The sequence below is a fragment of the Halovenus marina genome (genome assembly GCF_051414115.1).
GTDB lineage: Archaea > Halobacteriota > Halobacteria > Halobacteriales > Haloarculaceae > Halovenus > Halovenus marina.
The window spans coordinates 53,319-109,222 of sequence record NZ_JBLKNZ010000001.1 but is presented as its reverse complement, the minus strand read 5'-3'; the positions used below and the strand labels follow the sequence as shown (position 1 = coordinate 109,222).

Sequence of the window (55,904 nt, the reverse complement as noted above, 5' to 3'; positions counted from 1 at the left end):
TAGGCTGTATCGCCTGCGTCGCTCTTTGCGCTGAGATAGGCGTGTTCGAGTTCCCGGCGGTGGACGTAGACCGGAACCTCGGTCCCCGCAAAGTGGTAGAGTCCACCGGCGTGGTCGAGATGGAGATGTGACTGCACGACGATGTCGATATCCGAGACATCGTAGCCGACATCTGCGAGTGCCGTCTCAAGGTCGCGTTCGTCTGCGTCGACGTGAGCGAACGCCTCGAACAGCGAGTCGGGCCAGTGGCCGTCGGCCGCGTCGGGATGCGATCCAGTATCCCAGAGCACCGTCGCCTCGGGATGGTCGACGAGGAGGTTCCAGACGGCATACTCTCCGTATTCGAGATCCGGCGACCGGTCGCTGTAGGTGGCGGTGACGGCACCGTCAAGCGCGAAGTTCAGGTCCGACCGGATGGTTCCCCTGTCGAGTAGCTGGAGTTCCATACCCGTCATTACGGTTCTGTCACCCTGAATCCACCGCCGAGAACAGCGGTGTTCAGAGGTCCCGCCGCTGGAAGGCGAGGAGACTCGCGCCGACCAGCACGGCGGCGACAGCTAGCAAGAGCGCTGCGCCAGCCACGTCGTAACTCCCATCGACGAGGACCGCCGACGGCTCGAAGTATCGCATCGGAGCGAGACCCCCGAGCCACTCGTAGTCGGTTTCGACGACGACGGATTCGATCAGCCACGTCCCAAGGACAACGGCAATAACGACACGGCCCGCGAGTCGTCCACCACGAACGACGACGCCGACGAACAGGCCGACTGCGCCCCAGCAAAGCAGGTAAGGAATCGCCAGCACGTGGAGGGCGGCCAGGTCCGCAAGCGATATCGGATCGTCGACCAGCACCGATCCAACGTACAGCACCAGCGGCACGACGGCGTTCAGGACGAGGATGGGGACGAGCAACGACAGATACGTGCCGAGCAAGACGCTCGTCCGCGAAACCGGTGCGGCGAGAACGGTGTCCATCCGTTCGGATTCGAGGTCACCGGCGACGCTACCGGCCGCACTGTAGGCGAGATACCCACCCAGTCCGACGACGACGACCAGCGTGTAGTACTCGCCAGCGACGAATCCCTCCAGCGAACCGAGGCTCTCGAACCCGAACAGCGCGGTGAGTGCTGGCGGCATCGAGTCGAACAGATCCTCGTAGACGCCCGCAGCGACGATGTCGGGTGCGACCCAGAGAAACAGCGCCGCAAACAGCGAGAACACGACGGCGAGGATGCCTGTGATCCGGATCCGTTGCTCACCCTCGAACTGGGCGACGGTGAGAAGCGCCCGAGTGCGGTCGACCATCTCGGGGTCGGTCGAGGGGTTCATCAGATGTCCCTCCGCACGAACTGGACGCTCGCTGTCAGGACAAACACCGCGGCGGCGACGAGGAGGACAGCCCCGCCAGCGTAATCGTACTCGCTCGCGGTGAGGATCGTAACTGGGTCGTAATAGCGCGTCGGCGAGACTGCGCCGATCCAGTCAAGATCGGCTCCGTCTGCGACTGTCTCGGCGAGAAAGGTGGCCACGACCGTTCCGGCGGCGACCCCTTCGGCGACGACGCGACGGGATGCAAACACCGACACCAGCGTTCCGAACGCCGCCCACAGCAACAGGTAGGGGATCGAGAATGCGTGAACGGCGACGAGGTCCGCGGCCGCTATCGGTTCGTCGACGAGTCGTGTCCCGGCGTACACGACGACGAGGAGGGCGACGTTGACGACGACGATGGGCACGAGCACGGCGAGAAACTTCTCGCCGAGAACCCGCCGCCGCGAGACGGGAGCGGCGAGGAGTGTGTCCATCGTCCCGTCCTCGATGTCCCCGGCGATGGTACCGGCCGCGCTGTAGGCGACGTAGATGCCGAGGACGATCAGCAGGCCGAACCAGTACAGTTCGAGCGCCACGAACCCCTCGATGGTCGCGATGACGTCGAGTTGCATCGCCTCGACCAGCGCGGGCGGGTACGCCTCGAGGAGTGCGTCGATATCGATGTCCTCCAGCACCCCCGGTGCGATGAGGATGATCATCGCGGCGAACGCGGACAGGCCGATTGCGACGACGACCGACCCGATGAGGCGACGCTCCGCCTCGAAGCGGGCCGTCTCAAACATCGGTGGTCTCCTCTGATTCGGTCTCCCCCGAGTCGTTCCGGTGTTCGACCTGCTCCACGACGGCCCGGGCATCCTGCTCGCCGTAGAAGCGCATGAACACGTCCTCAAGTGGCGCTTCCTCGATAGAAAGGTCGAGGACGTCGTACTGGAGCAGGTGACGAAGCAGTGGCTCGTACGCCCCGGTGTAGGTGAACGACACCGACGTCGTACTGTCGCGGCCGTCCGGTTGCGCGCTGCCGTCGCTCGATTCTTTGCCACCGCCGACGGTCACGTCGTGCGCACCGTCGATATCGAAGTCACTCTCGGTGACCGACCCGCCGAGGTTCACCCGGACTGTCTTGCCACTCCGGTCGAGCAGGGAGTCGATGTCCTCCAGCTCGACGAGTTTCCCGTCGCGAACGATTCCGACGCGGTCACACACCTTTCGGACCTCGCTGAGGATGTGCGAGGAGAAAAAGAAGGTCTTGCCCCGGTCCTGTTCGGCGCGGATGAACTCGAGCAGTCGCTCCTGTTTCAGCGGGTCCAGCCCGGCGGTCGGTTCGTCCATGATCACCAGGTCGGGGTCGTGCATGAACGCGAGGATGATGGCGAGCATCTGCTTGTTGCCGGTGGAGTACTCCCTGACCTTGCGGTCGAGCGGCGGGTCGAACAACTCCAGCAACTCCTCGCTTCGCACGTCGCCCCGGAGCGACCCGTGATACTCCAGCAGTCGTCGCCCGGTGACAGTTTCCCTGAACCCCAGTTCGTCGGGCAGGTATCCGACATCTGCACGCGCTTCTCTGAGCGCCGACGCGTCTCTGATATCTGCACCGAGCACAGTCGCCGTGCCCTCCGTCGGGGACTGAAATCCCATGAGAGTCCGGATGGTCGTCGACTTTCCGGCCCCGTTCGGCCCGAGGAAGCCGAACACCTCGCCGGTCTCGACGGTAAACGAGAGGTCCTCGACACCTCGCACGTCGCCGTAGTATTTTGTCAACTCCCTGGTTTCGATGGCTGGCATGAACGCTCGTTCACGTGTTCAATTAGTGACGGTAAGAAGGTATCGTCCGTTGAGAGTCAGCGATGGTATCGCTCGCAGAAAGCGCCACCGCCAGGACTCGAACCTGGGACAACCACGTTAACAGCGTGGTGCTCTACCAACTGAGCTACGGCGGCACGCATACTCCAGTAGCAGGATCTATTTCAAAGGCGTTTCGTTTTCCGTCCCGCACCGACACGCTTTCACGTACCTGCTGGCAATCGAGCCTATGAGCGATTCGCTCGAATCCGTCCTCGACCGGGTGCGCGAGCGGGTTCGGCCCGACGACGACGAGCGCGAGCGGCTCCAGGGGGCCGTCGAGGACCTGCGCACCCGAACCGAGGCGGCAATCGAGGCGGAGTTACCGGTCGACGCGAGCGTGATCCAGGTCGGTTCGACCGCTCGGGACACGTGGCTGTCCGGCGACCGCGACATCGACCTGTTCGTGGCCTTCGACCCCGATCTCGACCGAAATCAACTGGAAGAGTTCGGCCTCGCCGTCGGCCATGCCGTCCTCCCCGACGGCCGCGAGGAGTTCGCGGAACATCCCTACGTCGTTGGCGAGTACGACGGCTTCGAGGTGGATCTGGTCCCCTGTTACGACCTGGAGACGGCCACGGACATCCGCTCTGCCGTCGACCGAACGCCCTTCCACAGCCAGTACATCGACGCGCGACTCGACGCCGACCTCGCCGGGGACGTCCGGGTCTGCAAGCAGTTTTTCACCGCCATCGGCGTCTACGGGAGCGACCTGCGGACGAAAGGCTTTTCGGGATTTCTGACCGAACTGCTCGTGCTCGAACACGGGGGGTTCCGGCCGCTCGTCGAGGCCGCCGCGGACTGGCACCCTCGGGTTCGGTTCGACCCCGAAGACCACGGTACCGCCACCTTCGACGACCCGCTCGTCGTTATCGATCCGACCGACCCAGCCCGAAACGTCGCGGCGGTGCTCTCGGCGACGAATCTGGCGCGCCTCCAGCACTTCGCGCGCGAACTGCTTGCCGATCCCCGGGATTCGCTGTTCGAGCGCCCCGAGCCGGACCCACTCTCTGAAGCGGCGGTTCGCGAGCGATTCAACGAGCGGGCCACCACGCCGGTCGCCCTGCAGTTCGAGACGCCCGACATCGTCGACGACCAGCTGTGGCCCCAACTCGAACGCTCCCAGTCGGGGGTCGCGGGCGAACTCGACCGGCGCGGGTTCGACGTGTTCCGGTCGGCCGCCGTCGCCACCGACGAGCGGTCCGCCCTCCTGTTCGAGCTATCGGTGGCCGAGCGCCCCCGCGTCGAACGCCACGAGGGGCCGCCGGTACACGTCCGCGAACACGCCGAGGCCTTTCTCGACGCCTACCGGGACGGCGACGCCGACGGCCCCTTCATCGACGGCGACCGGTACGTCGTCGAACGCGAACGCGAGTTCCGAACTGCTCAGTCACTGCTCGAAAGCGACGAACTCTTCCGGGTCTCGCTGGGCGTCGAAATCGAGGCAGCGCTCGCGGACGAATACCAGGTGCTCGTCGGTGACGAGGTGGCCGCGCTCGCAGACGACTTCGCTGTCGAACTGACGCGGTATCTCGACCCCTCGCCGCGTGGGCCGTAGCCCCGTGGTCAGCGACGTTCCCCGATCAGCGACGCGTTGTCACAGGCCATCGAACGGTTGCGCGCAAACGTCGTCGAGAACGTTCTGGGCGGACTCGGCGATATCGGCCTCGCCGCCCGAGGGCTGATAGCCGTCGAACACCTCGTGGATCGTTCGGACGCTCTCCGAGAGCGTATCGAGACCGTATCCACCTTCGAGGACGAACCCGAGCGCGGCGTCGGCGTCGTCTGCTATCGACCGCATTCGGTCGGCCATGTGGCCGTAGCCCTCCGTCGAGACGCGCATCCGCGAGATGGGGTCGTGCTCGTGCGCGTCGAAGCCAGCGCTGATGAGCACCAGGTCGGGGTCGAAGGCCTGGAGCGCTGGCCCGATGACGGTATCGAGTGCCGCGAGATAGCCCCCCGTATCGGTGCCGGGCGGGAACGGGATGTTCAGCGTCGTCCCTTCGCCGTCGCCGGTTCCGATCTCCTCGATTTTCCCCGTGCCGGGGTACAGCCCCTGCTCGTGGATCGAGACGTAGAACACGTCACCCCGGTCGTAGAAGATGTCCTGCGTGCCGTTGCCGTGGTGGACGTCCCAGTCGAAGATGGCGACCCGCTCTGCCAGTTCGTCGTCGAGGACTGCCTGAGCGGCCACCGCGGCGTTGTTGAAAAAGCAAAACCCCATCGCGTCGTCCGCAACCGCGTGATGTCCCGGCGGTCGTCCGAGCGAGAACGGGGTGTCCCGTCCCGACGAGCCATCGAGGGCTTCGTGTGCGGCCCACTCGGCGAGTCCGGCGCTCGACAGCGCCGCGTCCCACGTCCCCTCGCCAGCTACGGTGTCGGCATCCCAGTTACCGCCGCCCGACTCACAAAACGCCTCCAGTTCGTCGACGTAGGCCTCGGTGTGGACGGCGAGAATCCGCGCTCGTTCGGCCGGGTCTGCCTCGACGTACCGGACGCCGTAGCGGTCTTTTAACTTCCGTCGGATGGCCCGAAGGCGGTCGGGGCTCTCCGGATGCCGCGGGCCAGTCTCGTGGTCGAGGCAGGTGTCGCGGTAGCCAAAGTTCATTCGAAAAGCGGTTGCAACTCGAAGTATGCGTCGATGTCTTCCCCCTTGATCGTGCGTCGCTCGGCGTGACGGGCCAGGATGGCCGCTGCGCTCGCGACGTCGTGGGCGAACGATTCGAGGACGGTCGCAAGCGCCAGTCGCGCGTCCATCGAGACGCGGTATCGGTCGTCGATGTCGAGTCGAGCGATCCGGTCGACCGGCGCGATCGGAAGCGTCACTGCCTCCTTCTCGGGAACTGGCTCGTCAGTGAAGTCCTCGGCCATCAGCGTCTTGCGCCCCTCGCTGTCGGCGCGCTGAGCGGCCTCGGCTGCCAACGCCGCGCCGGTCTCCTGTATCCGACGGGCGAGTGCCTCCGCCGCTTCGGCACTGACCCGCAACCCGTCCGCGTTCTCCCGGATCAGGTCGTCGACCGGGGCGTACGGTAACTCGACGCTCATACGCCAATTCCGGAGTGTGTCAGTCTTAAGCGTTCCGAACGGTCTACCGGGCAGTGTTTAGTGAAGCGACTGTCGAATCGGAGAACCAGAAAGCCCCACCCGTTTCGGCTGATTGGCCTGTCTACGGGGTGGGACTGAAAGGGGCCGTTCGACTCCGGGAACCCCGGCGAAGCAAGCACCGGCCGGAGCGCAGCGAGCCGCGGGACCGGAGCCAAACGGGGGCTTTCTGGTTGTTTGAGATAGTCCTACCGTCCATCTCTTATCTGAACGCTACCGGCCTACCGTGAGCGGAGCTACAGCAGATCCAGCGATTCGAGCGTGGATTCGAGCGCGTCGCGTTGTTCCGGGTTCATCGTCCGGAGCGGCGAGCGCAGGTCACCGACGTCGAAATCGACGTCTCGGAGTGAGAGCGCCGTCTTGACGCCAGCCATGTAGGGACCCTCCTTCAGCGCCGAGCGAACCTCGTAGATGGTCGACTGAACCTCGCGCGCTCGGTCGATGTCGCCGGACTCGTAGGCGTCGTAGAAGTCGACGACCAGTTCCGGAAAGGCGTTCGAGACGGCACTGACCGCGCCGGAACAGCCGATCTGGAGTCCGGCGAACAGAAGCGAGTCAGACCCCGCGAGGAACGTCAACTCGGGGTTACGGTCGATGGCCTGTGCCAGCCACGGCACGTCCTTCGAGGAGTCCTTGATGCCCGCGAGGCCGTCGATGGTGGCGAGTCTGTCGACCGTCGACGGCGAGAGCGTGTTGCCGGTCCGGCCAGGGATGTGATAGACGTACACCGGCACGTCGACCGCCTGTGCGACCGCGCGGTAGTGGTCGACGGCTGCCTGTTCGTCGAGCGGGTAGTAGTACGGCGTCACGGCGACGACGCCGTCGGCGCCGACCGATTCGGCGTGTTCGGCGTGCTCGACAGTCTGGCGCGTGCTCTCCGCGCCGACGCCAGCGATCACGGGCACGTCGACTGCGTCCGTGACAGCCTCGACGACGCGCTTGCGTTCCGGGCCCGACAGCAGGGCGAACTCGCCGTTGGTGCCGAGCGGAAACACGCCGTTTGCGCCCCCATCGACGACGAACTCCGCGTGTGCCGCCGTCGCCGTCTCGTCTACCGCACCGTCGCTATCGAAGGCAGTCACCGTCGGCGGGATGATTCCGGTCAGTCCGAGCGGATCCGCCTCCCCAGGCGTTACCTGTGTCATATCCGCCTTTCCCCAGCGAACGCAAAAAGCGTGCCGTTCTTTCGGGTAGCGTAGACTGGACAGCGGGGGTTCGTCTGTGGACGCTCGACGGTTCGCCGGTCCGAAGGGGATAGAACAAAAACGCGGTCGATGCAGCAAACGTTCTTTAGCCGCGCGGGTAGAATCCGGGGTATGAGCAAGGACTATCGCACCCTCCACGACCCGAACGCGGAGTACACGATGCGGAAACTCTCCGCGGAGACGATGGGGCTGACCGCGCGGGAGGGGCCACGCGACGTGGAGATCACCGACGTACAGACGACGATGGTCGACGGCAACTTCCCGTGGACGCTGGTGCGGGTGTACACCGACGCGGGCGTCGTCGGCACGGGCGAGGCTTACTGGGGCGCGGGCGTGCCAGAACTTATCGAGCGGATGACCCCCTTTCTGGTCGGCGAGACGCCTCTCGACATCGACCGCCTCTACGAGCACCTGATCCAGAAGATGTCCGGCGAGGGATCCGTCGAGGGCGTGACCGTCACTGCCATCTCGGGGATCGAACTCGCCTTGCACGATTTGGCGGGCAAACTGCTCGGCGTCCCGGCCTACCAGCTGCTCGGCGGGAAGTACAGAGACGAGGCGCGCGTCTACTGTGACTGTCACACCGAAAGCGAAGCCGACCCCGAGGCGTGTGCCGAGGAGGCCGAACGCGTCGTCGAACAACTCGGCTACGATGCGCTGAAGTTCGATCTGGACGTCCCCTCGGGACACGAACTCGACCGGGCGAACCGACACCTCAGACCCGGTGAGATCCGCCACAAGGTCGATATCGTCGAGGCGGTGACCGAGCGGGTCCGTGACCGCGCCGACGTGGCCTTCGACTGTCACTGGACGTTCTCGGGCGATTCGGCGCGACGGCTGGCCGAGGCCGTCGAGGACTACGACGTCTGGTGGCTCGAAGACCCCGTTCCACCGGAAAATCTGGCGGTACAGCGGGAGGTCACAGACGCGACGAGCACCCCGATTGCGGCCGGTGAGAACCGCTATCGCGTGACCGAACACCGACGGCTGGTCGAGGACCAGGCGGTCGACATCGTCACGCCGGACCTTCCGAAGGTCGGCGGGATGCGCGAGACACGCAAGATTGCGGACGTGGCGAATCAGTACTACATCCCCGTCGCCTTGCACAACGTCGCCTCCCCCGTCGGAACGATGGCGAGCGCCCACGTCGCGGCGGCCATCCCGAACGCGCTCGCAGTGGAGTACCACAGCTACGAACTCGACTGGTGGGAGGACCTGGTCGAGGAAACGGTCATCGAGGACGGCGCTGTCGCCGTTCCGGACGAGCCAGGATTGGGCGTCACGCTCGATATGGACGCCGTCGAACAGCACATGGTCGACGGTGAGACGCTCTTTGACTGACCGGTCGGCGCGTGACCGATCCTTTTAGGGTCTACTGAACGTACAGTCGGCCGATGACCGACCCGGACGTCGACCCGGAGGACCGGGACACCGAGGAGTTGATCATGCAGGCCACCTACCGTGCGCTCTGTACCCACGGCTACGCGGAGACGAGCATCTCACGGATCGCGAGCGAGTTCGAGAAGAGCAAGGCGCTTCTGTATCACCACTACGACGACAAGGAAGACCTGTTCAATAGCTTTCTGGAGTGGCTGCTTTCGCATCTGGAGACCGAACTGGAAACGAACCTGCCCGAGGACCCACGGGAACGACTCGAGGCGATCATCGACCGGATGCTCCCGGAAGCGGACAACGGCGATGCGATCCGATTTCGCCGCGCGATTCTGGAGATGCGCGCGCAGGCACCCTACTACGAGGCGTATCACGACCAGTTCCGTCGCTCCGACGAGTTGATTCTCGGGGAATTGAGAGAGACGATCGAAGCGGGAGTCGAGGCAGGCAAGTTCCGCGAGCGAGACCCCGACGGGACCGCAGAGTTGCTGTACTCGCTCGTCTACGGGACGCTCGAACGCGCGGTGTCACTCGAAGACGAGGCGATGCTGGCTGACTCACGCCGCCAGATCGAACGCTATCTCGAAACGAACGTGTACGAATCGATGTCCACCAGCGGGAGCGCTTGTGGATAGTCGAGACTCAAGAGTGGAAAACCAGCAAAAGCTATAATCAGGTCTACGTCGTAGAGCGGATATCGATGGGAGCGACGACAGCAGGCAGGTGCGCTACTGATGACACAGACAGCAGTCCTGCGTTCGCTCGCACCACCACAGCGATGCAACTGGCTTCACAACGGACATTCGACTGCAGGGGCGGGCGATGAGCGCGGAGACGAATCTGCAGACTGTTCTCTACGTCGACGACGACCGGGAACGCTGTGACTCCGTTCAGAGTCATCTCAACCGGGAGTTCCACGAGACGCGTGTGACCACGAGCGGCAGTGACGCCGCCGTCGACGCCTGCGAGCGGGCAGCCCCAGACTGCGTCGTGAGTCGGTACGAACTCGCGGGGACAGATGGGGTCGAACTGCTGGAGCGGATGCGCGCCCGGTGGCCAGACCTGCCCGTCGTGTTGTTCACGGCAGCGGGGTCGGAAGCAGTCGCTGAACAGGCAGTCTCGGCCGGTGTGACGGCGTACGTCCGTGCGAGTGGCTCCGAGAGCGTTGATCGGCTCGTCGAGCGGATCGATGCGGCCCTCGAATCGAGTCGGGAATCGACTGACAGTGCGCTGCTCCGCGAGGCGCTCGAAGAGACGGTGCTCGTCTACGACCCGGCACGCGACGACCCCGACCGGATCCGTGAGGCGGTCTGTGATCACTGGGGCCATTCCCCCGAGGAGTGTGATTCGCGTCAGGGGAGCCCACAGGCGCAGATCCAGCCCGAGCCGTCGCGGTCGGTCGCAGAGTGGGTCGACCGCGCACGGACGGAGGGAACGCAGCGGTTCGAGTGGCCGTGTACGACCCTGGACGGACGGGAGTTCTGGGCCGAAGTCACACTGAATCCGATATCACAGGAGGGCGATGACCAGCTGGTCGTGGTCGTCCGTGACATCACGGCACAGCGGCGGAAAGCACAGCGTCTCCAGGCATTTCAGGAGGCGGTCGAGCACGCCGGACACTCGATATACATCACGGACGTCGACGGGGAAATCGAGTACGTGAACGACGCCTTCGAGACGGCAACGGGGTACAGCGAGCGCGAGGCGGTCGGGCAGACGCCATCACTGCTCAAATCGGGGAAACACGACGAGGAGTACTACGAACAGCTCTGGGAGACGATCCTCACTGGCGAGACCTGGGAGGACGAACTCGTCAACGAGCACAAGGATGGGAGTCGCTACATCGCAAACCAGACCATCGCCCCGATCACCGACGAGACGGGCGAAGTCGTTCGCTTCGTCGCGGTCAACGCCGACATCACCGAGCAAAAGCGCCGGGAACAACAGCTGCAGACGCTGTATGAGGCCACCGCGGAGTGGCTCGACGCCGACTCCAAGACGGAGGTCTGTGCGATGGCGAGCGACCAACTCGCCGCGTTGCTCGAATTCGACGAGCACGGGTTTCACCTCTACGACGAGGCGACAGGGTGTCTGGAGCCTATCGCCGTCTCCGCAGGTGAGGCTATCCCGACCGACGACGTTCCCGCCTTCGCGGAGGGCGAAGGGATCGCCTGGCGCGTCTACGAGACGGGCGAGGCCCGTCGGTACGACGACGTGCGAACTGACCCGGACGCGTACAACCCCGACACGGACGCGCGAAGCGAACTGATCGTGCCGCTCGGTGACCACGGCGTCTTGCTCGTTAGCTCCGCAGCGCCGGAGGCGTTTACCGAGACGGACGAGACCATCGTCAAGGTGCTCGCGTCGATGCTGGCGGAAGTGCTCACCCGGATCGACCGGGAGAGCGAACTCGAACAGCAGAACAGCCGACTGCAGGAGTTCGCCAACCTCGTCTCGCACGACCTGCGGAACCCGCTGTCGGTCGCGAGGGCCCATCTCGACCTCGCGAAGGAATCCGGCGACCTCGACCATCTCGCGGACATCGAGACGGCGCACGACCGGATGGAGCGAATCATCGAGGACCTGCTCTGGCTGGCCCGTGAGGGACGGGCGATCGGACAGACCGAGACGGTCGATCTCCCAAATCTCGTCGAGCAGGCGTGGAGTCACGTCGATACGCCGGAGGCGACGCTCTTGGTGGCGTGCGAGGGAGAGATAACAGCCGACGAGGACAGACTCCAGCAACTGTTCGAGAACCTCTTCCGAAACAGCATCGAGCACGGGGGATCGGACGTTGCGCTTCGTATTGGGTCGCTCGACGACGGCTTTTTCGTCGAAGACGACGGCCCGGGGATTCCGGTCGACGAACGCGAGCAGGTGCTCGATCCGGGCTACTCGACAGCCGAGGAGAGTACGGGCTACGGTCTCGCTGTCGTCGACCGCATCGTCGACGCACACGGCTGGTCGCTGACGATCACTGACGCAGACGATGGGGGAGCGCGCTTCGAGGTCCGGAATGTGGGACAGAGCGACCCCGAAACGCAGTCGTGGTGTTCGTAGAGCAGGAGCGAGGTGAGTATTCCCTGAGCCAGCGAGTCACTCGATCCGGAGTGGCTCGTCATCCCAGGTTATCTCGAGTCGCTTGCGCGAGAGGTACGGAGCGAGCGTGTCCCGGGTGACCAGTCCCTGATAGCCGTCGTCTGCATCGACCACCGGGAGCGTCGCGACGCCCGCATCGCGCATCCGGTCCGCAGCCAGTCCGACCGACGTCGTCGGCGCTACCGTCACTACGGGGGTCGACATGCATCGCTCGACGGGGTTTGTCACGCCGTCCTCTGCAACGGCAGCGACGATATCAGACTCGGTGAGGACGCCAGCCACCTCGCCCATCGCGTCGACGACGACCAGCGCGGGCACGTCCGGGCGACGCAACTGTGTCGCCGCTGCGACTATCGAACAGTCAGACTGTATCACCGGCGCGCAGTCAGTCAGCGCAGCCGTTACCGGAACATCGATCATGGTCTGTATCAGACCGGTGCTACTACTTAATTTTGGTGTACGTACACCTATTAACTCCTAGAATGAATAGATATTCGTCCACAATACTGGCACTATCAAGTAGGATTGTCCAAAATAGCCGCGATCAGTGAGGTGCCGGTGACTGATCTATCGCGGCAAGTGGGGCACAGCCGACAGTGTCAGGCGTTTGTCTGATACAGCGACCCGTCCTCGTCGTAGCGCGCGTCCATGATGCGGTCGAGCTGGTCGTCCGACAGCGCGATGTCGAGCGCGCCGAGGTTCTCGTCGAGTTGGTCGACGGTTCGCGCGCCGATGATCGGCACGCAGGTGAAATCCGGCTGGTCGATGAGCCAGCGGATCGCCACCTGCGCGGGCGTGGCGTCGAGTTCCTGCGCGACCCGCCGCACCGCATCGAGGACGTGCCAGCCACGCTCAGAGACGTAGAAATCGAGAAAGAGGTCGTCGAACTCGCCACGGGAGTCCTCCGGAGCGTCGAGGTCGTAGGTGCCGTCGCCGATGCGTTCGTACTTGCCTGTCAGGAAGCCACCGGCGAGCGGCGAGTACGGACAGACCGCAAGATCCTGGTCGGCACACACGGCGAGATACTCCGCGACGTCCTCGTAGTAGGCGGCGTGAAAGAGCGGTTGGGTCACGGTGAAGGCCTCGTAGTTGTTGATGTCGGCCTTCCAGAGACCCTTCGTGAGTTTCCACGCGTCAGCAGTCGAGAGACCGACGTAGTTGACTTTCCCTTCGCTGACCAGATCATCGACCGTCCGGAGCGTGCGCTCGATGGGCGTGTCGTCGTCGAATCGGTGGAGATAGAGAATATCGAGGTAGTCGGTGCCGAGGCGGTCGAGCGACCCCTCGACCTCCGCCCGAACGTTCTTCCGCGAGAGATTCTCCTGAAAGCGCGAGACCTGCGACCAGTAGCACTTCGAGGCGATGACGAAGTCCTCACGGTCACGGTCTGCGAGCCATTCGCCGATCCAGCGCTCCGAATCCCCGTCGCCATAGCCGTTTGCCGTGTCGATGAAGTTGCCGCCCCGGTCAGCGAAGGCATCCAGCAGTTCGTGGGCGTCCTGCCGGTCCGTTTCGACGAGGCCCTCGTGTTCCTTGCCGAATCGCCACGTTCCGAGACAGATCGGTGACACCTGCAGTCCGGTCGTCCCCAGCGTTCTGTAGTTCATACACCCACAGATCGGGGTCGATATCGTATAGTTCTCCCGACATCGTGCATGCGTCTCAGACGAGAGACGCGTCGCTCGCAGGCATAGTATTTTGCTGTTCGTCGGCAATTTCCCCGATATGGACAGTCGAACGTTCAACGAGTCGGGGAGTCCGACGCTGTTGTTCGTGCTGGGGTTCGGAAACCGACTGGACGGCGCATCGGTGGGCTGGTGCACCGACCGACTGACCGACGCTGGCTATCGGGTCCACGCCATCCAGTTGCCCACAGATATCACCGATTTTGAGCGGGAGTACCGCCGCCCAGTCCAGGTGATACACGACGAACAGGACCCGGCGGGCGTGGTGGGTCACAGCCTCGGGGGACTCGTCACGGCGTTTCTGGAGTCGACTGCCAAGCGCGTGTATCTCTCCCCCTGGTGGGGGATCCACGAGTCGAAAGTCTCCGGCTGGGAACGGTGGATTATCCCACGACTCCCGGTCAGAGCACAGATTCTCCCGATCAAGATACGCCGCGACGAAATCGGAACGTACCTCTCTGACGCGGAGTGGGAGCAGCTCCCGAAACGGCTCTCGCCAGCCTATATCACGGAGATCTATCGCGCGCAACAGACTCGGCCCGCGATCAGCACCGATGCGGTGGTGTTCGTATCGCTACGGGAGACAATCGTGAGTCTCACTGCGGTCGGGTCGGCGGTCGACACCGACCAGATCCGACTGTACGACGGCGGCCATCAACTGTTCGCAGCGGAGGGTCGTGACAAGGCGATAGACGAAGTGGTCGTAGAGTTGCCGGATTGAGAGGAACACTCAGATCAGCAGTCAGTTCAGTACTTCTGACCCGCCGACGCCATTATGCCCGAGCCGAGAGTACATCGAGCATGGAGTACACGACGCTCGGTTCGACCGGAGTGAGCGTGAGTCAACTCTGTCTCGGGACGATGAACCTCGGCTGGGAGGCCGAGGGCTGGCGAGCGGGCGAGGATACGAGCAAGGAAATTCTCGAACGGGCCATCGATCTGGGGATCACCTTCATCGACACGGCAAACGTCTATCGCGATGGCGACAGCGAAGAGGTGATCGGCGAGGTCATCTCCGAGTACGACCGCGACGAACTCGTCCTCGCGAGCAAAGTCTACGGGTCGATGGACGACGACAACCCAAACGCACAGGGACTCTCACGGAAGGCCATCGAGCAGGAACTGTCGAACTCGCTGGACCGCCTCGGCGTGGACACGCTCGATCTCTACCAGATCCATCGCTGGGACTACGACACCCCGATCGAGGAGACCCTTCGGACGCTCGACGATGCCGTCCGGCGAGAGCAGGTCAGATATATCGGTGCATCCTCGATGTACGCCTACCAGTTCAGCGATGCGCTTCACGAAAGCGGCCGACACAATCTGGAGCGGTTCGCCACGATGCAGAACCACTACAACCCCGTGTACCGGGAGGAAGAACGCGAGATGCTACCGCTCTGTGACCGCGAAGGGATCGGCGTCATCCCGTGGAGTCCGCTCGCACGGGGGTACCTGACCCGGCCCCACGAGGAGTTCGGCGCGACGACGCGGGGCAAAGAAGAGTCGGAGACACGCGACGAGCGACACGGGCACTACCGCGACGGCGGCGGGAGAGAGATAAACCGGCGGATCGAGGAACTCGCCGACGAGTACGACGTGACGATGGCCCAACTCACTATCGCGTGGCACCTCAACAACGACTCCGTGACAGCACCGATCATCGGCGCGTCGAGTATTGACCACCTCGAAGCGGCCGTCGAGGCAGTGGACATCTCACTGTCGGAGTCGGACATGAACTACATCGAGGAGCCATACGAGCCAGTTCCGATCGTCGGGCACGAGTGAATCTGCACCCCAGAACGAGGGGACACACGTTGTCGGTCAGGGCGCTGGCACCGGCGAGTCCTGGTCGCTTGCCTGCTCACGGAGTCGTTCTCGCTCGTCCGCACTCAGTGGCTCGTACTCCTGTGCGGCCGCGAGTATCTTCGGGACGAGTTGCGGGTCCCCAGCGTTGGGGATCGATGTCATCCCATGAGAGAGTGCAAAGCGCAGCGAGTCGACAATCTCCGACTTCGTGTCGTACGGTTCGTACCAGGTGTCGTAGGGCCGCTCGTCTTCCGGGATATCCTCGTCCCAGGGACCTTTCGCAAAGCCCTTGATGCACAGCGTACCCAGCCCTTTCTCGTGAGCCAGATCCAGCACAGAGCCGTAGTCGTACTCCGGCCCTTCCTTCCCGGCAAGCACCCGGTTGAACGGGAACATCACCGTCTCGAGTTCGTCGATCCGACGGATCGCCTCCCGGATCAGACTCGGGTCGCCGTGACTGGTCAGACCGATGTGGTCGATCAGCCCTGCCGCCTTCGCGTCGAGCAGCGCCTGCAAGGCACCGGGATCTTCCGCCTGTGCCATCTCGGGGGTGTACTCGCCGGTGATCGCGTCGAGTTCGTCGTAGCGCGTGACAGCGTGAAACTGATAGAGGTCGATCGTGTCGACGCCCAGCCGTTCCAGCGAGCGGTGGAGTTCTCCCCAGGCGCCGTAGTAGGTTCGCTCCTGGGTTTTACAGCCCAGAAACACCTCCTCGCGGTGGTCGTCGAGCGCGGGTGCGAGTTTCAGTTCCGCGTCGCCGTAGGTGGGTGCCACGTCGAAGTGGTTGACGCCAGCGTCCAGTACGTCCTCGACCATCCGCGTCGCATCGTCCTGTTCGAGGAAGTTCAAGGCGATTGCGCCGAACGTCAGAACGCTCGATTCGTGACCAGTCTCGCCGAGCGGACGTGTTTCCATAGCTCACGCTTGGAGCGACGGAGTCATAAACGCCAGCCACACCTATCGGTCAGCGAAAACTGAGAGACATCGGACGTGAACCGAAAACTGCCCGTGTCGCTTACGCGACCGGGATGTCCTGCTCGGCTTCGAGCAGTTCGTGATAGCGGTTTCGGATGGTGACTTCGGAGATGTCGGCGACTTCGCTGACCGCCGCCTGCGTGGTCTTTTCGTTCGTCAGAAGCGCCGCAGCGTAGACAGCCGCAGCGGCGAGTCCGACGGGGGACTTCCCGGAGTGGACGCCCTGTTCCTTGGCGTTCTGGAGCAGTTGTCGCGCCCGGCGTTCGGCTTCCTCGGAGAGGCCGAGCGAGGAGGCAAACCGCGGGACGTAGCTCTCGGGGTCGGCGGGCTTGACTTCGAGGCCGAGTTCGCGGACGACGTAGCGGTACGTGCGAGCGATTTCGCTTTTCTCGACGCGGGAAACCTCGGTAATCTCGTCAAGCGAGCGGGGAACGCCCGCCTGTCGAGCGGCCGCGTAGACGGAGGCCGTCGAGACGCCCTCGATGGAGCGGCCGGGCAGGAGATTCTCGTCGAGTGCGCGCCGGTAGATGACACTGGCAGTCTCGCGGACGTTCTCGGGCAGGCCGAGCGCGGAGGCCATCCGGTCGATTTCGCCGAGTGCCTGCTTGAGGTTGCGCTCCTTGGAGTCACGCGTGCGGAACCGCTCGTTCCACTTTCGCAGGCGCTGCATCTTCTTGCGCTGTTTGGCACCCAGCGCGTTGCCGTAGGCGTCCTTGTCCCGCCAGTCGATGTTGGTCGACAGGCCCTTGTCGTGCATCATGTTGGTGGTCGGTGCACCGACGCGGGACTTCTCGTCTTTCTCCTTGGAGTCGAAGGCACGCCACTCCGGGCCGCGGTCGACGGAATCCTCCTCGACGACCAGCCCGCAGTCCTGACAGATCGTCTCGCCGTGTTCGTCGTCGACGACGAGCGAGCCGGAACACTCCGGGCAGACGAGACTCTCTGACTCCTCTTCGGTCTGTTCTGTTTCCTGTTGTCGTGTGCGGGTGTGTGAATCAGTCATTGTAGGGAAGCGACACACTCCGGGCAGGCTGACCCTGTAAAAACCCCGGCGATTAGTGGTAACAATAGATCGGTTCGAAACTCACTTAAAGATTGTGTAATCCCTCGCACGACACCCGTCATACGCCGCGAAATCCGCATCTTCAACCATGTAGATTATCCACTTAAATAGGGTACTGAGCGCGAGACGCGCCAAAATCGGGGTCTCCAGCCCCCTACCACGAGGGAACGAGCGCTTCGGAGGGGCGACGTGGCCGCGAAAGATCGACTGGATGGCCTCAGCGCTCATCAGTCCTGTGGGTGGGCCTCCTCCGTCGGGTTCTCCTCGACGGCAGAGGTGAGCGAGACGTTGAGTAGGGCCATCGAGACGCCGCCGCCGACGAGCGTGACGACGTTTTTGATGGCATGATCGACGATAGCGATAGACAGCGCGAGTACGGTTCCAATCGGGGTGAGCGCGACCATCAACAGGGTGAACGCGCCCTCGTAGAGACCGATACCGCCGGGCGACAGCGGGAGTACCTTCGCGAGGTTGCCGACGCTGACGGCGAAAAAGGAGGCACCGACTAACAGTGCAAGGCCGATGTCGACGCCGAAGGCCAGCGCGACGATGACGGCGACGAGCACGTCGATGCTCCAGATGACGAGGCTGGTCGCGCCGATCACGACGAATGCCCGGCGGTTCACTGCGACCGTCTGGATATCGCCGGCGAACTGCTCGACGACGGTGGCGACGGTGTCGGCGTACCGGTCCGAACTCAGGCGGTCGACGAGCCATCGAACGTAGTTTCGTTCCGACCGGGCCGTCCAGACGATGAGCGCTACTGCGAACAACACCGCCAGTCCGACCGCGCCAGCGACCAAAAGCGCCGTCTGTCCGCTCGCCGACTGGTCGCCGTCGACCGGTTCGCCAAGTACGGCGGCCTGCAGGTCACCAGCGGACCCGGTCGCTGCGAGTGCGACGAGTACCGTTCCGGCGAGGACGGTGATCGTCAGCAGGTCGTACACCCGCTCGACGGCGAGCGAGGCAAAGCCCGAGGGGTAGGGGATCGACCGCCGGGCCTTGATGATGTACGCCCGGACGGCATCGCCAGCGCGTGCCGGAAAGACGAGATTGCCAGTCTGACTGATGAAGACCGCGCCGGTCAGAAACGTCCAGCGCTCGCGATACCCGATCGTCGCGAGGATATCACGGTATCGCGTCCCCCGGAGCGGCCACGAACAGAGATACACCGCGCCAGCGACCACGAGCAACGCCGGGTCCGCGTCGCCAATCCGCGAGAACACCTCCGAAGGATCGAGATACAGCGTCATCAAAAGCAGCGCGAGCAACACGAGCGCAGTTCCCGCGCCGAGCGCGACCGGCCGCGTGATCCGGGGGCTGACAGAGAGTTGCCACCACGTCCGAACGATCTGACTGCCCATCCCGAACACGTCCCTGACGAGGTCGACCTTCGAGTCCTCCTGTGGCGTCCACTCGACGGGAAACTCCCGGACGCGGTAGCCGGACCGCTGTGCGCGAACGAGCAGTTCCGTGTCCCAGAACCAGTGGTCGTCCTCGACGGAATCGAGCAGGTCAAAGAGTACCGCCCGGTCGAAGGCCTTGAACCCGCACTGGTGGTCCCGAACGGTCGACCGCAAGAGCAGGCGGACCAGACCGTTGTATCCCCGACTCGGAACCCCGCGCTTTGCGGGGCGGTCGGCGTCGCTTTCTTCGAGTCGTCGGGACCCGGTCGCGACGTCGTACCCCTCCGAGCGGACGCTCTCGATGAGCGTCTCCAGATGGCGCATGTCGGTCGCCAGGTCGGTGTCGAGATACGCGAGTGTCTCCCCCTCGGCCTGCCTGAACGCGTATTCGAGCGCGCCGCCCCGGCCGCGCCGCTCACTGGAATGAACGTGCCTGACTGCGTCGTACTCCGCAACGAGTTCGTCGGCAATCTCCGGGGTCCGGTCCGTGCAGCCGTCCTCAGCGATGAGCACCTCGAAGGTTCCAGCAGGGAGAAACGCCCCGAGGTGATCGAGGGTTATCTCGACCGTCTCTCGGAGTTGGGCCTCCTCGTTGTACGCAGGGAGGACGACGCTCACCTCGACGGCCGTCATTTGTTGTGTGTGGGCTACCGCGGTGTATGAACCTTCTGGAGACCGACGAACCGGACACACGGTGGACAAGCCCCAGAGACCCACAGAGCAGGAGATCGCCCCGGGTTTGAAACGCAGGCGCACCGTAGCACCGGCATGGGCAGTACATCCGAGGATGGTGTCGAGGTCTGGCTGGTCGAGCGAACCTACTCGGACGACGAACAGAACCTGATCATTCTCACCTATGCCACCCCTGACGGGAAACGGTATTTCCGGAAAGAGCGAGCGCTCACCTCGTTTACCGACACCCGTGACACGACTGCGGCACTCATGGCCGACCCGGACAATCTCGGGACGGTCGAAGACTCGGACAGGATCACGCAGTACGCTACCGAAGCGAAGCGGATGCAGAATCAGCACGACCCCGACGACGTTATCTGAGACCAAGTGCGCTGAGGCGAGAAGCGACTAGTCGTCCTCACGTTCGATCAGCCCCGTGTAGGTATCGAAGAATGCGGCCGATACACGCGAAAAAAGCGAACCGTCTCAGGCGTAGTTAGTTAGCGAGCGACCAGTAGGCGCTGTTCTCGGACGGCTCGGCGTTGAGCGATGCGATGTCTGCGACATAGACCTCACCGTTGTACGAGACCTTGTCGCCAACCTCGTACAAGGTCGACGCTTCCCATTCGGGCGCGTCACTGTCTCCACCGTCGTCTCCACCATCGTCACCGCCGTCATTTCCACCGTCGTCTCCACCGTCTCCACCCTCAGCTGCCTCCCAGTAGGCTGAGCTACTGGACGGTTCGGCGTTGAGTGACGGGAGCGTCGCTTTCCACGCGCTGCCGTTGTACATGACCATGTCGCCTTTCTCGTAGAACGTGGCCTGGTCCCACGTGGGCAGGTCCCCGTCTCCGCCATCGTCGCCGCCGTCATCGCCGCCATCGTCGCCACCGTCATCTTCTTCCGAGACCATGGCACTGGCTGAATCGAGCGCGTCACCGGCGACCGGTGTCGCGTCGTCACCGATTGCGACGCCCTCGACCGCGCTGTCGGCGAACACCCATGCGGTGTGCTGGCCGGGGAAGCCGCCGGTGTCCTGAATCATCACGGAGACATCTGTGCCATCGGCGTTGTCGGCCGATGCGACACCTGCGACGGGGTTCATGTCGCCGTCGGCGTAGGTCACGACGACCGTCGCGTCGCCGTCAGTGGTCACGTCGGACACGGTGACTGCGCCATCCTCACCAAGCTCCTGGTCGCTGAACATCAGCGACCCGGATGTTGCGTCCTCGTCACCGCCGTCGCCACCGCTACCGATAGTGAGTTCGATCGACGCGGTGTCCATGTTCCCGTCGTCGTCGGTAACGGTCACGCTCGGGTTGTACGTTCCCGGGCCGCCACCTTGTTCCCATACTGGCTCATTCTTCTCCACGGTCCGACCGTTGAACGAGAATTCGTATGTGACGATTTCGCCGTCAGGGTCACTGGAGCCGCTTGCGTCCAACGTGAATGGCTGTCCCGGGTTCGGATTCATCGGATCCGCCATTAGGCTCGCTTCCGGTGGCATCGGATCCGGTTCGGGGTCGTCGTTATCGCTGTTATCGTCCAACCGGCTGGCCACGTCGGTAACAGGATAATCATATTTATCGTCAAGTCCGAGTTGCCAGGGCGCAAGGCCGTAGAGTCCCTTCTCCTCGACTAGCTCGGTCACGCCCTCTGGACCCGTATAAAGGAGTTCCTGTGCGTTATCGGGGTTTTCAGAAGGCCGCTCGATGCGTGGCGTCAAGCCGATCATGCCATAGATCTCCTCCATGGACTTGTCGGGATAGTACTGGGTGAGATCAGATGCGGTCCCTTCGACTGCAGATTTGGCGTTTTGCTTATTCGGCGGGCCGCTCATATACATAATCATCAGCTGAACGTAATCGACCTCCAGCCCGGCTTCTGCTGCCTCTCGCACCCACCGTTTTCCGTGGCTGTGTCCAGACTCCACCCATCCGCTAGTCAACGATGAAACAGTGTATCCGACAGTCAGATCAGAGCGCTCCTCTTTGAGCATCTTGAGCGCTTCGACCCGGTCCTGATTGATTCCATCGGGGCGAGGTCCGTGGTTTGCCACCTCGTCGTCGACATCAATAAGCGAGACACCGAGGGTATCGAGAACCTTCTCGTATCCAGCCTTGATCTCCTCGGGTCCATCGGCATCGTATTCGAGAAGCCGTCCGTTCGCTCCACCCATCATGATGCCGACTTCGACGCCGCTGTCCTGCAACTCCTGAACTGTGTCGGTGTATTCCTCGAGTGGTTTCTGATCGCAATACTCCGGTTTACCTGCCCCCTTATCTGAATCCCAGCAACCCACAAGCATTCCTGGATTCACTTCATCGTCATCCGTGGCGTCCCCAACAGGACCGAAATAGATTCGGTCGCGCTCTTTTGCGACATCGAGTGCTTCAGTCTCATATTCAGGGAAGTACGGCGCATATATTGCATGGGACTTGGCGACACCCGTACCACTGAAACCAGCAATACCGGTGGCCGCGGCCGCGGCTGCCGCAGATGATTTCAGAACTGTTCTTCTCGTCGGTGTGATGTTGTCTTCGTCCATAGATCAACCCCCACTGTCGAATTTCGCGACACTCAGTTTATCGAACCCTCGTGATAAATATATTCTCCACGGCGAGATTATTGAAAATAATAACGTTACGGGGACGGTGCCGAGACCGACGGACCCGGTCAGCGCTCGGCCAGCTTGTCGCGGTGTTTCTGTTCGAGTTTCTCCAGTTTCGGCGGGATCTGCATCTGACAGTACGGCTGGTTCGGATTCTTCTCGAAGTAATCTTGATGTTTCTCCTCGGCCCGGTAGAACTGTTCGAGTGGTGCGATTTCAGTGACGATGCCCGCGTACGCGCCGGTCGATTCGAGGTGGTCGATGTAGGACTCGACAGCCTCGCGCTGGCGCTCGTCGTGATAGAAGACGGCGGAGCGATACTGTGACCCTACGTCCGGCCCCTGACGGTCTTCGGTCGTCGGGTCGTGGATCTCGAAGAAGACTTCGAGCAGGTCCTCGTAGCTCACTTCGTCCGGGTCGTAGGTGATCTGGACAGCCTCGGCGTGGCCCGTGGTTCCGTTGCAAACTTCCCGATAACTTGGATCCTCGGTGTTGCCGCCGCAGTAGCCGGAGACGACGCTCTCGACGCCGCGGACGCGCTCGAAGGCCGCCTCGACACACCAGAAACACCCGCCCGCGACTGTCGCTGTTTCGAGTTCGCGCATAGGACACTGTAGGGTCTCGCGGCGGATAACGCTCCCGCTTGTTGCCTTCGCGAACCCGTCGGCTAACCGATTCCCCTTTAATCCCGGCGGCGGATCGATCCTGTATGAGCGATGACGCCGAGGGTCGTGACCGGTTCGCCGAGGTGAGCGACCAGTACGACCCACAGGAGGTCGAGAGCCGCGTGTTCGAGTACTGGGACGCGGTCGACGCCTACGATCAGACCAAAGCACACCGTGCCGACGGTGAACCATACTACTTCCTCGACGGGCCGCCGTACACCTCCGGGTCGGCCCACATGGGACACGCCCTGAACAAGAGCCTCAAGGACTGTTACATCCGCTACAAGCGAATGCAGGGCTACGACGTGACCGACCGGCCGGGCTACGACATGCACGGCCTGCCCATCGAGACGAAAGTCGAGGAAGAACTCGGCTTCGAGAACAAGAAAGACATCGAGGAGTACGGCGTCGACGCCTTCGTTGAGGAGTGCCGGGACTTCGCACAGAACAGCCTCGAACAACTCACCGAGGACTTCAAGTCCTTCGGCGTCTGGATGGACTGGGACGTCCCCTACCGGACGATCGACCCCGAGTACATGGAGGCCGCGTGGTGGGGCTTCGAGCAGGCCCACGAGCGCGGCCTCGTCGAGCAGGGCAAGCGCTCGATCACCCAGTGTCCCCGGTGTGAGACGGCCATCGCGAAAAACGAAGTCGAGTACGAGGACGTCCACGACCCCTCCATTTACGTAAAATTCGATCTTGCAGATCGCGAGGGCGCGCTGGTCATCTGGACGACGACGCCGTGGACGATTCCCGCGAACACCTTCGTCGCCGTCGATGGCGACGCAACCTATCAGGCCGTTCGAGTCGAGCGCGACGGGGAGACGGAACTGCTCTGGCTTGCGGCCGAGTGTGTCGAGGACGTCGTCGAGACGGCAGGCTACGACGACTACGAGGTCGTCGAGGAACGATCCGGCAAGGAACTCGTCGGCTGGGCGTACGACCATCCGCTGGCCGACCACGTGCCCGACCATCCCGACTTCGAGGGCGCAGGGCAGGTCTACACCGCGGAGTACGTCGAACTCGACCGCACGGGACTGGTTCACTCCGCGCCGGGCCACGGTGAGGAGGACTTCGAGCGCGGCCGCGAACTCGGGCTGGACATCTTCTGCCCGGTCGGAGGCGACGGCGTGTTCACCGAGCAGGCGGGCGACTACGCAGGGCAGTTCGTCAAGGACGCGGACGAGCAACTCATCGCTGACCTCGAACGAGCGGGGCAGATGCTCCACGCCGACGAGACCCAGCACAGCTACGGCCACTGCTGGCGGTGTGACACTGGAATCATCCAGATCGTCACCGACCAGTGGTTCATCAACGTCACGGAGGTGAAAGACGACCTGCTCGCGAACATCGAGGACAGCGAGTGGCATCCCGAATGGGCGCGGGACAACCGCTTCCGGGAGTTCGTCTCCGAGGCCCCCGACTGGAACGTCTCCCGGCAGCGCTACTGGGGGACGCCGATCCCGATCTGGCTGCCGAGCGAGGCGACCGATGATGAGAGCGAGGCGCAAAGCGCCTCGGACGGCGCGAGCGGGCAGAGCCCGCAAGAACCAGTCGAGTGGAGCGGCGACATGGACGAGGCGATCGTCATCGGTGACCGCGAGGAACTGGCCGAGCGAGTCGACCAGAACATCGATCCCGACGAGATCGACCTCCACAAGGGGACCGTCGACGAGTTGACGATCACCGAAGACGGCCGCGTCTACGAGCGCGTCCCGGACGTGTTCGACGTGTGGCTCGACTCCTCCGTTGCCTCCTGGGGGTCGCTGAACTTCCCCGAACAGACAGCGGCTCACGACGAACTCTGGCCCGCTGATCTGGTCATCGAAGCCCACGACCAGACGCGGGGCTGGTTCTGGTCACAGCTCGGGATGGGTACGGTGACGGTCAACCAGATTCCCTATCGGGAACTGCTGATGCACGGGCACGCGCTGATGCCCGACGGGCGCGCGATGAGCAAATCCAAGGACATCCGCATCGACCCACACGAGGTCACCGACGAATACGGCGCCGACCCGATGCGCCTATTCTTGCTCTCGGTCAACCCCCGCGGTGAGGACATGCAGTTCTCGTGGGAGACCACCGAGAAGATGCAGCGCCGACTCAACATCCTCTGGAACGTCGTCCGCTTCCCGCTGCCGTACATGGACACCGACGACTTCGACCCCGACGAGGTGACCCTCGCCGACGTCGAGGCGGATCTGGAACTGGCCGACGAGTGGGTGCTCTCCCGGCTCGCGACGACCGTCGCAACGGTGACAGAGCACATGGACGACTTCGAGAACGACAAGGCCGTCGACGCCCTGCTCGACTTTGTCGTCGAGGACGTCTCGCGCTTTTACGTGCAGGTCGTCCGCGAGCGCATGTGGGAGGAATCTGATTCTGCCTCGAAGCAGGCCGCCTACGCCACGGTGTACCGCGTCATCGAGGACGTGCTCGCCATGGTCGCACCCTTCGCGCCCTTCACCGCCGAGGAACTCTACGGCGCCTTGACCGGCGAAACTGGTCACGACACCGTTCACATGTGTGACTGGCCCGACCTCGCCGACCAGTTCCGCGACCCCGAACTCGAAACCGACATCGAAGTCGTGCGTGCAGTCGAGGAGGCTGGCTCGAACGCCCGCCAGCAGGCAGAGCGCAAACTGCGCTGGCCAGTGAGCGAAGTCATCGTCGACGTGCCCGACGACCGCGTCGCTGCCGCCGTCGAGCGCCGCGCGAACCTGATCGCCGACCGACTCAACGCCCGGACGGTCGAAATCGTCGGCCCCGATGAGGGTGGCTGGGGCGAACTCCGCTACTCCGCACAGGCCGATATGAGCAAGCTCGGCCCCGCCTTCGGAGACGACGCCGGAGCCATCATGCAAGCACTCAACGGAGCACGCATCGAGTCGCCGGATCTGGACACACTCGAAGCCGCCGTCGAAGACGAGACTGGTCTCGACGTCGACCTCGACCCCGAGATGGTCGAGTTCGTCACCGAGACGCCAGAAAGCGTCTCCGGCACGGAGTTCGAGGCGCTCGACAGTTCCGGTGTCGTCTACGTCGACACCACGCTCACCGAGGATCTGGAAAGTGAGGGCTACGCCCGCGAAGTGATCCGCCGGATTCAGGAGATGCGCAAGGACCTCGAACTAGACCTGGAAGCCCAGATCCGCGTCGATGTGGGGCTGAACGACGAGCGTGTCTCCGCCCTCATCGAGCGCCACGAGGATCTGGTCGCCGAGGAAGTGCGCGCCGCCGAGTTCGGGGCCGTCGAGGACGGCTACCGCAAGGAATGGGATGTGGAAGGAGTCGAGATGGAGATCGCGATCGAGCGGGTTCCGGAAGCGGCTGCCTGAACTCGCTGCCGACGAGCACGAACATGCGAGTCGGCAGATGGTTTTTCCCCACGTTTTTGCGAGCGAGGGTGCCGACGCGAGCGGCGAGGTGTCCGAGCCGCGAGCGCGAGTACCCGAGTGAGTAAAAAGTGGTGTCCGGGACGTGGAAGGAGTCGAGATGGAGATCGCGATCGAAGAAGTTGTCGAGGCGACCGCGCAGTAGCACAATCACTCACGAGGAGCGGTCACCAGTTCCAGCATCGAACGCCCCAGCGAGCGTTTCCGTCATCCGCGCCTCGGTTCGCTCGCGGACGTGTGTTTCCTCGAAGATTGCACGCGTTCGCGCGAGCGAGTCGTCAGTCTCGAAGGAGACATCGGGATAGACAACGTCGGTGAGCACGAGCGGATACGCTGGAGCGGGTGCAACGCCCTCCGGCCCCGAGAGCGAATCAGCGCCGAGCACACGCTCGATTCGGGCGAGTTCGGTCTCGCCGCGCGCGACGGCCGCGACGACCGAGACCAGCCGACGAACTAGTTGGCGGGCGAATCCACCAGCGCGGAGGGAGACGATCAGAAAGTCGCCGTCTCTGCGGACGGCGGTCGAGAGCGTCCGGACAGTACCCTCCTCGTCGGGCGTCAGGTTGTGAAAGTCGTGCTCGCCCGAGAGTTCGTCGAGTGCAGTCCGGGCGCGTGAAATGCTCCCGTCGGGCGCGTAGAGATGGTAGGTGTACTCCCGTTCGGTCGCATCGTGAGTGGCATGGAAGTCCGCAGGAACGTCGGCGCTGGTCCAGACGCGCACCTCCGCAGGCAATTCCGAGGAAAACGCAGCGGGGTCGAGCCAGTCGGGTGCCGCGAACGCGACCGTCTGTGCGACCGCGGAGACGCCAGCGTCGGTTCGACCGGCGGCCGCATACCCCCGCGGCGTCCCTGACTCGACGACGCCGAGATCCGACAGGGCGTCGAGAAGCACACCCTCGACGGTTTCGACGTCTGGCTGGCGCTGGAAGCCATGGAATGGGCGGCCGTCGTATGCGATCCGGTAGGCGCGCACACTCGTCGCGCGGTCGGCGGAGTCCTCAGCCATCTTCGAGCAGCGACTCGCCGGTCATCGCCGCTGGCTTCTCGATTGCGAGTAGGTCGAGCAGCGTCGGGGCGATATCCGCGAGCGTTCCGCCCGCGCGGATCCGCTGTCCAGCGGGCGTCCCGTCCGGCGAGGTGTAGATGACCGGGACTGGATTGGTCGTGTGTGCGGTGTACGGTTCCGCCTCGGTACCCATGTCGTCGGCGTTGCCGTGGTCGGCCGTGACCAGCACGTTCGCACCGGCGGCGTGCATCGTGTCGACGAGGCGGCCGAGTTGCTCGTCGACGGCCTCGACGGCCGCGACTGCCGCGTCGAAGTCGCCCGTGTGACCCACCATGTCGGGGTTGGCGTAGTTGAGCACGACCACGTCCGGGTCGTCGGTTTCGATGATGTCGATAGCGGTGTCGGTCAACTCGCGCGCGCTCATCTCCGGCCGTTCGTCGTAGGTGGGGACGTCCGGACTGGGGACGATTTCGCGCAGTTCGCCCTCGAACTCGACTTCGCGGCCGCCGTTGAGGAAGTAGGTGACGTGGGCGTACTTCTCGGTCTCCGCGATGCGCAACTGCGTGAGGCCCGCATTCGCGAGCACCTCGCCAAGTGTCTGTTCGGGCTGGTTGGGCGGAAACGCGACCGGCAGGTCGAAGGTCTTGTCGTACTCGGTCATCGTGACCAGACAGATTGCGGGCGGGGCAGTCTCGAACGACCAGACAGGGTCGATGTCGGCGAGCATCCGCGTCAACTGCCGGGCGCGGTCTGATCGAAAGTTGACGAAGATGGCCGCGTCGCCATCGTCGAGCGCAGGCCGGTCTTCGACGAGCGTCGGTTCGACGAACTCGTCGGTCGTGTCTCGGTCGTAGGACTGCTCGGCGGCGGCCACGGCGGAGGGGGCGGTGTGCTCGGCCTGCCGATTGACGATTGCGTCGTACGCGCGGCGGGTTCGCTCCCAGTTCTGGTCCCGGTCCATGGCGTAGTATCGTCCGGAGACGGTCGCAACCTCGCCCGTTCCCTGCTCTGTGGCGTGAGCTTCCAGTTCCCGCAGGTACTCTTTCCCGCCGGTCGGTGAGGTGTCACGGCCGTCGGTGAAGGCGTGAGTCACGGCGTCGACGCCGCGGTCGGCGGCGAGTTCGACGAGCGCGTGCAGGTGATTCTGGTAGGAGTGAACACCGCCATCGCTGACCAGTCCGAGCAGGTGGACGCGGCCGTCGTGGTCGCTCGCGTACTCGAAGGCCGACGCGATGGCGTCGTTCTCGTCGAGCGGCGGGTCGTCGGAGTTTCCGACGGGTTCCTCACCGCGCCAGCGTGCGATAGCATCTGAGATTCGAGCCGATTCCTGTGTGAGTACTCGACCGGCACCGATGTTGAGGTGCCCGACTTCGCTGTTGCCCATCTGTCCGACTGGGAGGCCGACCCGGCGGCCGTGCGTTTCGAGCGTGCCGGTCGCGCCAGTCGACCAGAGCCGATCGAAGTTCGGCGTCGACGCGGCGGCGACCGCGTCCCGTGTCTCCGGGTCGCCCAATCCCCAGCCATCGAGAATGACGAGTCCAGCGTGCATACTGTGACATCACACGCGCCGCTCAGAACACTTTCGAACCGGCCCGGAGCGGCCTCACTTCGAGAGCCGGTCGTCGGCAGGCGGCGGTATTATGTGTCACCGTCACGTCGGTTCGATATGGACACGCAACTGCTCTCCGAGGAACTTGCCGAAAACATCGTCACCACTGCACGCACGGCGACGGGGGACAGCCTGCGTTCGGTGACGTACTTCACGCGCACTGACTTCGACCAGTTGTATCTCCGCGACGACCTGGAGCAGGACGCCGACCTCAACACCTTCGTCGGCCACGAGTGGCGGGCGTACCGCGAGACCGAAAACGCCTACCAGCAGTCCGAACTCGGCGAACACCAGTTCACCGTCCGCGCGTTCGACAACGGCTACCTGCTTCGGGTGGCGGCCGACCGAAACGGCGTGCTCATAACCACAGACGGTCTCTCGATGCAAAGCTACGAGGAGATCGCAACGGCGCTGTCGAAGCTACTCGAAGAGAACGCCTGACAGCCGCTCGGAACGGTTCGACGGGCTTTTGACGTGGGATCGAGTGAGTACAGGTATGGCTGAATTCACGATCGCCGTCGCGGATCCGGAAGACGGCACGACCTATCAGGTCGAGGTATCGGACCAGGACGCGAACCGGTTCATCGGCAGAGAGATCGGCGAAACCGTCGACGGCGGCGCAGTCGGCCTCTCGGGCTACACGCTCGAACTGACCGGCGGCTCCGACGATGCTGGCAGACCGATGCGCGACGACATCCGCGGCCCGAACCTCGAAGCGGTCCTGCTCGAAGGCGGGACGGGCTACAACCCGACCAAGGACGGGGAGCGAAAGCGCGTGACCGTCCGCGGCCGCGAGGTCAGCAACGCGACGCGACAGATCAACGCCCGAATCAGCGAACGCGGCGACGGCGAGGTTGCGGAACTGCTCGAATAACGTGTCCGACCGCATTCCGTCCGACCACGACGCGGTGTCGACCGAACGCGTTCACCTCTCGGCGGTGGGCCGAACGAGTCGACTGCAGGTCCCGCTTCCCGAGTCCATTTCCTGTCGCCCCGATGACCGGATCTGTCTCGCCGTCGACGGGACGAACCTGTTCGCACAGGTCGAGCGGACACTCGACGGGGAGCCCGCGGTTCGCGGGGCGTTCGAGACCCGACGGCTCGCTCGAACCAGCGACGGCACGGACCAACTGGGGGCGTGGCTCGACTCGGCGGGGTTCGGGGCCGGTGACCCGCTCTGTCTCGACGTGCTCACCGAGGGGTACGCCTACGGCCTGCGAGCGCCCGGCACTCGCGTCGTCTACTCGCCGCCGTCCGAACCAGACCAGTCACTCGATTCGATCGCACAGAACCTGACCGAGCGGGAGTAGGACCCCAAAGTGGGGGCGAGTCTCCACCACACGATCGCACGCACGTCGGCCCGGATTCGAGGAGAATGGCTGTTTTTGCTCGTGATATTCGCACGAAACGCTCAATATGGAGCCTCAGGTAGAGCTAGTCGAGCAGATGTCGGAATCCGTCATCGCGGACTTCGTCGCCAAATTCAACTCCGACAGACTCAATCGCGCCGATCCGATCAAGGGGCGGGTGCTGTTGAGTGAGAAGCGACTGGTGCTTGCGGTCAACGACAACGACAAGCTGACGATCCCGCTGTCGTCGATCGTCGACGTTGCCGTCGGGCACATTCCCGAGGAACTGAGCGGCTTTTTCGACTCGACGGTGACGGTAGGCTTCGAGCGAGGGGACCGGCAGTTCGTCGCGGTCGTCGAGGCAGACGACGACACGATCGGGAAGTTCTCGAACGTCCTCTTCAGGGCATTACTCAACGGGGTGGGGATGACGACCAAACATCCCGCGCGCGTCGGCGGGCGCGTGACGAACGAGACGTTCACCCCGGCCCGTCTCGTCTTGAAGCCACAGCGCGTGCTGTTCAATACGCCCGACCGCTCGGTCGAGATATCACTCTCGACAGTGACCGAATTCAGCCGCGCTACCCGGGAGATCCGTGGGACGAAACGGCCCGTGCTCGCGGTTCGGCACGCCCCCGCAGGAACCTCGAAGCTGACACTCGCCGCGATGGACTCCTCGCGAAAGATGTCGATTCTGGGGCGCTATCTACGCCTCGAATACTCGGACCTGATGGCCGAAATCGGGGAACTCGACCTCTCGAAGGACGAAAAGGAGATCCTCGTCGCGCTGTACTCCGGGGCCGGGAGCGAGGGCATCTCGCTTGCACAGATCGTGAACAAGGAACCCGCCAAACTGACGATGATGCTCAACGACCTGGAGGCGGACGAACTCGTCGTCGACACGCCCGACGGCACGAAACTCACCCCGAAGGGACAGGTCGTCGTGAGTACCCACCTCGACGACGTGAACACGTAATCGCCAACCGCGCGTGGACTACTCGTCGGCGGTGGCCTCACTGGCGATATGGCGGCCGCGGGCCTTCAGTTCGACCTCGCGCCGCGTTCGCTTCTTTTCGAGCACCCCGGCCTCGATGAGGTCGTCGTAGATCCGCTCGACGCGCTCGACGTCCATGCCCACGAATTTCGGGATCTGGAAGGGTGACACGCCGGAGTACAGCGCCATCAACACCTCGTTTTGCTCGTCGGTGAGATCGACATCGGCGGCGTTCTGCTGTTCGCCCTTGCGAAGTAACGAGGCGAGCACGCTCACGGTCTGTCGCGGCCCCGTGACGTGTGTCTGGACGGCAGTTCCTTCGACAGTGTGGCCGACCTCCGTAATCAACCGCATGTCACCTCTGACTTCGCCGTCTTTCTGTTCGAGCGTGCCGACGTCATCGATGTCAATCTCGACGAACTGGCCGCTCGTCAACGCCAGCGCGACTTCGTTCTCGTCGACGGTAATTCGGCCTTTCTCCCAGTCGGTTCCCTGCACGACGCCACCCTCGACGGCCGGGTGTTTGACGAGCACGACCGACTGGTCAAGCACCGCGTCGTACAGTCGCTGCTCGAAGTCATCGTGATTCTGTGGCGAGACGAGCGTCACGTCGTTGCCGACCTGTATCGAGAGGTAGCTGGAGACGTTCGGCTGGGGGGCATTCTGTCGACTCTTGATATTGCCGATCTTGCCCAGTTGGATCGTCCGCTTTCCCTCGTTACTCGCGAGAATGAGTCGCTTCGTCGACAGCAGGATGCGGCCAGCTATCCACTCGATCTCCGGGACTTTCCGGCCGCCCTTGACCACCTGCGTGAACTTCCCACGCTGGTCTGCGAGTTTGGTCTCACCCTCGCTCATCGCTGTCGGTTGTCGTAGGTTCGTGACCTATCGGTATTAACGGTTTGGCCGCAGTGCCCCGAATGTCGTGACGTTGTCACGGGCCGCGAGAGGGTCGAATGGACCCGGCGATGGCGGCGTTATATACCCAGCCACTCGTCGTCTCGGATCTGAAAGTCATTCGACCGACAGAACTTCGCTGCCCTCCGTCGAACTGCCCGAGACCCAGGGAGTGTCTCCGTGTTCTGAATCTGCTCGACGATCCAGTCAGCGACAACTGCGATCCCCTCGTCGTCGTCATCAGCGTCGATAGCCTTGAGCGCGCGGAACGTCTTCTCGTAGGCCTCACGCTGTGAGGTTCCAAACGTTGCACGCGGGAGTTGGTCGCTTGCCTCAACGACACGTTTCATCGCCGCCGCCACTGTCGGGCGCTGGATGCGCACCCGAACGGCAGCAGGCGAGTCGAACGCCTCCGAATCCGTCGCCGGGATGAGCGCCTCGACACGGTGTGTCCCGTCATCCGAATCGAGTTCGTAGTCACCGACTGCCGTTACGATCTCCTCACCCGTCGCCGGAAACGTCACTGCGTCGAGTTTCGTCTCGAAGGCATCGAGTTCCGCCACTTCGACCGGTGGCTCGGTCTCGTCGGCCCGCTCCATTTCCATCAGCAGTTCTCGCTCGCGCTGACGCCTGTCTTCGTCGTGGGCTTGCTTGTCCCTGCCGCGTTTGTCGTCTGCCATTAGTGTTACTAGATTGTCCAGAAGGATAACACTGTGGTCGAACGACGTTCGCGGCCGTACCGGCGTGGTCACTGCGTGATCGTCCAGGTGCCGTCGTCCTCCACCTCGATGACCGCGTCGAACAGGCCCTTGAGCGTCGCCAGCGTCTGCGTGTCGTGGGCCTCCGGATCGAGGTGGTAGTGGCCGATGCCGCCGACTGTCTTGACGCGACCGGTGACGACGTGTAAAAATCTGAACGCGCGCTGGAGATCGGCATACTGCAACAGCGAGGTGACGCCGTCGAAACAAAAGACGATGTGTTCGTCCTCGTCGCCCGCCTTTGCCATCCCCGAGAGCAGTTCGCTCAGTTCGATGCCGATTCCGGTTAGGTCAGAGGGGTTCTCGACAGTCTTGACAGCCCAGGACTCGCCGTCGACGGACGCATCGACCTGTCCGACTGCGACGATTCCGCCGCGAACCGGCGTGCCTGTACGGGCCGTCCAGCGATCGACCCACTCCTGTGGGGTGTCCGTAAACGTAACCGAGAGGACGTTCGTCCGCTCCGGCGGCGTCTCCGTCAGCAGATCCAGACAGACGTCAGTACCCTGCCCTCCGAGAGAGGGTGCGAGCAACAACACGTTCGAGACATCGGAACGCTCCATAAGCGCCTGCGCTGTCTCACCCTCGGCCTGCCCAGCCATTTCGTGGACATACGTGATGATCCCGTATAAGAATGCTGATTGTATCTGTCCAGATCATCGACATGAGGTCCCCCCGCGTCGAACCGTAACCCCTATCAGCGGGTGCGCGCTACGGGGAGATGAGTCCTGATAGGGTAGTGGACTATCCTCTTGGCTTGCGGAGCCAGGGACCGGAGTTCAAATCTCCGTCAGGACGCTTCTCTGCAGCACAACACCGCGAGCGGAGCGAGCGGTACGTGCTGCGTGAGCGTCCGACACGGTGATTTGAGCAGACGAGTCGCAGTGCACGCAGCGAACGAAGTGAGCGAGTACAACCGTCTCGGCCAGTTCAAATCTCCGTCAGGACGTTCATTCCTTCACTTCGTTCAGTTAGTCACGTCCTGACTTGCCCTGCGCTCGCGTCGCTCGCGCAGGACTCCGTCAGGATGATGCTTACAACAGCAAACCCGCACGTGTCACCACGCAATTCGAGAGCGACCCCGTCCACAGTATTATGGTACTTGCTACCAATAGGATCGATAATGGAGGACATCGATGAGCCTGCTGATAGTGAGGCCATCGATGAGAGCGGTGGGGACGAACTGTTCGTGGTCGATGCTGACGGGAACCGCATCGGATCACTCCGCGAAGTTACAGACAGTCATCGCCGCGAACTCGAACGGTATCGGACACTTCTCAATTCGGTCGACGACGCTGTCTACATGACCGACGAGAATCGGCAGTTCACGTGGGTCAACCAGGCCATGTCAGAGAGATACGGATACGACCGGGAGGAATTTGTCGGGAGTTCGATCATGGAGTTTCTCGACGACGAGCAGGTGAAGATCGCAAAGGAAAACCTCGCACATCTCGTCGACGAGGACAGTCCCGACGTGATCACCTTCGAGATGGAGACACAGCGCAAGGATGGGACGACGATTCCAGTGGAGACGCGGTCAACCTTACTGCCGGGGGAGACGTTTACCGGCACGGTCGGAATTATCCGAGACATCAGCGAGCGAACAAAGCGCGAGCGCAAACTCGAAGCCAAAACCGACCGCCTCCAGGAGTTCGCCGATACGGTCTCACACGACCTCCGGAACCCGCTGACGGTCGCGATCAACCGACTCGAACTGGCACAACAGGAGTGTGAGAGTCAGCATCTCTCCGCGGTCGCAGAGGCCCACGAGCGGATGAGCGACCTCATCGAGGAACTGCTCGCACTCACTCGGCAGGACGAGCAGGTGGCCTCGACCGAACCAGTCGAACTGGCAAGACTCGCACGAGCGAGTTGGGCAACCGTCTCGACGGCGGATGCAGAACTGGTCGTCGAAGACAACCCGACCGTCGAGGGAAACCCCACCCGCGTTCAGGAGGGACTGGAGAACCTGTTCAGAAACGCAGTCGAACACGGCGGGTCGGACGTGACAGTTCGCGTCGGCGCGATGGACGAACAGGCAGGGTTCTACGTCGAAGACGACGGTCCGGGGATCCCAGCGGCCGAGCGACAGAAGGTGCTCGAAGCGGGCTACACGACCGACGATGATGGAACTGGATTCGGCCTGAACATCGTCCGAAAAATCGCCGATGCACACGACTGGGGGCTGAGAATACAGGAAAGTGACGAGGGAGGTGCCCGGTTCGAGTTTGCGACGGAGGGATGAGACAGTTACTCCGCAGCCTCGACGGCCTCGGCCAGCGTCCGGAGGGTGTCGGCTTCACCGGCCAACTGCGCGGGATGAGCGCCGATTGTCACGACCAGATCCCCGTCCAGCGGAACTGCATCAGTCACGTGGACCAGCACGTCGAACGACTGACCAGCCATCTGTGCGGAGGTCTGAAACGTGTTTCGGGTCGTCGTCTCGCCAGCGATGGTGACCTGCGCGTCCGAACCGCTATCGAGGTCTCCGACGTTACTGTACCCGTCCTGAAGCGCGATGAGCTGGCGTGCCGAGAGATGTGCGATCGGATTGAACGACTGGCCGAGCACCGACACCTGCGGGGTCGTCAGAACCATGAACCGAGCAGGGTGGGCGTCCCCGAGATCCATCCCACCGACCGAGACCTGTTTGCCGTACTCGACGTGCTGGTTCGTCGCCGTCACATCGCGTGATTCACCGCCAGCCTCGAGCGTCCGTTCGATGGTCCGTGAGTCGGTCCGGACGTGTTCGTAGCCAGTCTCCGTCAGCGTGGCGTCGGGAACGCGTCCCGGACTCGCCTCGAACTCCAGGTCCTCGCCCAGGAGGACGTCCAGACAGCCAGCGAGACTTGCGACACCAATCGTCGCCGCTCCGGCGAGATACTGACGTCTGTTCATTATCGGACGGACGCGTCAGCGGGGTATATGCGTTGTGGGGTACGAGACGACAGAACCGGAAAGGGCGACCGACGGCGGGAGATCAGCAATCGGATTCGCCGGAAACCGGGGAGACGGTCCCCGTTGCCGCCGTTCGACGGGTTTAAGTGTCGCATCGGCATCCTTTCGGACGAGGCAGGCATTCGCCTGTTTCACTGACCCGTAGGAGCCCGAGGCGTACTACGGAGGTGAACAATGGCAGATCAGGAAATAGAGGAGGCAGTCTCTCGCGCACTTGATGAGTCACCACAGCGGAATTTCCGTGAGACGGTGGACATCGCAGTGAATCTGCGCGATCTTGACCTCAACGATCCATCGAACCGAGTAGATGAGAGTATCGTCCTGCCGGAAGGCACTGGACAGGAAACGAGTATTGTCGTGTTCGCGGAGGGTGAAACCGCAGTTCTCGCCGAGGAGGTCGCAGACGACGTCCTCGACGGCGACGAACTGGCCGACCTTGGCGACGACGACGACCGGGCGAAGGACCTGGCCGAGGCGACGGACTTCTTCCTCGCAGAGGAGTCCATGATGCAGGATATCGGGCGCTATCTGGGGACCGTGCTCGGACCGCGCGGGAAGATGCCCGAACCGGTCAGCCCGGACGACGACATCGTCGAGCAGGTCGAGCGGCTGAAAAACTCCGTGCAGTTGCGAAGCGGCGAACGGCGAACGTTCCACACGCGCGTCGGCGCGGAGGACATGTCCGCCGAGGAAATTGCCGACAACATCGACGTGATCATCCGTCGACTGCACGCGAACTTGGAGAAGGGGCCGCTCAACATCGACTCCGTCTACGTGAAGACGACGATGGGGCCGTCAGTGGAGGTGGCCTGAGATGAGTACACAGGAGCGCAAAACCGAGACGATTCCGGAGTGGAAGCGCGAGGAAGTCGACGAGATCACCGACTTCCTGTCCGCGTACGACAGCGTCGGCGTCGTCGACATCACGGGCATCCCGAGCCAGCAACTGCAGGACATGCGCCGTGACCTCCACGGCACCGCAGAACTGCGCGTGTCGCGGAACACGCTGCTCGTTCGGGCGCTCGAAGAAGTCGACGACGGACTAGAGGAGCTAGTCCAGTTCGTCAGCGGACAGGTCGGCCTGATCGGCACAAACGAGAACCCGTTCGGGCTGTACCAGCAACTCGAAGCCTCGAAGACCTCCGCCCCGATCAACGCGGGCGAGGTCGCCCCGAACGACATCGTGATCCCGGAGGGCGACACCGGCGTCGACCCCGGGCCCTTCGTCGGCGAACTCCAGAGCGTGGGCGCAAACGCTCGCATCGACGAGGGTTCGATCAAGGTCATGGAGGACTCGACCGTGCTGGAAGCGGGCGAGGAAGTCTCCGCAGATCTCTCGAACGTCCTCACCGAACTCGGCATCGAGCCGAAGGAGGTCGGACTCGACCTGCGTGGCGTGTACGCAGAGGGTGTGCTCTTCGAGCCCGCAGATCTGGAAATCGACATCGACCAGTACCGAGCGGACGTGTCGGCGGCCGCGGGCCGAGCGCGTAATCTCGCGCTGAACGCGGAGTTCCCGACGGCGAGTACGCTCCCGGCACTGCTGGGCAAGGCAAGCGGCGAGGCGAAGAGTCTCGCCATCCAGGCGAGCATCGAGGACCCCGACGTGATGCCGGATCTGATCAGCAAGGCAGACGGACAGGTTCGTGCGCTCGCCGCACAGATCGAGGACACCGAGGCGCTTCCCGAGGAACTGCAGGACGTGGAAGCACCTGCTGAGGAACAGACTGACGACCAAGACACCGACGAACCCGAGGCAGACGCCGACGAAGCGGAGAGCGACGAAGCCGAGGCTGACGAGGACGACGAAGACGACGACGGTGGCGACGCTGGCGACGCACTCGGGGAGATGTTCTAAGAACCATGGAATACGTATACGCAGCACTCATCCTGAACGAATCGGGCGAAGAGATCAACGAAGACAACCTGACGGACGTCCTCGAAGCGGCAGGCGTCGACGTGGAGCAGTCCCGCGTCAAGGCGCTCGTCGCCGCACTCGAAGACGTCGACATCGACGAGGCCGTCGAAGAAGCCGCAGCCGTGCCCGCCACGACCGGTGGCTCGGGTGGCGCACCTGAATCCGCCGACGAAGGCGACGAGGAAGCCGAGGAAGCCGAAGAAGAAGCCGAAGCCGAAGCGGACGACGAGGACGACGACGAGGACGAAGGCGACGCTGGCGAAGGGCTCGGCGAACTGTTCGGCTAATCCACGAACACTTCTTTCGACACAGCGGCCACAAGCGACAGCTATCGACTGGTAGGAGCGCGTGGCTGATGGGCCAGCGCTACACACAACTGCTGATTCAGCGGTACGCACGACTGGTGAGGTTTAAATCCGATCGAGGGACCATCTCGTCGGGATGGGGATTGCTGTCGCACCCGAGACGACGCTGCTGACGCTCGCGTTCGTCCTCGGCGGAGTCGTGCTCGGAACGGTGAGCGGTCTCGTCCCCGGCCTACACGCGAACAACTTCGCGCTCCTGCTCGCAGGCTTTGCGCCAGCGATTCCGGCACCGCCGCTACAAGTGGGTGCGGCGATGCTCGCCGCTGGCGTCGTCCACACCTTTCTCGATATCGTCCCGGCACTCGCGCTCGGCGTTCCCGACCCCGCGATGGCCCCGACGGCGCTTCCCGGCCACAGGCTCGTCCTGCAGGGGCGCGGTCGTGAGGCGCTTCGGCTTTCCGCGCTCGGAAGCGCACTCGCCGTCGCGTTTGCCGTACCGCTCGCGATTCCGATCACGCTCGGGATGAAGCGGCTCTATCCGACGATTGCGGCGAACCTCTCGGTCGTGCTGGGCGCTGTGGTCGTGGCGCTTGTCGTGACCGAAGGGACACATCTCGCCCGCGTCGGTGCGGCGTGTGCGGTCGGCGCGAGCGGCCTGCTCGGCGTTGTGACGCTCGATATGCCGATCGGCGGCGTCCTGCCAGCGGGGAGTATGCTCGTGCCGTTGTTTGCCGGACTCTTCGGCGCGCCGATACTGATCGAGGCGATGCGAGGAGCGGGCGTGCCGCCACAGGACGACAGCATCGTGACGGTCTCCCGTGGGTTTCTCGGGTCGGCCGCAGCGGTCGGCACACTCTCGGGTGCGGTCGTCGGCTACCTGCCGGGCATCTCCAGCGCCATCGCTGCCGCCGGGGCGCTCGTCGTGTTACCGCACCGTGGCCCGCGGGCGTTCGTGGTCGCCACCAGCGGCGTCAACACAGCGAACACCGTCTTCGCGCTCTTTGCGCTGGTCGCGCTGGGCAGCCCCCGAACCGGCGTGCTGGTCGCGCTCGATGACACCGGCGTCCCGCTCGTGCTGCCCGTGTTGCTCACGAGTGTCACGCTCGCTGCGGCCGCCGGGTTCGTTCTCGTGTTGGTTCTGGGCGACCGCTATCTCGCCATCGTCGGTCGGATCGATCCCGTCTGGCTCTCCGTGTCGGTGCTTGTGTTCCTCTGTGTGCTCGTCGTCGCATTCACGGGGCTGGTCGGACTCTGTGTGTTTTCGATTGCGACAGCCGTGGGACTGATCCCTGCGAGATTCGGGGCACGGAGAATGACCTGTATGGGGGTGTTGCTGGTTCCGCTCGCGCTCTGATCAGGGGCGTGAAAAACGAATCAGGCTGGCTCTTCCTCGACACGGTCCTGAATCAGGTCGCGCAGGTCGTCCTGGTCCTGGATCGACTCCATCTCGGCTTGCTCGATCAGGGCAGTGCCGTCGACGGCGTCCGTCGGAGCGCGGTCGACGACGTACACCGACTGGGTGCGGGTGACACGCCCGACGGAGGACATGATGCGAGCGCGCTTCTGTGCGGTCTGGGTGAACTCGGAGTGGCCAGTGAGCATCTGCTCCTGCTCGCTCTCGTCCTCGCTGATGGTCTTGAAGGGGGCGCGGTCGGTCGGATGGACCTCGTAGCCGACGCGCGTGAGCACGGTGACGACCACCTCGTCGTCCGGGTCGACCGTCGGGTCTTCGGGCGTGTCGTCGTCGTCACGCACCGGGTTCTCGTCGTCGAGGACGGACACGGGCGCGGTGAGCGGTGCGTCGAACAGGTCCTCGAGTTGTGCGGCGACTTCGACGCTCGCGTCCATACCGTCCTCGTACTTCGAGACGGTCCGGCGCGAGACGCCGAGTTCCTTCGCGAGTCGCCCCAGCGACCAGTCCCGTTCCTGCCGCTCGTCTTCGAGTACCTCGCTGTCGATATTGACGTACAGCCCGCCGGGGGCCGCGTAGATGAGCGGCGGCACCTCCTCGACGAAGAGATCCATCGCCGTATCGGGTGAGAAGACCGGAACGCCGTGGCGGAAGTAGACCACGCCGGGTTCGAGTTCCTCGTCGCGCGTCCGGAGTCCGATCACCATCGGCGTCGCGTTCAGGTACTCGCCGAGGCGTCGCATCTCAGCGCCAGTTCCGGCGTCGAAAGCGTCGATGTTACCGAGTATTTTCAGGAGTAAGACGTCCTCGCCCCGGCGTGCAGCTACGTCGAAACTCTTCGGTCGGATCGCACAGCGGTCGCTGACCAGGAAGCCAGCGTCTTCGAGCATCGCCGTGACGTTTCCGACCAGTGCAGACCGGGACATAATTGGTTTCCAGTAAAACATAAGTGACTCATCGCATATATGCGTTGTGCCGCGCGTTCGGCCCCCTTCCTGCGTTTTTCCGATATTGTCGGTCGCTCAATACAACGGGACGTTCGCTCTCGAAAGCGGTTTGTCGGTCCCGTGCCTGAGTTCGACAGTGACTGTCATCGGCATCGACGACACAGACTCCCGCACGCAGGGGCTGTGTACCACCTACGCCGCTGCCCAGATTGCGGCAGATCTCGGGGACGACCACGTGCGAACCCTGCTGGTTCGGCTCAACCCCGCCGTCGAACACAAGACGCGGGGAAACGCGGCGCTCGCCGTTCACTGTGAGACGCCGCCAGAGCAGGCGCTCGCGGTGGCCAGCGAGTGGCTCGATGCCGCCCGGACCGACGACGACCAGACGAACCCCGGCGTCGTCGTGTTCGACGGCGACCCCGATGCGGTCCCAGATCCGGTTTCGGACTTTACGGCGGCCGCCGTCCGAGAGATTCACGACATCGAGACAGCACGGCGACTCTGTGACTCGGCGAGCTTTCGAACCGCAACGCGGGGGAACGGCCGGGGGCTGATCGGCGCGCTGGCGGCCGTCGGCGCGTGGGCCGCGTTCGACGAGTGGACCTACGAGTGCATCAGCTATCGCGAGCGCGAGCGCTGGGGAACCGACCGCTCGGTCGCGTACAAGTCCATCCGCCGCGCCGCAACGGAGTGGTATCCGACGGTCTGGGACACGCTCGACCGCGAGGAGGAAACCGCCGTCTGCGTCCCGCGGACGCCCTGCCCCGTGTTGCACGGGATCCGCGGCGACGACCCCGAGGCAGTTCGTGCAGTTGCCGACGCAATCGAGAGCGAACCCGTTGCCAGCCGACATCTGTTCGTGACCAACCAGGGGACGGACGCACACCTCCGAGACGGAACAGTCGAGACCGTCAGCGACGGACGTGCCTATCGGGTGACCGGCACGGTCTGTGCGGAACCGAGCACTCGCGAGGGCGGGCACGTGTTTTTCGCGATTGCAGGTGAAGACGACGCGTCGCTCCCGTGTGTGGCCTTCGAGCCGACGAAGCGATTTCGCGACCGGGTGCGACCGCTCCGTGTCGGCGACCGCGTGACAGTCTGCGGTGAAGTTCGCGACGGGACGCTGAAACTGGAGAAGCTGACGGTCAGAGACCTCGTCCGGACGGAACTGGTCACGCCGACGTGTCCCGAGTGTGGCCGCTCGATGGAGTCTGCGGGCCGGTCGGCCGGATACCGCTGTCGAGACTGCAAGACGACTGCAGACGGGAAACAGCCCCGAGAGATCGACCGAGAGATCGAACTCGGATGGTACGAGGTGCCGCCGTGTGCCAGACGTCACGTCGCGAAACCGCTCGTCCGCGGCGGGTTCGACGGGCCGACCCATCCGGAGCGGTGAACGGAAGCGGTCGGCTCGACTCCCGCCGATAGCTGTGCGTGCGGGCGGTTGCTCCCTCTGGTGCTGGCGGTCCGTTCCCGCTGCTCGGTGTGCCCACGGGCGGTTCGAAGCCCTTTTGGCCGTTGCTCTGAAATCCGCGGGCATGGAAATCGACCGGCATCTGATTCTGCAGGTCTCCCTCTCGATCGTGGCTGTCGCGGTGTTCATCTTCGGACTCTCGGTCGTCAGTCAGGTCTACGGGGCCGAGGAGCCGGTCGAGGACAGAGTCGTGAACGGAACGATCTCCGGCGACGTCTCGGATCTCTCTGTCAGCGACGGGACGGCGACGGGAACGCTCAGCGGCACGCTCGATCTCGACTTCGAGGAGTCAGTGACCGGATCTATCGACGGAACGCTCGACGGCGGGACGTTCAGTGGAAGCTTCGACGGCACGATCGAGGGCGCTGTCGAGGGGACCGCTGCCGGTGAGATAAACGGCACACTCGATCAGGAAGACGGGACCTTCGAAGGAACCTTCGACGGGACGATCAACGGAACGACCGACACCAATCTCACCCCCGACGGCGGACTTGCGCTGATCGCGCTCATCGCTGGCTTCATCATTCTCATGCCGATCTTTGGCTATCTCATCGAGCGAGAGTCCGAGGACGAGTAATCCGACTACCGACAGGGAGACGGAAGCGGGTGATGGTTGTACCGGAGAGCATCGTGACTGGGAAGAGCTCTGGTGACCGCAGAGAGAGAGACGAGCGGAGAAGCTTCGCTGAAGTTGCGTCGGATCGTTCGACCCTATCCCCCACGATATACTTCAGTGGATGAGTCATATAGTTTGACATGAGGCGCACTGTTCGGTTCGACTCGGAAGGTGCAGAACTGAGCGGCTGGTACTACACGCCGGATTCGCCGCCTCCCTGGCCACTTGTCGTCATGGCTCACGGGTTCTCCGCGACAAAACAGATGGTTGCCGACAGATACGCTGAGGCGTTTCAGTCGGCAGGGTTCGCAGTTCTGTTGTACGATCACCGGGGGTTCGGTGCAAGCGGAGGTGAACCACGACAACAGATTAACCCGTGGATGCAAGCCCGCGGATATCTCGACGCGATTTCGTTCGCAACCACGATCGAAGACGTCGATCCGGGACGAATCGCACTATGGGGTGACAGTCTCAGCGGCGGAGTGGGACTCGTCGTAACGGCGGCTGACGACCGGGTTGCAGCGTTGGTCGTTCAGGTTCCGTCGATCGGCACAGCGTTTCCACCCGACGATCCTAACGGGGAGATCGCTGAGGGGATGGCTGAAACAATTCGGACAGGATCTATCGAACCGAGCGCAGACGAGATACGCGGGCCGATGCCCGTTGTATCGGACGACCAGCAGACCCATCCGTCGGCACTCAAACCAGTGACAGCATTTCGGTGGTTCACCGGATACGGAACTCGGAACGAGAGCGGGTGGAAGAACGAAATTACACGGGCACGACCGACGACGCCGGTCGAATGGCATCCCGGTGCCTGTACCGACAAGATCCAGTGCCCCACCCTGTTCGTCGTGTCCCCCGAAGACGAAATGCCCGGGTCGCGTCCGATCGTGCAGTACGATGCCTACACTCGACTCGACGGGCCCAGGGAGTGGGTCGAGATCCCTGGCGGGCACTTTGGCCTTGTGTATCACCCGAGTGAGATATTTGAGAGAGCGGGAACTGCCCAGTCACGGTTTCTCAGCGAAACACTTCGACCACACCGTCAGTGAGAAACTAGCTGACGCGCGGACGTCGGCAAACCGAGGACGGCAGATTCGGATGAACGGAACATTACGACTCGCTCGTGTCTGTCTCTCGCCAGTCGACGAGTTCGTCCTCGTCGGCGTCCTCCAGCGCGTCCCCGTAGTACGACAGCGGGTGCGAAATCGTCTCACAGCGGTCGTCCATGTTGACGCAGTCGCCGTAGGACTGCATCGTGGCGCAGGCAGGTGGGGTGTACTCGGTCGCACTCGTGTCCCCGCGGATGTGGTCGACCTGATAGCGCGTGGCCTCCTCGCCGAACCCGGGATTGACCTGGAACAGGTCGACGATCTCGTCGGTCGACATGCCGATGCTCGTCAAAAAAGAGGCGATCGCAAAGCGAGAGTGGTGTTCGAGGTGGGCCCCGCGCTGGACCTGGTCGAGCAACGCGGCCATACACGGCGGGAACAGATCCGGAACGACCGTGTCGATGTCGTGTGTCAGGTCAAGGTCCGCAAGTCGCTCGCGGAGTCGCTCGGCCTCCGCGGAGAGTTCCTCGGCGATGGGGTCAGGGACCGAGAGCGGGAGACCGTCGACGACGCGCTTGCGAACTGCCTCGCGGACGAGCACCAGCAGTTCGCTCTCAGAGACGGGCACCTCCCCGGACCGGAGAGAGCGGTGAACCAGTCGCCACTCGTCGTCGCGCAGTCCGGCAGCGAGATCCAGATACGTCCCCACTTCGACGGCGTACCCCTCCTGTGTCTCGCGGACGCTCGCCGACAGGTCGAACTCGGCGAGCAGGGTTCCGAGCGTGAGTGGTTCGCGTGAACTGCTCTTGAGTCCGGAGTCTGCTCGTTCGGCGCTGAATCGGTCGTGGGCGGTTCGCGCCTCGGCGCGTGCGTACTTGCGTGTCAGAACGTGCTCGTCGACCAGCGAGACGAGCACGCGCGCAACGGGATAGGAGAGCAACTCCACGCGCGTCCGGCGGTGTGGGTCGCCGACCGCCCCCCCATCGAGTGCGGCCTCGACGCGGTCGAACGCGCGGTCGACGACCGCGTCCTCGCGACGTACCACGCTGGCAAAGTCCACGTCAGCGGTCTCGACGGCCTCGCGGGCCGCCTGCAGAAATGGGTACCGCGCGTGGAGTTGCTTCATCAGCACCACGTAGCAGACGGTGGTGCAAAAAACCCGTCGGAGATCCTCTAGTCGTGTTTACTTCAGGGAAGATGGACAGCAAGATGGTTGCAAACAACCAGAAAGCCCCGTTCAGTCCCACCCGTGGCGGCTGGTTAGCCTTTCTACTGGGCGGGACTGAAAGGGGCCGTTCTGCTCCGGGAACCCCGGCGATGTAAGCACGCGACCGAAGGGGGCGCGCACAGCGAGCCGCGGGACCGGAGCCGAACGGGGGCTTTCTGGTTCTCCAATTCGACAGACGATTCACTGAACACCGTCCGCTCTCTGGGGTCGAGATACGGAGAATTCCGGCGAAGTCGTCGACTCAGTCGCTGCGTTCGATCTCGCGGATGACCGACTCCGCGTTCCCGCCGTCGGCGAGTTGGCGGTACTGCTCGCTGCTGACCTCGACGGTCTGTGTCTCGCCCTGACGGACCACTTCGAGTCGAACCGTGCCGTAGGGGTTGTTGCGTCGGCGGAACGTCGCGATGGCGGCGAAGACGAACCAGAGGGCGATCGCACACCCGACCCCGTAGATGAACAGCGTCTCGAAGGCAATTGAGTCGACGGCAGACACCCACTGGTCGGGGTAGGCACGGCTGAACAGCCAGACGCCGACCCCGGAGATAGCGGTGCCAAACAGCACGCCGACGCGGATCTCTCGGCTCGACGGCAACACGACGACGACGCCGAGCAACATCAGCGGAATCCCGACACCGGCCGCAAGCCCGGCGTAACTCCGCGCGGTGATGCTCGCACCGGCAACCGCGATGAGTCCGAGCGCCACCAGCAATCCGACGACGCCAGATCCGACGAGCACGAGTCCGGCAAGCACGCGACGCGGCTGACGAACCGTGTCGCCGCGCCGGTCGTAGGCCTCACCGAGACTTGGCATGGTTGACCCAACGGGATCCACCCACAAAATGCTACGTCAGACGGGCGCAAGACAGCGGCGTGTGGATTCATCTCGTCGCGGTCAAGGGAACAGCCCTCGGTAGGAGTGTGCCGTCGCGTTGCGCTCGATGGCGATGGTGTAGGCCGCCGTTCGCAGGTCCGGCGTCTCCTCCTCAGCGTAGACAGCGAGCATCTCGTCGAAGGCGTCGGTGATCCGACGCTCCAGGTCGGCGTTGACCTCCGCGAGCGTCCACGTGTACTCCTGCGTGTTTTGCACCCACTCCAGATAAGAGACGATGACGCCCCCAGCGTTTGCGAGTACGTCGGGCACGGCGGGGACGTCGCGCTCGACGAGTACGTCGTCGGCGGCCGGTGTCGTCGGGCCGTTCGCGGCTTCGACGACGATGTCGGCGCGGAGATCGGCCGCGACATCCGCCGTGATAGCGTGGCTGACTGCCGCCGGGACCAGTACGTCCACGTCGAGACGGAGCAGTTCGTCGTTAGAGATCTGGTCACCCTCGTCTGCGCTGGTGACGGTCTCACCGCGTTCGACGTGCTCGGCCAGACCGACGACATCCAGCCCATCCGGGTCGTAGACGCCGCCGGAGACGTCGCTGACTGCGACGACGTGTGCGCCCCGTTCAGCGAGCAACCGGGCGGTCCAGGAACCGACGTTGCCAAAGCCCTGGATGGCGACGGTGGCGTTCTCGACTGACCGGTCGAGATGCGTCAGTATCCGGTCGGTGATGATGGCGACACCCCGACCCGTCGCCTCAACGCGCCCCGGCGTACCGCCGATTTCGGTCGGCTTGCCGGTGACGACTTCGGGGACGGTGTAACCCTCGTAGACGGAGTACGTGTCCATCATCCACGCCATCTCCTGCGGCCCAGTGTTCATATCGGGCGCGGGGATGTCCATCTTCGGGCCGATCATCCGCCGGATCCCCTCGGTGTACCGGCGCGTGACGCGCTTGCGCTCGTCGCGACTCAACTCCTTCGGGTTGCACTGGACGCCACCCTTCGCGCCGCCGTACGGAAGGCCGACCAGCGCCGTCTTCGAGGCCATCAGCCCCGCCAGCGCGATGACTTCCTCCATCGACGCGGACGGATGGTAGCGAACACCACCCTTGTAGGGGCCGCGAGCGCCGCCGAACTGACAGCGATACCCCTCGAACACTTCGAGTGTGCCGTCATCGCGAAGGATCGGCAAACTGACTGTGAGCGTCCGCTCGGGGTGTTTCATCCGCGTGAAGACGTTGTCGTCGACGTCCTCGGTGTACTGTTTCGCCCGATCCATCTGCGTGCGCATGTTCGCCAGGGTGCTGTTTTCCGCTGGCATTCTCTCGACAGTGTCGCGGAATCAAGTTATAGCTATGGGCAAACGTCCGGAAAAAGCACAGAATGTCAGTCAGTTGCTCTGGATGCGCGGCGCGAGCATGTACGTGACCGACCCGTTGCCGTCAGCGATATCGAAGTGCATCTTGACCGGGAACTCCTCGCCCAGTTCCATCGTGACTTCGGCATCTTTCGGGATTGCCTTGTTCATGTCCTGCAGATAATCCAGCGAGAACAGCGACGACGCGGACCCGGCGACCAGGTCGATCAGGTCGTCCGCGCCGAGTTCGAGATGCACGTCGTCGGTGTCACCCTCCGCGTCGACGTAAAACACCTCGCGGCTCTCGTCGACGCCGAGTTCGATGTGGTCCGAGACCATATCGGCGGCCGTGACCGCGCGGTCGATGTCGCGACCCTCGATGATGATGGTCGCGGCAAGATCGAGTTCCGGCAGGTCCGGTTCCTCGCGGATCGACTCGGGGTCGATGAGCGCGAGCGTGTACTCCAGCCCGTCGATGGAGATGTGGAGTTTCCGGGTCTGCTCGTCGAGTTCGAGGTGGACGAGCTGGTCGGAGTCGGCCATGTTGGCGATATCTTGCAGGCGAGCGAGATTGACGCCGATGAGTCCGCCGTCGGCCTCGTAGGACTCGAACGCCTCGACGTCGAGCGAGAGGTCAACCATGCCGACGTTGGCGGGGTCGACCGCCCGAATCTCCAGTCCCGTTTCGTCCAGATGAATCTTGCACTCCTCGACGAGCACGCCCACAGAGTCGAGTGTCGACTGCAGCGTGTCCGCGCGCACGATGGCCTTGAACATCTTGAATTCGGCTACGGTTCCATCCCGTAAAAAGACACGTGTATTGCAGTCGCTGACGCGTGCGAGCATACGAGACTCCCTGTCTCCGGAGTCGTCTGGGCCACATTTGTGGGATTTTTGACACTCGACCAAGCACATCCAGCAGGTGGCTGGTACTGGCGGGATGCTAGTAGTCCCCGGTTTTTCCGCGCGGGAGGAACACTCTTTGTTCAGCAGGGCAAGGTGATACCGAATGCAGCCCCGCGTGACGGATCTCTGTCTCCGGCTGAAACGCCCGCTGGTGTACGTCATGGGTGTGCTGTACATCGGTGCTGGCGTCACACACTTTGTCATCCCAGAAGCGTTTGCACAGATCGTTCCACCTGTCCTGCCGTATCCGCTTGCCCTCGTCTATCTCAGTGGCATCGCAGAGATTGTACTCGGTATCGGAGTGCTGTTTTCTCGCACCCGCAGACTGGCTGCCTGGGGATTGGTTGGGCTGTTGCTTGCTATCTTTCCGGCAAACGTGTACATGGCGACCAGTGATGTCGTCGTGACGGGCGTGTTTGGCAGCACAGTCGATCCGTCCGCGACCGTCCGCTGGGGGCGGCTCCCACTGCAGGCCGTACTGGTCGTCCTAGCATGGTGGTACACCCGCCCGATGCCCGAAGCGTAAAACTGGCCAGAGACATCCTCCTCGTGACCACACGGTCAGCACACTGCAACGGCGGGCTATCGAAATTCTTTTTTCTCCGGTCGTCATCCCTCAGGATGCGCCGCCTTAGCTCAGACTGGGAGAGCACTCGACTGAAGATCGAGCTGTCCCCGGTTCAAATCCGGGAGGCGGCATTTTCCTGCGAACGAAGTGAGCAGTGAAAATGCTCCCGACCGTGGTTTGAACTAGACTGAGGTTCTGCGCGCGGAGCGAGCAGGTTCTCAGGCGTAGTTCACAATCCGGGAGGCGGCATACCACTTTTTACTTCGTCGGATTTCCTCGCGAGCCTGCGGCTCGCTGCGGGAATTTCTCCTCGTGAAAACTTGGGGAAAAACGTCCCGGACGCTCCCTACAGTCGCGTCCGGTGAAACCACGACTCGCTCCGCTCGTCGTGGTATGCTGGTACACGACTGAAGATCGATCTGTTCCCGTCTCCGTGAGCGAAGCAAACGGGAAGCCGAAGAAGCGACGCCGAGCGGTGTAACCGCGATCCGAGCGAGAGCGACCGTCTTCCTCCATCACATCGGAGAGAGGATACATTCTGTGGTTACGAAAAATGATCGAAAAGCGCCGGAATGGACGCCAGCCGGACGAATCAGGCAAGTGGGATCGAACGGCCGGGTCACCACTCGCCGGGCGTGACTGTGTTCAGTGGATCTGACCCCTGATTTCGCCTCCCGGATTCGCCTCCGTATGGACGTTGACGTACGCTCGGCCGCCCCGCATCGCCGAGAGCACATCGTCGATGGTCTCCCAGCCACAGCCGTTCTCCGCGTCCGGTTCCGTAGCAGTCCCTTCGGTTAGGACACCGTCTTCCGAGACCGGATCTCCGTCGTAGAGCGTCACACCGACCGGGCCGTTTTCGTCTGCAGCACCACAGTGGATGTGCGCCGCGACGACGTGTTCGATGTCCGAGACGGTTATCTCGTAGCTCAGTTCCTCGTCATGCTGGTCCACCGCGAACGTTGCCTCTCCTGAGGCGTCCGTCTCCACGGGTGGAACTTCGCTGGTACCCGACAGTGCCGTCTGGAACTCCCGCTGGAGTTCGGCGAGACGTTCGACCTGTACGACCGCGGCCGGTTCCCGCCAGTCGTAGACCTCCGGGGGGAGGTTCCCGACGCCCTCGATTCCGGGATGTGGCTGGATGACACCATCTTCGGCGATCGCTTCGTTGCTCTCGCCCGTTCCCTCGGGCTCTCCGCCGAGAATGAGTGTCTTCGCTGGCGGCACGAGATCCGCGAACCGTTCGGTATTCTGCTCGGTTCCCACGTCGTACCCGTTCGCGTAGTACGTCCGGGATTCGTTGACCCGCTCGGGGAGCTCCACGGTGTCCAGACCGACGATCCCGTCGTTCGTCGCGATGAGCATACTGATGAACGTCAGATGCGTCGCGCTGGCATCCGCCGAGAGATGGAGCGTCGTGTAATAGGGGTTGCCGGTATCCCCGGGGTCGGATTCGGGGACGAGCGGTGCGTTCCCGACGGCCGCACCCCTGATGCTGTTCGTGTTCGCCACGAGGTCGAGCAACGGTTGCAGGTTGCCGTTCTCCGCGATTTGTCGGGTCGGTTCGTTTGCGGACTCACCGACCGCGAAAACCTCGACATTCGGACGGTGGGCTGCAACTGCCGGTGGCGTAAAGGGCTGTCCTCGCGTGAGATTGGTGACCGTCACGCGGTAGTGCCGGCTCCCACTCCCGTTGTCATCGGTATGGTTGTCTGCCCCGACTAACGAGGTCCCGACGAAGACGCCTGCACCGACCGTGGCACCAGCCGCCAGGAGGCTCCGTCGACTTATCGATCCCGCTTGGTCTACCATTATACTGACCCTCGAATTCGGTTTCTCCAGTTTCTGTGTAACATACGAGTACTACCTTGTCCGTCCGGAGCAGCCATCTACTCGGAATGGACACTCGCCCCTGAGGGATAGTTGGCGATTGTTATATAGAAATTATCGCAAGCCGGTGATAGCGGTTCGTGAGTAGGCCCGTGACAGTCTCTGGTAAGTCAGTTCTTCCGGCCGGAGCAGATCTCGCGGCCGCTGCCGAGTAAGGGGTGATTTTTACAGGGCGAAGTCGTCCTCGTCCGAGACCGAGATTGTTTCGGCTGGTCCCCAGTGGATCAGGTCGGATGTGAACTGTCCCCGATGCAAATTCGGGAGGCGGAATCCAACTTCCAGACGAGTTACAGTCGAGAGTGGGGCACTGGACTGACGATTGGGTTGTCCGCATTCCTGAAAGCGGGAGTCCCAAGCGTAACGCCCGAAGGCATGCTGTGTCAGCTGAGTGTATGTTTATATTATCATTCACATCACAGACCGAGAAGAAAATGCACTTAACTCGGGGGGCAAAATTCCGTGGCACGGTCGAATGACACGGTCGTCACTCGCGAGTCGACTGCAGCGTAGGTTCTTGAAATACCAGCATATCGTCGTCTTCACAGCGCCAGTTCTGTTCGTGCTGGGCGTCTACTTCTTCGCGCCGACGCCCAGCGGTGCGGGTCAGGAGTACTGGCTCCGGTACTGGTGGCTGCTTCCGTTTTTCCTCCTCGGGGCGACGATCGTCAACACCGTCGGTATCAGCGGATCGGCGCTGTTTGTCCCGTTTCTCATCTTCGGGTTCCCGGTGCTCGCTCCCGCACTCGCGCCAGATTCGCTGGTCGAAGTGCCGCTGTCGCCGGAGACCATCGTGCTGGTCGGACTCGTCAGCGAGTCCTTCGGCCTGTCGAGTTCGTCCATCGCGTTCATTCGCTACGGACTCGTCGACCGACGGCTCGCGCTCGCACTGGTCGGTGGAGCGATCCCGTTCGTCGTCGGTGGGGCGTTTCTGTCGTTCGTCCTCCCCGAGTCAGTGTTTCACGCCCTGCTCGGGATAGCGCTGCTTGCCGCCGCATTCCTGCTCTTTCGGGCCGACCTGGCGCACGAGGAACCGGGAGCCGACAGCGGGACGCCGACGGCGACCGACGGCGGTGAGCAGTTGCCCGACGACGACGACAAACTCGGGCCAGCAGGCGTCGAGACCGACGACGAGGGGCGCGTCACCCGCGTCGACAACGACGGCACCGACTACTACTACACCCGTGGGGGGTATCTCGAACGGTTCAGCAACTACAGCATCGGCGGGGTCTTCCAGGGGCTTGCTGGCTTCGGCATCGGCGAACTCGGGATCATCTCGATGCTGCGAACCTCCGTGCCGGTCCGGGTCGCAATCGGGACGAACCACATCGTCGTCGCCTCGACGGCCGTGCTCGCCTCGCTCGTGCACGTCTTCGGCGGCGGGCTGGTCGGCGGCCACAGCCTCGATCTTGCCTCAACGCCGTGGAACATGGTGGTCTGGACCGTCCCGGCAACGGTCACGGGCGGACAGGTCGCCCCCTACGTCGCCGCAGCACTCGACACCGAGACGATCAAACACGGCGTCGGCATGCTGTTTGCCGTCATCTCGGTTGCGCTGTTCGTGATGGCCGCAGGGCTGGCCTAAATCGCAGAGACGGGACCTCAACGGTCGAACGGCGCAGCCAAACGGTTGCACGACCGTCTGACAGGTGTCGTGACTGGAGGACCACTGCTACGTTGTAGCTTTGCATGTCAGGTGTTGCCAAGTAGTACACAAATGCCGGACTACGAGTTGCGGATACACGGCAGTTCCAGTGGCGGTATCCAGGCCGACACCACCGCCGGGACCGACGGCCAACGCGTCTGCGGAACTACGGCAGAACAGTATTCTAGATTGACAAAACCCATACACTCGAAGTCGTCGTCGAGCAGCAGTCGGGCGGCCCTGCAGCCATCTCTGTGAGCGGCAAAGAATCGTATCTGACGCTCTACAAAGTCGGGTGAGGGCACTGTCCTCATTCTCGTGAGCGAAAGTCTTTTTCTGTGTCACAATCCGGGACGGCAGGGATATACAGAACAGCTCAAGAGTCGGGAACCGTCGCCGTGCCCGCGCTATACGAGGTCACCGCCGCCGTGGAGTCGGGACCACCATTACCGGGACGGGACAGTCCCTGACCAGGCGGTCGGACGCACCCGGTAGGAGCCGAGTTTCGAGCGTCGTTTTCCCGAGGGTGCCGACGATGACGAGGTCGACAGAGGCCCCATCTAGAAGCTGAAGGACTGCTCGGTCGAGTGCGCCCTGCCCAAACACCGTGTCGACGGTCGTCTCGTGTTCGGCCGCGATGCGTTCGGCCGTCGCGGCGAGTTCGTTCATCTGTTCGTCTCGGGCGTCGTTCGAGTCGAGAAGAACCGTCTGATCACCCCACACAACGTGCATACACAGCGCCGTAATGTCGGCGTCGGGAAACAGCGAACACGCGAACTCGAGCGCGTTCGTCGAGCGCGCGGACTCGTCGAAGGGTACGAGGATTCGCCGTTCATCGGTTTGCGATCGCTTCTCCGCTGGGAGTTCCGTCTTCTCGTTGACGAGCACGGCAGGAATCGTCGGGGTACGTGGGCGTCGCTCAGTCACGTCACCGGTGATGTACTCGAAGACATGTGGGAGTCCGCGACCCTGGGTGTCCGTCACCAGGAAGTCGACGTCGTGGGTGTTCCAGTAGTCGACGATGCCCCGGTTGAGTTCTCCCACAGCGAGTTCCGTCGAAATCGACTGGTCGTAGCTGTCGGCAATTCGACGCGCGTTCGTAAACACCACTTGCTCGGCTTTGTCGCGTCTCGCGTCCAGCCACTCCTCAAACTGTTCGGGCGACTCGATCCAGGCCCGTGAGACGGTTTCGTTGTCGTCTCGAGTGACGACATAGAGCGTGACGATATCGTCGCCGGGAAAGGCAGCGCACGCGTAGTTCAACGCCCGCTCGGATCGTGAAGACCCGTCGAACGGAACCAGGATCTTCCGCGACCGATCCCGTGACCGTAACGGAGTCAGATCGGATTGGTTGGTCATGTCTCACACACTACGGCTTAGTGAAATAAAAAGGACATGCAAGCGAATCTTCTTGACATTCTCCCACCCCTTCAAGCGTGGACTTTCGCTCGCTACGGTCAGACCGTTCGGAGGAACGGTGACTGGAGAGTCCTGACCAGATTACAGGACCACTACTACTTTGTGCCTTCCCGCGTCAGGTGTTACCAAGTGTTTCACAGATGCCCGAGTTCGAATACGAAGCCGACACGGTACTCGTGACCGGAGCGCTCGGGTCGGTGGGCAGGTGGGTCGTCGACCGACTGGCCGACACCGGGACACACGTCGTCGGGGTCGACCTCGAACACCCCGACGGAACCCGGCCAAACGCCGAGTTCTGGACGGTCGATCTCAGCGACCACGGACTCACACGCGAGACGATAGACCAGGTCGGGGCCGACGCGGTCGTCCACCTCGCCGCAGTCGCAGACCCGGTCAGCAATCCCGACAGTCGCGTCTTCGACAACAACGTGACGAGCACCTACAACGTGCTCACCGCGGCCGGACGGAGCGGCATCGACATCGTCTGGACGTCCTCACAGGCGGCGTACGGAACGCTGTTTGGGCAATCGGCGTGGACGCCAGCGTACCTGCCGATCGACGAAGCCCACGACTGTCGACCCGAAGATGTCTATGGGCTCTCGAAGATCTGTGGCGAGGAAATCGCCAAGACAGTCGCACGACGCGACGGCATTTCTGTCACGACGATCCGTCCGGCGACCATCTTCGGCCCCCACAGGACGAAACGACGACCACATGGCGACGACACCGACCTCTCGACGGACGTCACCGACGGGAACTTCGGCTCGTACGTCGACGTTCGCGACGTTGCCCGCATGGTCGAAGCGGCGCTCGCATCGGATCACGACGGACACGAGACGGTGCTCTGTGTCGCCGATGAGAACTACCTCGGCCAGCCGACGACAGAGATCGTCGAAGCGTCCTGCGGAACTCTGCCGGACGACTGTGACTTGGAGGGGAAACAGGCCGCACTCTCGAACGCGAAAGCCGCGGATCTGCTGGGCTGGCGACCGGAGTACTCCACAGTGGACCAGCACGCCGACGCGGCCGAACCGGACTGGGTGTGACGCTAGCGCCGTTCGCGGACGTGGTCACTGGTCGTCACGTCGATGTCGAGTTTCTCGGTACCGCGGATCCACGCGAGATACGGCTGGAGGCGGTCAGCGTTCCGGAGGGTTTCGGTCGTGTCGAAGTCGTCCCGCAGTTCCTCGTTCGTGAACAGCGCGTGCACCTGCTTGTGACAGGGCCGACAGAGCGACACCGTGGGGCTATCGGCGCGCTCTTCGGGCCGGAGGTGGTGCTCCTGGACGACCTGCGGGTCAGCAATTCGCTCGTCGGGAATGATGCGCCGACAGAGCGCACACGTCGTCGGCATCGATCGGTCCTACGCGCTGTGACCACACTGGTCTGTCGGTCGGTCCGACGGGATTACCGCTTCAGCCCGCTGCCGGTGAGCGGGACGACCACGTCCTCGTCAGCGTCGATCGTTCCGTCTTCGCGGAGTCGATCCAGCGCGGCGGGCGCGACAGCACAGGTCGGTTCCGTGGACAGCCCGGCGCGGTCGAGTCGATCCAGCTGCGCGCGGGTCTCCGACGCGGTGACCGCGATGGCATCGCCGTCGGTGGCTTCGATCGCCTCGTGGGTCTGGGCACGGCGCGCTGGCGTCTCGATCTGAATGCCGTCGGAAACGTCGTTGGCACCGGACGCGGCCGCGTCGCCGTGGCGGTCGGCGACGATCGGCGCCGTCCCGGCGGCCTGTGCGCCGTACAGTCGGGGCACCCGCTCAGTCCAGCCTGCCTCAGCGAGCATCTGGAATCCCCGGTAGGCACCGAGAAATAGCGTCCCATGGCCGAGCGGCGTCACGATGGCGTCGGGCGCGGTCCAGCCGTTCTGTGCGGCGGTCTCGAAGGCGAACGTCGCGGTTCCAGCCAGAAAGGCGGGCTGCCAGGCGTGGCTCGCGTACCAGCCACCTGCGCCGACGGCATCCTGACAGGCCGCCGTGACCGCCGCCCGGTCGCCCTCGACGGCGACGAGATCCGCGCCGGTGCGCTCGATGGCACGGCGTTTGGCGCGTTTCGCGTCGGCCGGGACGTAGATTTCGGCGCCGATTCCCGCGCGGGCGGCGTAGGTCGCAATCGCCGCGCCAGCGTTGCCCGAGGAGTCTTCGAGCACCCGCTCGACGCCGAGATCCGCGGCGTGAGAGAGCGTCACCGCCGCGCCCCGATCTTTGAAGCTCCCGGTCGGGAAGACGTATTCGAGTTTGACCGTCGCGTCCCAGTCGGGTGCGTCGACCAGTGGCGTCCAGCCTTCGCCAAGTGTCACCAGTCGGTCGACGGGCAACGCCGAGTCGAACGCCCAGAGTCCCCGGTCCCGGTCCAGCGTGTCGGGCGCGTCGTCCGAGAGCGACAGGTCGGCGAAATCGAGCGGCCCGCCACAGGCACAGCGAAACGGTGCCGTCGCGCGCTCCTCGTATCGCCGTCCGCAATCGTGACACTCGTACATGCGCTCCGTTTCGAGGGCTGGTGTCTTGTATCCGTGGCACC

Annotated in this window: 52 protein-coding genes and 3 tRNA genes (1 of these 55 only partly in view); 25 read left to right on the top strand and 30 right to left on the bottom strand. The window is 63.4% G+C overall.

What is annotated here, in order from left to right:
- From ACMGFL_RS00595 to ACMGFL_RS00575, 5 genes are all read right to left on the bottom strand, one after another.
- Positions 1-455 carry the 5' portion of an N-acyl homoserine lactonase family protein gene (locus tag ACMGFL_RS00595; protein WP_436933586.1) on the bottom strand. It extends 340 nt beyond the left edge of the window, so only the first 455 of its 795 coding nucleotides appear in the window; the start codon lies at positions 453-455; its stop codon lies beyond the left edge, outside the window.
- A 43-nt stretch (positions 456-498) separates the two neighbouring features.
- Entirely contained in the window at positions 499-1,329 is an 831-nt protein-coding gene (locus ACMGFL_RS00590; protein ID WP_436933585.1) for an ABC transporter permease subunit, read from the bottom strand.
- A complete protein-coding gene (locus ACMGFL_RS00585; protein ID WP_436933584.1) occupies positions 1,329-2,114 on the bottom strand; it encodes a DUF2705 family protein in 786 nt (261 codons plus the stop codon). Before ACMGFL_RS00585 ends, ACMGFL_RS00590 begins: the two co-directional genes overlap by 1 nt.
- Positions 2,107-3,114, bottom strand: coding sequence for an ABC transporter ATP-binding protein (locus tag ACMGFL_RS00580; RefSeq protein WP_436933583.1), 1,008 nt, complete (start codon positions 3,112-3,114; stop codon positions 2,107-2,109). Before ACMGFL_RS00580 ends, ACMGFL_RS00585 begins: the two co-directional genes overlap by 8 nt.
- 82 nt (positions 3,115-3,196) lie before the next feature.
- Positions 3,197-3,269, bottom strand: a tRNA-Asn gene (locus ACMGFL_RS00575).
- Positions 3,270-3,361: 92 nt separating this feature from the next.
- Between ACMGFL_RS00575 and cca the strand changes: the two genes are divergently transcribed.
- Positions 3,362-4,729: a CCA tRNA nucleotidyltransferase gene (cca, locus tag ACMGFL_RS00570; RefSeq protein ID WP_436933582.1), complete on the top strand. Its 1,368-nt coding sequence runs from the start codon at positions 3,362-3,364 to the stop codon at positions 4,727-4,729.
- Between the two features lie 39 nt (positions 4,730-4,768).
- Here cca and ACMGFL_RS00565 read toward each other — a convergent pair whose 3' ends face one another.
- The 3 genes from ACMGFL_RS00565 to ACMGFL_RS00555 form a co-directional block, all read right to left on the bottom strand.
- Positions 4,769-5,779 (bottom strand): histone deacetylase family protein, encoded by a 1,011-nt coding sequence (locus ACMGFL_RS00565; protein WP_436933581.1) that lies wholly within the window; start codon positions 5,777-5,779, stop codon positions 4,769-4,771.
- Positions 5,776-6,216: a histone family protein gene (locus ACMGFL_RS00560; protein WP_436933580.1), complete on the bottom strand. Its 441-nt coding sequence runs from the start codon at positions 6,214-6,216 to the stop codon at positions 5,776-5,778. Before ACMGFL_RS00560 ends, ACMGFL_RS00565 begins: the two co-directional genes overlap by 4 nt.
- 293 nt (positions 6,217-6,509) lie before the next feature.
- Positions 6,510-7,418, bottom strand: a complete 909-nt coding sequence (locus tag ACMGFL_RS00555) for a dihydrodipicolinate synthase family protein (RefSeq protein ID WP_436933579.1) — start codon at positions 7,416-7,418, stop codon at positions 6,510-6,512.
- 171 nt (positions 7,419-7,589) lie between these two features.
- Here ACMGFL_RS00555 and ACMGFL_RS00550 point away from each other — a divergent pair, with 171 nt between their 5' ends.
- The 3 genes from ACMGFL_RS00550 (at position 7,590) to ACMGFL_RS00540 (ending at position 11,930) form a co-directional block, all read left to right on the top strand.
- Entirely contained in the window at positions 7,590-8,819 is a 1,230-nt protein-coding gene (locus ACMGFL_RS00550) for a mandelate racemase/muconate lactonizing enzyme family protein (RefSeq protein ID WP_436933578.1), read from the top strand.
- Positions 8,820-8,872: 53 nt separating this feature from the next.
- On the top strand, positions 8,873-9,505 hold the full coding sequence (locus tag ACMGFL_RS00545; RefSeq protein WP_436933577.1) for a TetR/AcrR family transcriptional regulator: 633 nt from the start codon (positions 8,873-8,875) through the stop codon (positions 9,503-9,505).
- A gap of 187 nt (positions 9,506-9,692) precedes the next feature.
- Positions 9,693-11,930 carry a PAS domain-containing sensor histidine kinase gene (locus tag ACMGFL_RS00540; protein WP_436933576.1) on the top strand — a complete coding sequence of 746 codons (2,238 nt, stop codon included), beginning with the start codon at positions 9,693-9,695 and terminating at the stop codon, positions 11,928-11,930.
- 36 nt (positions 11,931-11,966) lie between these two features.
- On the opposite strand, the gene ACMGFL_RS00535 is transcribed toward ACMGFL_RS00540, so the two are convergent.
- Together ACMGFL_RS00535 and ACMGFL_RS00530 are read right to left on the bottom strand one after the other, a co-directional pair.
- Complete coding sequence (locus ACMGFL_RS00535) at positions 11,967-12,389, bottom strand: CBS domain-containing protein (protein ID WP_436933575.1); 423 nt, start codon at positions 12,387-12,389, stop codon at positions 11,967-11,969.
- Positions 12,390-12,568: 179 nt separating this feature from the next.
- The gene (locus ACMGFL_RS00530) at positions 12,569-13,576 is read right to left on the bottom strand and encodes an aldo/keto reductase (RefSeq protein ID WP_436933574.1); all 1,008 of its coding nucleotides are present in this window, start codon (positions 13,574-13,576) and stop codon (positions 12,569-12,571) included.
- 118 nt (positions 13,577-13,694) lie between these two features.
- On the opposite strand from ACMGFL_RS00530, the gene ACMGFL_RS00525 reads away from it, so the two are divergent.
- Together ACMGFL_RS00525 and ACMGFL_RS00520 are read left to right on the top strand one after the other, a co-directional pair.
- Positions 13,695-14,375 (top strand): alpha/beta fold hydrolase, encoded by a 681-nt coding sequence (locus tag ACMGFL_RS00525; RefSeq protein WP_436933573.1) that lies wholly within the window; start codon positions 13,695-13,697, stop codon positions 14,373-14,375.
- An 80-nt stretch (positions 14,376-14,455) separates the two neighbouring features.
- Entirely contained in the window at positions 14,456-15,439 is a 984-nt protein-coding gene (locus ACMGFL_RS00520) for an aldo/keto reductase (protein WP_436933572.1), read from the top strand.
- A 36-nt stretch (positions 15,440-15,475) separates the two neighbouring features.
- Here ACMGFL_RS00520 and ACMGFL_RS00515 read toward each other — a convergent pair whose 3' ends face one another.
- The 3 genes from ACMGFL_RS00515 to ACMGFL_RS00505 form a co-directional block, all read right to left on the bottom strand.
- A complete protein-coding gene (locus ACMGFL_RS00515; RefSeq protein WP_436933571.1) occupies positions 15,476-16,375 on the bottom strand; it encodes an aldo/keto reductase in 900 nt (299 codons plus the stop codon).
- Between the two features lie 100 nt (positions 16,376-16,475).
- Positions 16,476-17,438, bottom strand: coding sequence for a transcription initiation factor IIB (locus ACMGFL_RS00510; RefSeq protein ID WP_436933570.1), 963 nt, complete (start codon positions 17,436-17,438; stop codon positions 16,476-16,478).
- Between the two features lie 287 nt (positions 17,439-17,725).
- Positions 17,726-19,537 (bottom strand): flippase-like domain-containing protein, encoded by a 1,812-nt coding sequence (locus ACMGFL_RS00505; RefSeq protein WP_436933569.1) that lies wholly within the window; start codon positions 19,535-19,537, stop codon positions 17,726-17,728.
- A gap of 135 nt (positions 19,538-19,672) precedes the next feature.
- On the opposite strand from ACMGFL_RS00505, the gene ACMGFL_RS00500 reads away from it, so the two are divergent.
- Positions 19,673-19,957, top strand: a complete 285-nt coding sequence (locus tag ACMGFL_RS00500) for a DUF7967 family protein (protein WP_436933568.1) — start codon at positions 19,673-19,675, stop codon at positions 19,955-19,957.
- A gap of 115 nt (positions 19,958-20,072) precedes the next feature.
- Here ACMGFL_RS00500 and ACMGFL_RS00495 read toward each other — a convergent pair whose 3' ends face one another.
- Together ACMGFL_RS00495 and msrA are read right to left on the bottom strand one after the other, a co-directional pair.
- On the bottom strand, positions 20,073-21,788 hold the full coding sequence (locus ACMGFL_RS00495) for a carbohydrate-binding protein (protein ID WP_436933567.1): 1,716 nt from the start codon (positions 21,786-21,788) through the stop codon (positions 20,073-20,075).
- 464 nt (positions 21,789-22,252) lie between these two features.
- Positions 22,253-22,792, bottom strand: coding sequence for a peptide-methionine (S)-S-oxide reductase MsrA (msrA, locus tag ACMGFL_RS00490; RefSeq protein ID WP_436933566.1), 540 nt, complete (start codon positions 22,790-22,792; stop codon positions 22,253-22,255).
- A gap of 104 nt (positions 22,793-22,896) precedes the next feature.
- Here msrA and ileS point away from each other — a divergent pair, with 104 nt between their 5' ends.
- Positions 22,897-26,190: an isoleucine--tRNA ligase gene (gene ileS, locus ACMGFL_RS00485; protein WP_436933565.1), complete on the top strand. Its 3,294-nt coding sequence runs from the start codon at positions 22,897-22,899 to the stop codon at positions 26,188-26,190.
- 211 nt (positions 26,191-26,401) lie between these two features.
- On the opposite strand, the gene truA is transcribed toward ileS, so the two are convergent.
- A complete protein-coding gene (gene truA, locus ACMGFL_RS00480) occupies positions 26,402-27,253 on the bottom strand; it encodes a tRNA pseudouridine(38-40) synthase TruA (RefSeq protein ID WP_436933564.1) in 852 nt (283 codons plus the stop codon).
- The gene (gene gpmI, locus ACMGFL_RS00475; protein WP_436933563.1) at positions 27,246-28,802 is read right to left on the bottom strand and encodes a 2,3-bisphosphoglycerate-independent phosphoglycerate mutase; all 1,557 of its coding nucleotides are present in this window, start codon (positions 28,800-28,802) and stop codon (positions 27,246-27,248) included. The genes truA and gpmI overlap by 8 nt, the downstream gene beginning before the upstream one ends.
- Positions 28,803-28,919: 117 nt before the next feature.
- Here gpmI and ACMGFL_RS00470 point away from each other — a divergent pair, with 117 nt between their 5' ends.
- From ACMGFL_RS00470 to ACMGFL_RS00455, 4 genes are all read left to right on the top strand, one after another.
- Complete coding sequence (locus ACMGFL_RS00470) at positions 28,920-29,303, top strand: DUF7522 family protein (protein WP_436933562.1); 384 nt, start codon at positions 28,920-28,922, stop codon at positions 29,301-29,303.
- Between the two features lie 55 nt (positions 29,304-29,358).
- Positions 29,359-29,736, top strand: coding sequence for a 30S ribosomal protein S6e (locus tag ACMGFL_RS00465; RefSeq protein WP_436933561.1), 378 nt, complete (start codon positions 29,359-29,361; stop codon positions 29,734-29,736).
- A gap of 1 nt (position 29,737) precedes the next feature.
- A complete protein-coding gene (locus tag ACMGFL_RS00460; protein ID WP_436933560.1) occupies positions 29,738-30,172 on the top strand; it encodes a DUF7112 family protein in 435 nt (144 codons plus the stop codon).
- A 106-nt stretch (positions 30,173-30,278) separates the two neighbouring features.
- Positions 30,279-31,187 carry a CheF family chemotaxis protein gene (locus tag ACMGFL_RS00455; RefSeq protein WP_436933559.1) on the top strand — a complete coding sequence of 303 codons (909 nt, stop codon included), beginning with the start codon at positions 30,279-30,281 and terminating at the stop codon, positions 31,185-31,187.
- Positions 31,188-31,205: 18 nt separating this feature from the next.
- Here the strand turns inward: ACMGFL_RS00455 and ACMGFL_RS00450 are convergent, their stop codons facing one another.
- From ACMGFL_RS00450 to ACMGFL_RS00440, 3 genes are all read right to left on the bottom strand, one after another.
- On the bottom strand, positions 31,206-32,063 hold the full coding sequence (locus tag ACMGFL_RS00450; protein ID WP_436933558.1) for a CheF family chemotaxis protein: 858 nt from the start codon (positions 32,061-32,063) through the stop codon (positions 31,206-31,208).
- 119 nt (positions 32,064-32,182) lie between these two features.
- Entirely contained in the window at positions 32,183-32,782 is a 600-nt protein-coding gene (locus ACMGFL_RS00445) for a DUF5789 family protein (RefSeq protein WP_436933557.1), read from the bottom strand.
- A gap of 68 nt (positions 32,783-32,850) precedes the next feature.
- The gene (locus tag ACMGFL_RS00440) at positions 32,851-33,462 is read right to left on the bottom strand and encodes a DUF7504 family protein (RefSeq protein ID WP_436933556.1); all 612 of its coding nucleotides are present in this window, start codon (positions 33,460-33,462) and stop codon (positions 32,851-32,853) included.
- Between the two features lie 123 nt (positions 33,463-33,585).
- Between ACMGFL_RS00440 and ACMGFL_RS00435 the strand changes: the two genes are divergently transcribed.
- Positions 33,586-33,658 (top strand) — tRNA-Arg (locus ACMGFL_RS00435).
- Between the two features lie 325 nt (positions 33,659-33,983).
- A complete protein-coding gene (locus ACMGFL_RS00430; protein ID WP_436933555.1) occupies positions 33,984-35,105 on the top strand; it encodes a PAS domain-containing sensor histidine kinase in 1,122 nt (373 codons plus the stop codon).
- 5 nt (positions 35,106-35,110) lie between these two features.
- Here the strand turns inward: ACMGFL_RS00430 and ACMGFL_RS00425 are convergent, their stop codons facing one another.
- Positions 35,111-35,758 carry a DUF6517 family protein gene (locus tag ACMGFL_RS00425; RefSeq protein WP_436933554.1) on the bottom strand — a complete coding sequence of 216 codons (648 nt, stop codon included), beginning with the start codon at positions 35,756-35,758 and terminating at the stop codon, positions 35,111-35,113.
- 234 nt (positions 35,759-35,992) lie between these two features.
- Between ACMGFL_RS00425 and ACMGFL_RS00420 the strand changes: the two genes are divergently transcribed.
- From ACMGFL_RS00420 to ACMGFL_RS00405, 4 genes are all read left to right on the top strand, one after another.
- Positions 35,993-36,631 (top strand): 50S ribosomal protein L1, encoded by a 639-nt coding sequence (locus ACMGFL_RS00420; RefSeq protein WP_436933553.1) that lies wholly within the window; start codon positions 35,993-35,995, stop codon positions 36,629-36,631.
- Between the two features lies 1 nt (position 36,632).
- Positions 36,633-37,676 carry a 50S ribosomal protein L10 gene (locus tag ACMGFL_RS00415; RefSeq protein WP_436933552.1) on the top strand — a complete coding sequence of 348 codons (1,044 nt, stop codon included), beginning with the start codon at positions 36,633-36,635 and terminating at the stop codon, positions 37,674-37,676.
- Between the two features lie 5 nt (positions 37,677-37,681).
- Positions 37,682-38,023: a 50S ribosomal protein P1 gene (gene rpl12p / locus ACMGFL_RS00410; protein ID WP_436933551.1), complete on the top strand. Its 342-nt coding sequence runs from the start codon at positions 37,682-37,684 to the stop codon at positions 38,021-38,023.
- 154 nt (positions 38,024-38,177) lie between these two features.
- Positions 38,178-39,395, top strand: a complete 1,218-nt coding sequence (locus ACMGFL_RS00405) for a tripartite tricarboxylate transporter permease (RefSeq protein ID WP_436933550.1) — start codon at positions 38,178-38,180, stop codon at positions 39,393-39,395.
- A 20-nt stretch (positions 39,396-39,415) separates the two neighbouring features.
- Here the strand turns inward: ACMGFL_RS00405 and ACMGFL_RS00400 are convergent, their stop codons facing one another.
- Entirely contained in the window at positions 39,416-40,378 is a 963-nt protein-coding gene (locus ACMGFL_RS00400) for a transcriptional regulator (RefSeq protein ID WP_436933549.1), read from the bottom strand.
- A 157-nt stretch (positions 40,379-40,535) separates the two neighbouring features.
- On the opposite strand from ACMGFL_RS00400, the gene ACMGFL_RS00395 reads away from it, so the two are divergent.
- The 3 genes from ACMGFL_RS00395 to ACMGFL_RS00385 all read left to right on the top strand — a co-directional run bounded on the left by ACMGFL_RS00395 (position 40,536) and on the right by ACMGFL_RS00385 (position 43,544).
- Positions 40,536-41,795 (top strand): TiaS agmantine-binding domain-containing protein, encoded by a 1,260-nt coding sequence (locus ACMGFL_RS00395; protein ID WP_436933548.1) that lies wholly within the window; start codon positions 40,536-40,538, stop codon positions 41,793-41,795.
- A gap of 142 nt (positions 41,796-41,937) precedes the next feature.
- Entirely contained in the window at positions 41,938-42,450 is a 513-nt protein-coding gene (locus tag ACMGFL_RS00390; protein WP_436933547.1) for a DUF7472 family protein, read from the top strand.
- Positions 42,451-42,629: 179 nt separating this feature from the next.
- Positions 42,630-43,544 (top strand): alpha/beta hydrolase, encoded by a 915-nt coding sequence (locus ACMGFL_RS00385; RefSeq protein ID WP_436933546.1) that lies wholly within the window; start codon positions 42,630-42,632, stop codon positions 43,542-43,544.
- Positions 43,545-43,605: 61 nt separating this feature from the next.
- On the opposite strand, the gene priL is transcribed toward ACMGFL_RS00385, so the two are convergent.
- The 4 genes from priL to ACMGFL_RS00365 all read right to left on the bottom strand — a co-directional run bounded on the left by priL (position 43,606) and on the right by ACMGFL_RS00365 (position 47,734).
- The gene (gene priL / locus ACMGFL_RS00380) at positions 43,606-44,670 is read right to left on the bottom strand and encodes a DNA primase regulatory subunit PriL (RefSeq protein ID WP_436933545.1); all 1,065 of its coding nucleotides are present in this window, start codon (positions 44,668-44,670) and stop codon (positions 43,606-43,608) included.
- A 343-nt stretch (positions 44,671-45,013) separates the two neighbouring features.
- On the bottom strand, positions 45,014-45,583 hold the full coding sequence (locus tag ACMGFL_RS00375; protein WP_436933544.1) for a cell division protein CdpA domain-containing protein: 570 nt from the start codon (positions 45,581-45,583) through the stop codon (positions 45,014-45,016).
- A gap of 81 nt (positions 45,584-45,664) precedes the next feature.
- Positions 45,665-46,921 (bottom strand): Glu/Leu/Phe/Val family dehydrogenase, encoded by a 1,257-nt coding sequence (locus ACMGFL_RS00370; protein ID WP_436933543.1) that lies wholly within the window; start codon positions 46,919-46,921, stop codon positions 45,665-45,667.
- 69 nt (positions 46,922-46,990) lie between these two features.
- Positions 46,991-47,734: a DNA polymerase sliding clamp gene (locus tag ACMGFL_RS00365; protein ID WP_436933542.1), complete on the bottom strand. Its 744-nt coding sequence runs from the start codon at positions 47,732-47,734 to the stop codon at positions 46,991-46,993.
- A 232-nt stretch (positions 47,735-47,966) separates the two neighbouring features.
- Here ACMGFL_RS00365 and ACMGFL_RS00360 point away from each other — a divergent pair, with 232 nt between their 5' ends.
- Together ACMGFL_RS00360 and ACMGFL_RS00355 are read left to right on the top strand one after the other, a co-directional pair.
- On the top strand, positions 47,967-48,389 hold the full coding sequence (locus ACMGFL_RS00360; protein WP_436933541.1) for a DoxX family protein: 423 nt from the start codon (positions 47,967-47,969) through the stop codon (positions 48,387-48,389).
- Positions 48,390-48,488: 99 nt separating this feature from the next.
- Positions 48,489-48,562, top strand: a tRNA-Phe gene (locus ACMGFL_RS00355).
- A 514-nt stretch (positions 48,563-49,076) separates the two neighbouring features.
- Here the strand turns inward: ACMGFL_RS00355 and ACMGFL_RS00350 are convergent.
- On the bottom strand, positions 49,077-50,243 hold the full coding sequence (locus ACMGFL_RS00350) for a spondin domain-containing protein (protein WP_436933540.1): 1,167 nt from the start codon (positions 50,241-50,243) through the stop codon (positions 49,077-49,079).
- A gap of 550 nt (positions 50,244-50,793) precedes the next feature.
- Between ACMGFL_RS00350 and ACMGFL_RS00345 the strand changes: the two genes are divergently transcribed.
- A complete protein-coding gene (locus ACMGFL_RS00345; protein ID WP_436933539.1) occupies positions 50,794-51,903 on the top strand; it encodes a TSUP family transporter in 1,110 nt (369 codons plus the stop codon).
- A 477-nt stretch (positions 51,904-52,380) separates the two neighbouring features.
- Here ACMGFL_RS00345 and ACMGFL_RS00340 read toward each other — a convergent pair whose 3' ends face one another.
- On the bottom strand, positions 52,381-53,322 hold the full coding sequence (locus ACMGFL_RS00340; RefSeq protein WP_436933538.1) for a universal stress protein: 942 nt from the start codon (positions 53,320-53,322) through the stop codon (positions 52,381-52,383).
- 200 nt (positions 53,323-53,522) lie between these two features.
- Between ACMGFL_RS00340 and ACMGFL_RS00335 the strand changes: the two genes are divergently transcribed.
- The gene (locus ACMGFL_RS00335; RefSeq protein WP_436933537.1) at positions 53,523-54,428 is read left to right on the top strand and encodes an NAD-dependent epimerase/dehydratase family protein; all 906 of its coding nucleotides are present in this window, start codon (positions 53,523-53,525) and stop codon (positions 54,426-54,428) included.
- 2 nt (positions 54,429-54,430) lie between these two features.
- On the opposite strand, the gene ACMGFL_RS00330 is transcribed toward ACMGFL_RS00335, so the two are convergent.
- Positions 54,431-54,736 (bottom strand): hypothetical protein, encoded by a 306-nt coding sequence (locus tag ACMGFL_RS00330; protein ID WP_436933536.1) that lies wholly within the window; start codon positions 54,734-54,736, stop codon positions 54,431-54,433.
- Between the two features lie 53 nt (positions 54,737-54,789).
- On the bottom strand, positions 54,790-55,863 hold the full coding sequence (locus tag ACMGFL_RS00325) for a pyridoxal-phosphate dependent enzyme (RefSeq protein WP_436933535.1): 1,074 nt from the start codon (positions 55,861-55,863) through the stop codon (positions 54,790-54,792).
- Positions 55,864-55,904: the final 41 nt, after the last annotated feature.

Coding starts and splice junctions, on each gene's coding strand:
- ACMGFL_RS00525 (WP_436933573.1), top strand. CDS start 13,695: ATGGACAGTCGAACGTTCAACGAGTCGGGGAGTCCGACGCTGTTGTTC.
- ACMGFL_RS00545 (WP_436933577.1), top strand. CDS start 8,873: ATGACCGACCCGGACGTCGACCCGGAGGACCGGGACACCGAGGAGTTG.
- ACMGFL_RS00365 (WP_436933542.1), bottom strand. CDS start 47,734: ATGTTCAAGGCCATCGTGCGCGCGGACACGCTGCAGTCGACACTCGAC.
- ACMGFL_RS00420 (WP_436933553.1), top strand. CDS start 35,993: ATGGCAGATCAGGAAATAGAGGAGGCAGTCTCTCGCGCACTTGATGAG.
- ACMGFL_RS00405 (WP_436933550.1), top strand. CDS start 38,178: ATGGGGATTGCTGTCGCACCCGAGACGACGCTGCTGACGCTCGCGTTC.
- ACMGFL_RS00550 (WP_436933578.1), top strand. CDS start 7,590: ATGAGCAAGGACTATCGCACCCTCCACGACCCGAACGCGGAGTACACG.
- truA (WP_436933564.1), bottom strand. CDS start 27,253: ATGGCTGAGGACTCCGCCGACCGCGCGACGAGTGTGCGCGCCTACCGG.
- priL (WP_436933545.1), bottom strand. CDS start 44,670: ATGAAGCAACTCCACGCGCGGTACCCATTTCTGCAGGCGGCCCGCGAG.
- ACMGFL_RS00510 (WP_436933570.1), bottom strand. CDS start 17,438: ATGACTGATTCACACACCCGCACACGACAACAGGAAACAGAACAGACC.
- ACMGFL_RS00425 (WP_436933554.1), bottom strand. CDS start 35,758: ATGAACAGACGTCAGTATCTCGCCGGAGCGGCGACGATTGGTGTCGCA.
- ACMGFL_RS00430 (WP_436933555.1), top strand. CDS start 33,984: ATGGAGGACATCGATGAGCCTGCTGATAGTGAGGCCATCGATGAGAGC.
- ACMGFL_RS00400 (WP_436933549.1), bottom strand. CDS start 40,378: ATGTCCCGGTCTGCACTGGTCGGAAACGTCACGGCGATGCTCGAAGAC.
- ACMGFL_RS00590 (WP_436933585.1), bottom strand. CDS start 1,329: ATGAACCCCTCGACCGACCCCGAGATGGTCGACCGCACTCGGGCGCTT.
- msrA (WP_436933566.1), bottom strand. CDS start 22,792: ATGCGCGAACTCGAAACAGCGACAGTCGCGGGCGGGTGTTTCTGGTGT.
- ACMGFL_RS00565 (WP_436933581.1), bottom strand. CDS start 5,779: ATGAACTTTGGCTACCGCGACACCTGCCTCGACCACGAGACTGGCCCG.
- ACMGFL_RS00390 (WP_436933547.1), top strand. CDS start 41,938: ATGGAAATCGACCGGCATCTGATTCTGCAGGTCTCCCTCTCGATCGTG.
- ACMGFL_RS00585 (WP_436933584.1), bottom strand. CDS start 2,114: ATGTTTGAGACGGCCCGCTTCGAGGCGGAGCGTCGCCTCATCGGGTCG.
- ACMGFL_RS00335 (WP_436933537.1), top strand. CDS start 53,523: ATGCCCGAGTTCGAATACGAAGCCGACACGGTACTCGTGACCGGAGCG.
- ACMGFL_RS00450 (WP_436933558.1), bottom strand. CDS start 32,063: ATGAGCGAGGGTGAGACCAAACTCGCAGACCAGCGTGGGAAGTTCACG.
- ACMGFL_RS00360 (WP_436933541.1), top strand. CDS start 47,967: ATGCAGCCCCGCGTGACGGATCTCTGTCTCCGGCTGAAACGCCCGCTG.
- ACMGFL_RS00325 (WP_436933535.1), bottom strand. CDS start 55,863: ATGTACGAGTGTCACGATTGCGGACGGCGATACGAGGAGCGCGCGACG.
- ACMGFL_RS00540 (WP_436933576.1), top strand. CDS start 9,693: ATGAGCGCGGAGACGAATCTGCAGACTGTTCTCTACGTCGACGACGAC.
- ACMGFL_RS00370 (WP_436933543.1), bottom strand. CDS start 46,921: ATGCCAGCGGAAAACAGCACCCTGGCGAACATGCGCACGCAGATGGAT.
- ACMGFL_RS00385 (WP_436933546.1), top strand. CDS start 42,630: ATGAGGCGCACTGTTCGGTTCGACTCGGAAGGTGCAGAACTGAGCGGC.
- ileS (WP_436933565.1), top strand. CDS start 22,897: ATGAGCGATGACGCCGAGGGTCGTGACCGGTTCGCCGAGGTGAGCGAC.
- ACMGFL_RS00505 (WP_436933569.1), bottom strand. CDS start 19,537: ATGACGGCCGTCGAGGTGAGCGTCGTCCTCCCTGCGTACAACGAGGAG.
- cca (WP_436933582.1), top strand. CDS start 3,362: ATGAGCGATTCGCTCGAATCCGTCCTCGACCGGGTGCGCGAGCGGGTT.
- ACMGFL_RS00340 (WP_436933538.1), bottom strand. CDS start 53,322: ATGACCAACCAATCCGATCTGACTCCGTTACGGTCACGGGATCGGTCG.
- ACMGFL_RS00445 (WP_436933557.1), bottom strand. CDS start 32,782: ATGGCAGACGACAAACGCGGCAGGGACAAGCAAGCCCACGACGAAGAC.
- ACMGFL_RS00350 (WP_436933540.1), bottom strand. CDS start 50,243: ATGGTAGACCAAGCGGGATCGATAAGTCGACGGAGCCTCCTGGCGGCT.
- ACMGFL_RS00500 (WP_436933568.1), top strand. CDS start 19,673: ATGGGCAGTACATCCGAGGATGGTGTCGAGGTCTGGCTGGTCGAGCGA.
- ACMGFL_RS00330 (WP_436933536.1), bottom strand. CDS start 54,736: ATGCCGACGACGTGTGCGCTCTGTCGGCGCATCATTCCCGACGAGCGA.
- ACMGFL_RS00440 (WP_436933556.1), bottom strand. CDS start 33,462: ATGGCTGGGCAGGCCGAGGGTGAGACAGCGCAGGCGCTTATGGAGCGT.
- rpl12p (WP_436933551.1), top strand. CDS start 37,682: ATGGAATACGTATACGCAGCACTCATCCTGAACGAATCGGGCGAAGAG.
- ACMGFL_RS00455 (WP_436933559.1), top strand. CDS start 30,279: ATGGAGCCTCAGGTAGAGCTAGTCGAGCAGATGTCGGAATCCGTCATC.
- ACMGFL_RS00375 (WP_436933544.1), bottom strand. CDS start 45,583: ATGCCAAGTCTCGGTGAGGCCTACGACCGGCGCGGCGACACGGTTCGT.
- ACMGFL_RS00560 (WP_436933580.1), bottom strand. CDS start 6,216: ATGAGCGTCGAGTTACCGTACGCCCCGGTCGACGACCTGATCCGGGAG.
- ACMGFL_RS00530 (WP_436933574.1), bottom strand. CDS start 13,576: ATGAACTACAGAACGCTGGGGACGACCGGACTGCAGGTGTCACCGATC.
- ACMGFL_RS00535 (WP_436933575.1), bottom strand. CDS start 12,389: ATGATCGATGTTCCGGTAACGGCTGCGCTGACTGACTGCGCGCCGGTG.
- ACMGFL_RS00465 (WP_436933561.1), top strand. CDS start 29,359: ATGGCTGAATTCACGATCGCCGTCGCGGATCCGGAAGACGGCACGACC.
- ACMGFL_RS00415 (WP_436933552.1), top strand. CDS start 36,633: ATGAGTACACAGGAGCGCAAAACCGAGACGATTCCGGAGTGGAAGCGC.
- ACMGFL_RS00345 (WP_436933539.1), top strand. CDS start 50,794: ATGACACGGTCGTCACTCGCGAGTCGACTGCAGCGTAGGTTCTTGAAA.
- ACMGFL_RS00470 (WP_436933562.1), top strand. CDS start 28,920: ATGGACACGCAACTGCTCTCCGAGGAACTTGCCGAAAACATCGTCACC.
- ACMGFL_RS00520 (WP_436933572.1), top strand. CDS start 14,456: ATGGAGTACACGACGCTCGGTTCGACCGGAGTGAGCGTGAGTCAACTC.
- ACMGFL_RS00580 (WP_436933583.1), bottom strand. CDS start 3,114: ATGCCAGCCATCGAAACCAGGGAGTTGACAAAATACTACGGCGACGTG.
- ACMGFL_RS00515 (WP_436933571.1), bottom strand. CDS start 16,375: ATGGAAACACGTCCGCTCGGCGAGACTGGTCACGAATCGAGCGTTCTG.
- gpmI (WP_436933563.1), bottom strand. CDS start 28,802: ATGCACGCTGGACTCGTCATTCTCGATGGCTGGGGATTGGGCGACCCG.
- ACMGFL_RS00555 (WP_436933579.1), bottom strand. CDS start 7,418: ATGACACAGGTAACGCCTGGGGAGGCGGATCCGCTCGGACTGACCGGA.